This is a genomic window from Nostoc sp., assembly GCF_036917675.1.
Taxonomy (GTDB): domain Bacteria; phylum Cyanobacteriota; class Cyanobacteriia; order Cyanobacteriales; family Nostocaceae; genus Nostoc.
Genome location: NZ_JBALCT010000021.1, coordinates 1 through 55898, shown reverse-complemented (window position 1 = coordinate 55898; position 55898 = coordinate 1). Strand labels below are relative to the sequence as shown.

Genomic DNA, 55898 nt, shown 5'->3' with positions numbered 1-55898 from the left:
TCCACCTAGCGCCTCCAATTCGGGATTGCGATAAACGTCATAGGCGAGTAATTCACAGCCAAACCCCTTCATAATCTGTCCTAAAATCAAACCGATTTTGCCGGTGCCGATAATCCCGACTGTGCGCTGATGCAAATTAAATCCTAACAGTCCATCTAGGGAAAAATTACCTTCTCGGACACGGTTATAAGCCCGATGAATTTTGCGATTCAGGCTTAAAATCAATCCCACGGCATGTTCTGCTACCCCGTAGGGTGAATAGGCGGGAACACGCACAACAGTAATTCCTAAATCTGCTGCGGCTTGTAAGTCTACATTGTTAAACCCTGCACAGCGAAGGACAACCAGCCGAGTTCCCCGTGAGGCGAGAAGCTCTAAAGTTGGGGCATCAACTTGGTCATGCACAAATACGCAAACCGCCGGAAATCCGGCGGCGAGGATAGCAGTATCCCGATTTAAACGGGGTTCAAAAAACACTAACTCGTGTTGGGTGGGAGAATTTGCAGCTGACAAAAACTGCCGATCGTAGGCTTTTGTACTGAAGACTGCTACTTTCATGCAAAACCTCAAGCTGTATGCTGCACAATGTTCGACTACATAATACCTTGGCAGTTAGAGAAGCGATGTCTACGACGAACTGTGACGCTCGTGACGCTCAATGACTCGCTAACGCTATCAGTGACGCACCTTTGAAGATCGTCAATCTTAGAGGATGTTTCACAGGTCATCTTGGTTAACCTCATGAATTGATAACTGCCAGAGTTGGATTTGATAACAGAGATGGCGATCAAAAATGGTGCGTGCTGCTAACCCCTCGACAATCGGCTTTTCCAGCCAGCGTTTGAAGGCTAAACGACCGAGTGCATGTATTGGTGGGACTGCGATCGCTACAACATCAGCGATATATTTCATCGTAGTCAGTCCAAAAGTACGAAAGTTATCAAGACACAAGTCAATCGTTGGCGCAATCTGGGTGGAGATGTCCTCAGTCTTAATTAACTTAAATCCAGCCTGTATTAACGCTGTCTGAAGCTCGCTAGCGACATGACAATTAGAAAAAATCCCTTCTCGATATCCAGCATCAGAACGCATCATATCCGCAAGCAATAAGTAGCCACCACTATTTAATAAACGAGCTGTACCCTGAGCTAAATCGTCAGCAGCAATATATTGGCTGCTTTCACTGAACAGAACTAGGTCATAGGAGTGTGAGGTGTGAAAATCTTCAAATCTCGTTAGGTAGAAAGGTATTTGACCGTTGGTATTCTTGATAAACTTCTCTTGTTGGATTGCATCAGGTGCTAATCCTTCAACACCAAAACCGCGTGAGCACAAATATGCTGCGTTACCACCAATACCACAGCCGACATCAAGCACAGTTTTTGTAGTCTCTGGAATGAAACTGAAAAGCTTTGCTGCATAAGCTTCTTGAGCCGCACGAAAGCGAGTTATAGTCAATTCCTCACCCGCAGTAGGTAGTGTCTCCCAATATCCGTAATGGAGGTAGGGGGAATTTGTGAGTCCCATGTAATAATCTATCGCCGCATTTTGGTAGCGAGTTGGTTTGGGAATGTTGATTGATTTTGATTTAAGCATTGATGAATTTTGATGAATAAAGTAAGTTTTAGGGTATTATACTTGGTTGAAATTATTCCCAACGTTTGCTTTGCAAAGTAGTTCTTCCCGAAGCATTCCGTTACGCAGATAAAGCGATAATGTTATAGTAGTACCGAGAAATATGCTAAAATTTCCTTTACTTGATGCCATTTGAATGTAGAATAGATACTCAAATGTCTGAATGATATACCTGGAGAGGTGTCCGAGTGGTTGATGGTGACGCACTCGAAATGCGTTTTGGGGAAACTCAACGGGGGTTCGAATCCCCCCCTCTCCGTTCAAAAAGATTGGCGAGTGAATTTTGAATCTTTCAATCCCAAATCCCAAATTTCAAATCTAAAATTCACTAAGAGTCTTCTCAATACGACGGTCAGGGATAAGCCATATAATCGCAACTAAAATGTAAAATGCACAGGCAAACCATGAGTTCACAAAGGCAAGTGGAATTGCTACAGCATAGAACACCACCGATACTTTTCCTTTGAAGTCTTCACCAACTGCGATCGCTAATGTCGAATCCCTACCCTGGTGAGAAATCAGGGCGCGGGTAAGGATAAAGTAAGCGATCGCCGCAAACAACAACACCGTACCATAAAGGGCAACTGGCATTGCGGCAAAATGATTCTCTCCCATCCAGCCGGTGACAAAGGGGATTAGCGATAACCAAAACAGCAAATGCAGATTAGCCCAAAGTATACGCCCATTAACCTGTCTGACTGCTTGTAGTAGGTGATGGTGATTATTCCAGTAGATGCCAATATAAATAAAACTCAGCACATAACTCAGAAATACCGGAATCAGTGGACGCAGCGCCGCTAAATCGAATCCATGCGGCACTTTGATTTCCAGCACCATAATGGTGATGATGATGGCAATCACCCCATCGCTGAATGCTTCTAACCTCCCTTTGCCCATATACCCATTCCTTTTCTATTTACTTGAAAGTAAGTTGTGACACTCTGTACTTTATCCCAAATTCAAAATCTAAAATTGACTAATTATTGTCCTCGGATTGCTGATCATTTTGGGGTTGACTATTAGTAGATGAATTTTGTTTTTCCAGTGTTGGTACTACTACAGCAGAAGGATCTGACTGTTTGGATTCCCTTGGTGGCGCTGCTGGGATGACCACAGGATTTGACGGATTCACAGCTTTGGGGGAAGTAGAATCTTGACTAGAAGCGGGTAAGTTCTTTTGTGGCAATGGTGCGGGGGAGGCTTTACGAGATGACCGAATTGCCCGTAGTTTCTCCACTAGCGAGGGTGTGGGTGAAACGCTAGGTGAAGGTGTGGATTGTTGGGAATCGCCGCGTTGTGATTCTGGTGTAGGGTTGCTGCTGGAAGATTCTTCTTGGGAAGAACGACGATTGCGCCGACGCTGCTTAGAATTAAAGACAGGTGCTGATTCAGTTCTGGAAGTAGTGTTAGTCTCTTCACCCGGAGGTGAAGATGTCCGATCAAAGTTAGGTACTTTCGCGGGTGATTGTTGAGTTGGCTGTTCAAAAAGCGGCTTTGCGGTTGGCTGCGGCTGAGATTTGGGTAATATGCTCGTAATCCCAAAACCTGCTGTAGCAGCAAATAAGGCTATACCCATACCAATAAATACCTTAGATGACCCCAGTTTTTTAGCCAGTACAGTTTTCTTAACGATACCTGCGGGGGGCTGTACCAACGCAGATGGTCTATGAATCCGATTTTGGGCAGTTTTCCCAATTAAATTTGCTGCTTGCTGGGCAGATAAATTGACAGTTGGCACTGCGTAAGTGGCTTGCGGTGTCACATTCGCCCCATTTTCAGGTAGCAGTTGTAACCACTCAGCAACTGTGGCTGGCCGAAAACGAGATTCCACCGCCATACCGCGCATTACCGCTTGGTTGACAGCAGCACTCAAGTGTGGTTGCAGTTCGCGGGGGGAAGGCATTTGCTGGCGATCGCGCAATAATGCTGGCATCGGAACTTGGCCTGTCAACACTGCATACAAGGTTGCTGCTAAACCATAAACATCCGTGGCCGGTGTGCGCGGCGCTTGCGTCAGATACTGCTCAATTGGAGCATAACCCTCAGAAACCAAACCCGTATGAGTCTGCCTGACACCGCCATTAAATTCCCTGGCAATGCCAAAATCAATCAGTACTACTTCCTGCGTTCCCAGGCGTTGGATAATATTATCTGGTTTCACATCCCGGTGTAACAAACCGTTGTTGTGTACTACCTGCAAGGCTGCCCCAATTTGCCGGATGTAATGAATTGCTGTCGCTTCTGGCATTGGTATTCCTGGTAATACAAATGCATCTCCCAAGGTTTCGCCAGGAATATATTCCATCACCATGTAAGGCAGTCCAGCTTCAACAAAAAAGTCACTGACTCTGACTATATTTGGGTGGATGCACGTAGCTAATCGTCTGGCTTCATCTTGGAATTGACGCTCGAATTTGGCAAAATCAGGATGTTCTCGCAGCCGTTCATTGATGGTTTTCATCACCACCTCCTGATCCAAGTAGCGATGGGTAGCTTTAAACGTAATGCCAAAACCACCCCGCCCTATTTCTTGAATTAGGGTATATTTTCCATCCTGCAAAATTGTGCCTGCTAACATAAAGAGTCCTGAGTCGTGGTGAGCAGATTAAGTAGCTATAGACGATAGGCAATCATTCAGTTCGATTGAGTTTCTCTTTTAAAAGAGCTTCTACCTCGCTCTCAGGATTGTCAAGATCGAAAGGATAAGGGTGTTGTGTAGCGGAGTCACAACGATTCATCAAAACTTGCAATGCAGCCCGAAACGCTTCTTCCTCATTTCTATGTTCTGAAAGATATCGTTTAAGTTCAATATTGGTCATCTGGTTTAGGTTCTGCATCATACAACAAATTTCCAATTCCCATATTGATCAATTATGACTGCAATCTCATCGTTCAAACCAGCTTGAATATAAAGCGTTTTCAACTTTTGGTCGTAGCGGAAAACCTGGATGGACTGATACAGATTAGAAAGTAACTGACAAAGGAATATCGCTGTATCCGATTGCTTCTGTGTTGGCATGATGTGGCTGCTGCCATTTTAATGTATGTCTGTTACGATTTTAATGTAAATAGAACATAATATAATATATCCGATGCCAGTTATCAGAATACCCGATCCTATTTACAAGAGGCTCCAAGCGATCGCCGTACCTTTTGAGGATACACCTATCACTGTTATTGAGAAGTTACTGAATGAATATGAGGCACATCACCAGTCTCAGCAAATTTCTGAAACTGAAAACGATAGAGTTATTGAACCTGGGGTAAGCAATTTGCAGCATACCAGAGTGCTTCGAGCCATTATGGGTGGTGAGGAAATTCATCAACCGAACTGGAACAAAATCCTCGATGCAGCACACGAACTTGCTATTCGACAGGGAGTTTCTGTAGACAAACTCATGAAGCTAACCCTTGCTCATGTTGTTAAGGGTGAAAAAATTAACTCTGGTTTTCATTACTTGCCAGAGGTAAACATTTCAATACAAGGTGTAGATTCAAATCTTGCTTGGCGTAACACTTTGCACTTAATGAAGAATTTGAAAATGCCAATTGAAATACACTTCGAGTGGCGCGACAAAGAAGGAGCAGCACATCCCGGTGAGAAAGGTCTGTTAATTTGGGAGTCTAAGTAGCATGTGAGAGTCACAACTGTGAAAAAATTACTAGATATTTTTATATTATACGTGTTACATTCCTATTTATAAATATTTATGATAAAAAAAACTAGTAGATGACGAGCTATAACCAACAGTAGAACAGCTACAATGCTTATATAGATTTTGCTATCAATTTACAAATGTGATGTTTCAGCCAATTCACATCGTGCGATTAGATGAACGATCGCTCAATATATTTATATTAGCTGGGCAAAATGAAGGAATAGAGCTAGAAATTACACCAGATGGTAGTATAGAACCATGAATAAGGTAAACTATGCAGCAATGAGCGACCAAGGGCTAAAGAGTTACCTTCTCACCCACAAGGATGATAAGGAAGCCTTTTATGCTTACATGGATAGACGAAAATCTCGTCATCGTGATGCTGCAATAAAATTAAATGATCCGGCTTGGGAAGAAAAGATAATAGCTGTGATTCAGAAACAATTAAGTTCTAATTGATAACTGAATAATCGAACAGAATTCAGGAGTCAGGAGTCAGAATTCAGTTGGGTATTCTGAATGAAAAAGCGGATGAATAATCGGCGTTTTTGCACCCTCACCAAATTTTCTTGTTTTGTGGTGCAACAATTCAGTCGCGGGTTCCAATCCCCGATTGATGGTTACGTAGCTCTGCCGAAGTATTGATTCTGAATTCTGCATTCTGCATTCTTCTTCAATTCATATTCTTAATCGAGGTGGACAAAATTTTTGTAGTCCCCTCGATTTCTCAGATAAATTTACCTTTGGCTAATACTTCCGCTCTTTTGGCTCAAACATGGTAATCGCCACCGGCCGATATTGAATGTCAATTCCGGCTGGTGAATAGTAAGCCATTGTGTGTTTGAGAAAGTTGCGATCATCTCGCTGGGAATAATCTTCGCGGAAATGAGCGCCACGACTTTCCTGGCGATTCAGGGCTGATGCCAAAATAGTTTGTCCCACTACCATCAAACTTCTCAATTCTAAGGCTTCTACAAGTTCCGTATTCCAGCAACTACCTTTGTCATCTAAATAAATTTGAGGATATTGCTGTTGTATTTGTTCTAGTTTCTGCAAACCTTCAGTCATTAATGCCTGAGTGCGGAAAACGCCACAGTACTCCGTCATACAATCCTGGAAGGCTTGACGGACTTGGTTAATGCGATAGTGCCCTGGTTGTTCTAGCAAAGCTTGAATTTGTTGCTGGGCTTCTGTTAGATAGCGTTGCTCATCTACAGAGGGCAACTTCCGTTTTTGGACAAATTGCGCGATCGCAGCCCCAGTCCGTTTACCATAAACTACACACTCTAGCAGTGAATTACTCCCCAAACGATTCGCCCCGTGTACGGAAACACAAGCTGTTTCGCCCGCCGCAAAGAAAGCATCAACTAAACCATCACCACTACTGCGGACTTGCCCATCAGTGTTAACTGGGATACCACCCATACAATAGTGAATTGTCGGACGGACTGGCATAGGTTGAGTTACCGCGTCAACACCTACCAAGCGGTGTGCTTCTTCCCAACAGAAGGGAACGCGACTCATAATTTTTTCTTTGCCCATGTGGCGTAAATCCAGATAGACAAAGGGACCACCAGCACTTCCATCGAGATGAATACCACGACGGGCGCGAATTTCGTAAGCGATCGCTCGTGAGGTAATATCACGAGGAGCTAGTTCCATGCGACTGGGTGCATAGTTGACCATAAAGCGATCGCCTTCACTATTAATTAGATACGCCCCTTCTCCCCGTACCGCTTCCGAAATCAACACCCCTACCGGATATAAGCCAGTGGGATGAAATTGGACAAACTCCATATCTTCGAGGGGCAAACCGGCGATCGCAGTCATTGCCAAACCATCACCCGAAGAAGCGTAATCATTAGAGGTAGTATTATAAACGCGACCATAGCCCCCTGTGGCGAACATCACCGCCTTAGCCCGCACCACCTTTATATGTCCATCCAAAAGATGGAACATGACCACACCCTTAGCCTCATTCTCTTCTAAAATGAGACGCATCACGTACCATTCTTCATAAACTTGCACCCCATAACGCCGCAAGTTGTTCACCAATTCGTGCAAAATCGCGTGCCCCGTCTTATCAGCCGCGTAGCAAGTGCGATTGTGGGAATGTCCACCAAAAGCTCGTTGAGCAATGCGCCCATCGGGTAAGCGAGAGAACAAAACGCCCATGTGTTCCAAGTCAATTACCACATCTGGCGCTTCCTGGACGAGAATTGCCACAGCGTCTTGGTCTGCCAAGTAATCAGAACCCTTGACAGTATCAAAAGCATGTGCTTCCCAACTATCTTCGGAATCAACATTTTTCAGCGATGCAGCCATACCACCTTGAGCCGCTACCGAGTGGGAACGAATTGGGTGGGTTTTGGCAACCACAGCAATATTTAAACTGGGGTCAATCCTGGCAATTTCCACAGCAGCGCGACATCCTGCCAATCCACCCCCGACAATAATCACATCGTGTTCCAGCATATATTAGCCCCCGACTGCAAACCACTGCTGTTCTATTGTAGAGACGTGATTGTGATTAATCAGGCACTGGGTTGCGATCGTTGCCGTGGCATCTCTACAAAAAAATTCCCTGCCTATAGACAGGGATATTATTACAAATTTTGAAATTAGGAGTTAAAAGTTAAAAATCAAGAGTTATGGGACAGATTGAGTCACTCATAACACAGACGCGATTAATCGCGTCTCTACTCCTAACTCCTGTACAGACGCGATTAATCGCGTCTCTCATAACTCCTGGACAGACGCGATTAATCGCGTCTCTCCTAACTCTTTAGCTAGTTGCTTGTACAGGTTGTTGCTGAGACACATTACCTGGTATGGGTTCCATTTTGGTTCCAGGCCCTACAGGCATGACTTCAATATGATTTAATAAGGTAGTGACAAACGCAAACAACAAGAAAGGTAGCGAAAGCAGAACGACCAGACCTGCTGTTGCTAGAGCGTACACAGGTCGCTTGGCACCCATCAGCGCCAAGGCTGATGCCAAACTTAGGGTAATTGTAATCAACCAAACAATTATTTGACCGTAGATATCACCGAAAGTCAGGGTACAGACAAACCGATACTTTTGAATATTATTTCCGCTCATCACATTTGCCTCAAGTCTCTCCTAATAGGTTCTACGTTAGAACCATGTTTGCCTTGTAGACAATTTCTAAATATTTTTGCAAGCTTCGTAATATGACTTCACAATCAACTTTTATTGTTACAAAGCGCAATTATTAGTACAGCATGGCCTAAATAGACGAACGATACCCTACGAGAAACCCACTTTCTGTAGTCGTCGCTGCCTGTAGCAACCCTTCAAAGCACGGGTAGTTATTCTATAGCGTTTCCTAATCATAGCCCCCTCTTCGCTTGCTCTTAGGGGGTTCGGGGTGGGGAACTTGAGTACCTCACTCAAGTGAGAACCGCTATAGAATGCAAGGGTATGTTATTGCTGAGGGTACCAGACCATCCCAGATTTTCGGTACGTTAGGACTACCAGATTCAAGCCAATATAGTTGAGGTTTTCCGACTTGTGTGTATACGGTAGCTTCCCTTGTAGGAAAGGGGGCTGGGGGTTAGGTTTGAGTAAAAGTTGCACACGGCGTTAACTAGATAAATCCAGCAAAATCAGGATCTAAAAACCGATTTTTGGTGTTAAATTTTGAGTATTGCCCGAATTTGTTGAATTAACTCAACAAACCCTTTATTTTTCCTGGCAATATTGTTTTAGGAGTGAATGTGAATACTATATTTCTTCGTAAAGGTGTTTTTTGGTTGCCAAGCATGGCTACTCTTGCAGTTTTGAGTAGCAGCTTATCTGCAAGTGCCCAGACAGTAGACAAGGTGAGCAGTCACCCATCAACCGGACTTTCCGCAACCGTAGCGTCTCCCAAAGAGTTTAGTACAGAACTAGACACTGCAAGCCAAAATCTTTTTACAGAAACAACTGAAACATTTACGGTAACAAGTTTAACTAAAGAACAGCAGTTCCAGAATGCTGCAATACAGGAAAAGGCCAGTGTAACGCCTACACCTGTTCCAGGCACAGTGGCAACCTCATCTGCGATGCTCACTTCTGAGTTTATACAACCGACTTCTCAAACTACTTCTCAACCATCTCCTACCAAAGTAGCGCAATCGGATATTGATTTAGGTAGAACTACTCGTGGTGGCAGCAGTTATATTGGCATCGCTGCTAACATTGGTTTAAGTGGTGATGGTAGCTCGTCTTTGGGCGATGGTAACTTCGCGGTAGTCAGCAAAATCGGACTGACAAATTCTATATCGGTGCGACCCTCAGCCGTATTTGGGCACAACACCACAATTCTACTTCCGATCACCTACGATTTTACCTTTAAGTCAGCAGATGCTTTTAGCGAACCCTTAGCGATCGCACCTTATATTGGAGTGGGTGGAGCTTACAAAACTGGTGATGATTCGCAATTTGCCTTTTTGGTATCTGGTGGCATTGATGTGCCTCTAACTCCTCAATTCACGGCAACGGCTGCTATAAATGCCGGATTTTTCGATCAAACTGATGTGGGCTTGTTGTTAGGAGTTGGTTACAACTTTAGTGGGCTTTAAGAGTTAGGAGTTAACAGACGCGATTTAATCGCGTCTGTACAGGAGTTAGGAGTAGAGACGCGATTAATTGCGTCTGTTAGTAATATTTCACTCATAACTTTTAACTGATAACTCCTAACTTTTTACTTAGGGGTAACTTTGTCAATTACCTTAATTTTGCCATCGTCTCCTACTGTCCAAACATCGTAAACACCAACGACATCGCCGTTAGCATCAACATCTACGTTACCACTGGCTCCTTGGTAGTTAATCTTCTTACCATCTTTAAGTAACTTCAGTCCCTCGCAGACATCGGTCACTTCCGTGCCAGGCCCATCAGCAACTTCACGGATTTTGCTGGCTATACCAACGCCTGTATTTTCCTTAGCAGCTTGTGCTGCCAACGTCAATAAGGCAGCCGCATCCCAAGCTTGAGGAGCGTATTCCCCTGGCTCACTACCCTTTTTATCCTTCCACAGCTTGTTGAAAGCTAAGAGTGCTTTGCCATTGGAACCCGGTACTGTACCGATGGCTCCAGTTAAAATATATTTACCATCACTGCCTTTGCCAACTTGTTCGGGAAAAGTAGGTGATTTCACCCCATCTGTAAGCAATATTTGTACTCCCTTCGCCACACCTTGCTGATACGCAGCTTTCAAAAACAAACTGCCAGTTTCAGCGTAAAGTACAGCCAAGACTGCATCTGGCTTACCAGCAAAAGCAGCTGCCGCTTCTGTATCAAATGTCTGGGCTTTTGGGTCGTAGCGGACAGGCTTATCTTTATTAACTATGGTTCCACCCAATTTTTCAAAAGTTTGCACAAATGCTTTTTCAAAGCCCACGCCATAGTCGTTATTAATCACGACTGTAGAAACTCGCTTGAAGCCTTTTTTATTAGCAAGTTGGGCTAAAGCTAGTGCTTGGTAGGTGTCGGGGGGAGCAGTACGCGCCCAAAAGCCTTTAAAGTCGCCTTTTTGCGCCTTTTCTGTAAATACGGGGCTGGTACTACCAGGGGAAATCAGCATGACTTTATTCGGCGTGGCAATGGAGACTGCTGCACTAGAAACGCTACTGGCAAAGGAGCCAACTACACCCGCCACTTTATCTAAAGTTGCCAGTTTCGTCATACCGGCAGCACCAGATCTGGGGTCGGTTTGATCGTCTACTTGCACCAAAGTAACAGGTTCGCCATTCACCCCACCGCAAGCGTTGACGGTATCGACGAGTAAAGGCACAGAACCTAGCATCTGCTGTCCTACAGAAGCCAAGTCACCTGTTGAAGGTAGCAGTGAACCAATTTTTAGTCCTTGAGCAGTGCTTGTAGTAGTTGAATTTGCTGCTGGGGTAGCGGTACTTCCGTTGTTAGCTGTGCCATTGGGGGTACTATTATCACCACAAGCCCCAACTAAAAACCCAGTTGCTAGGGTAGCGATACTTAAGGTTAAGGCGGCGCTAATTTTTCTCATAAATCACTTTCACTCCTCAGATATTTAGCAGCCTAAAAGTAAGATCCAAACTAAATTTGTAAGTTAGCTGGATCTTATCAGGACTCCAAAGGATAAATCATATCATCCATCTTCGGGAGTAGAAGTATTTACCCCTACATTAATATTTACCTTTCTACACAGAATATACTCCGTGTATTAAAGGCTGAAAAACGGAGAGGGAGGGATTCGAACCCTCGGTACGGAGTTGCCTGCCGTACAACAGATTAGCAATCTGCCGCTTTCGACCACTCAGCCACCTCTCCATGACTCACGAATATCAATGTTATCAGACTTGCTCTTAAGAGTCAATAGTCATTTGTCATTGATCATTAGTCTTTGATTATTCATAAAAAACTAAGGACTAGGGACAAATGACTAATTTTTTAAAGGACTTGCGATCGCATCCAAGCTACGGGCAAAGTGCGTAACTTTTTCCACTGGGGAACATAAGCTCGCTGACTAAATACATCGTAACCATTGCGTTCAATCACCTCTAAAATCTGACCGTAGAGCATTGATGCTGCCCACACAGGCCAACGGGCGTCCGGTGCTAAATAAGTAATTCCCTGGTCGGACGTGGTATAAAATTGGCGGGCGCGTTCAATTTGAAAACGCATCAGCGCCCGCCAACGATCATCTACCACACCTTTGAAGAAGTCTTGCTCGGTGTAGTTGAATTTTGCCAAGTCCTCAAGAGGAATGTAAATTCGCCCTCGTTTGGCATCTTCTCCCACATCCCGCAGGATGTTGGTGAGTTGATTGGCAATTCCCAGAGCGATCGCTTCTTCTGTGGGAAGATATGGTTGTTTGTTCTGGTGCCACGGTGCTGTGTATATGGTGTTATCCACACCCATAACTGCTGTTGACATTAAGCCAACAGTGCCAGCAACGCGGTAACAGTAGAGGTATAACTCCTCAAAGGTTTCATAACGACTGCGATATAAGTCCATGCGCTGACCGGCAATCATATCCCGAAAGGGCTGAATGTCCATCGGAAAGCGCTGGAGGGTATCAGCTAAAGCTACATCGTAATTTTCTAATGGGCGTCCCGCAAAAATCGATTCCAGCTGCTGTTCCCATAGGTCTAGGGTTTCTGGCGTGGTAATAGCAGATGCGGGTCCATCCACCAATTCATCTGTACGGCGACACCAAGCGTAAATTGACCAAATAGATTGACGTTTTACCGGACTCATCAGCAAAGTACCCAGGTAAAAAGTCTTGGCATACTTTGCTGTGAGATGCCGACAAAGTTTGTATGACTCGTCTACAGAGACCAGCGTTTTCATGCGCGGGGGGGAATCAGGCAGTTGCAGCATTCGTTGCGGGCGGTCGGGTGAGCGTTTGCAGGTTTGAGGAATTTGCTACCGGGAGAGCCTCAGAAATGGCCTGCGCTGTCAGCTTACCAGAAAGTACGGCACCTTCCATACTGCCTAAGTAGCGTTGCATGGTATAACTTCCGGCGAGATAGAAGTTGGCAATGGGCGTAACTTGTGCGGGACGGTACTGTTGACGACCAGGGGTCGCTTTGTAAACTGAACGCGGCGTTTTCACCACATGAGATTTCAGCAATGTTGCTGGATTGTCTCCCCCAAAGTGGTCGGGGAAAAGTTTTTCCAACTCAGCAATCGTTGCAGCCACAATCTCCTCATCAGATTTGGCAATCCAATCTTTTGCCGGAGCTAGAACTAATTCCAGCATTGAGCGATTGGGGTTGGCGTATTCACGGCAGGTATTGCTCATATCAGCATAAACGCTTAGGAGGGGCGATCGCGAAAATAGCAAGTGATCAATTTCTGTGAGTTTCCGGTCAAACCACAGATGCAGGTTAATCACTGGTACCCCTTCCAAACCTTCTAGCTTCTTGAAAAACTCCATTTGCTTCCAAGGTTTAGGCAACATGACTTTCATTGGGTCAACCGACATGGCAGATACATACACATCAGCCGTGAAAACTTCATCTTCTGCCCCATTTAACCCTCGAATCAAGTATGCTTTCACCGTGCCATCGGCATTGAGCAAAATCTCTTTCAAGGGAGCATTCAACCGCACTTGTCCACCGCGCTCTGTGATGTAATCTACAATCGGGCTGCATAGCCGTTCTGTGGGAGAACCATCTAAAAATGCAATCTTGGAACCATATCGTTCTTGCAGAAAACGATTCAGTGCAGTTAATAGGATCGTTGCTGAAACTTCATCAGGATTGATAAAGGTGAGCGCTTTACAGGCGGCGATAAAAACGTCACTAGTTACCCGCTCGTCAACACCTTGCCTTTTCAACCACTCTAAGAAGCTGTACCTATCCATGTCTTCAACATACTTTTGACCCCGAACCACTGCGGGAAGTAGGCCAACTGCAAATCGAATCTTCTGCTCCCAAGTCAACATGTCTTTGTTGCGAAGAATCGACGCAATCACGTTGAAAGGAGAGGGAATATCTGGAACATCAAAACGTGAGAGTGTCCCAGGCTTGTCTGGTTGATTGAAAATCAGCGTATGCTCTTTCCACTGGAGTCTGTCTTCAATGCCCAACTCCTTCAGCAATTGCAGCATATTAGGATATGCCCCAAAGAAGGCGTGTAACCCGGTTTCGTACCAGTCGCCGTCAGAGTCTTTCCACGCCGCAACCAGACCACCCAGTACGTCCCGGCTTTCCAAGACAATGGGAGTGTGACCTGCGTCCGTGAGATATTTCGCGCAGGAAAGTCCTGCTAGACCAGCACCCGCGATCGCTACTCGCATTTAACCCTAATGCCCTTCAATATTTCTTAATGGTTTTGTCGTTCTCATTATACGTTGCAATCTGTTACATTTGGCAGCTATTGGGCGATCGCTTCCCCAAAAAACTTTTGCCAAAGAAAATTTTACCTGACACACATCTACCAAAATAACTTGCCAATATCATTGTCACCAATGGGTTTGCGGCGTGGATTTCATCTAGATTTACACCATTGGATGTCAAAAAACAAAAGTCATTCCTTTGACCGAGAATAGGTAGTTACAAACTTAGGACTTACGCAAAATTATCTCAAAAACCTGATTTGTCGTAGCGGTAATTCATGAATTACCGCTACTTCAGAACTTTTTTGCGTAAGTCCTGAAACTCTTGTCTTAAAGTAGTTGATTTCTTTGGGAATCCGTGTATTTGCTCTGAGGAAATGTCTGGAGCATTGATAAAGCCTGCTAGTTGATATCCACGTTAATTTCGTTCGGCAAACACATTATTTTTCCTAATTCGACAGTCGTCTTCTTTTAAAGCTACATCCAGTATCCAATGTAATGAATTCTCAATTGCCCAATGATTGCGAACACAATTAGCAAATTCTTCAGCATTATTGGCGCGACTACTGATAATATAACGACAACTATAGGTAAAGGATTATGTCAGTATCGCAGGAGCTAAAACGCTTTGGACATCACCTGATTCTAGGTATTTCCGGCACTACATTAAACGATGATGATAAACGCGCACTCAGTGAATTGAGACCGATTGGGGTGATCTTTTTTGCTAAGAACTTTTTGGATGGCACCCCGTATCAGGTTTGGCTGGAAAGCTTTAAGGATTTGAACAGCCAAATACGCGAATATACTGAACGTGATTCGATGTTTATCACCCTCGATCATGAGGGAGGTCGTGTAATTCGTACACCAATGCCGATTACGCGATTTCCTCATGCATTATTGCTGCGATCGCACGCCCGCGAAGTAGCAAAAGCTACGGCATTAGAACTAAAATCACTGGGAATAAATTTATCCTGGGCACCTGTAGCAGATATTTTTTCCCATCCCCATAACCCTGTCATTGGGCTTCGCGCCTTTGGTAATACTCCCGAAATCGCCGCACAATATGCCCGTGACTACTACCTTGGACTTCAAGAGTCAGGAATTTTGGGATGCGCCAAACACTTCCCTGGACATGGAGACACCAGCAAAGACTCTCACATTGAGTTACCAATACTCAATCTAACTTTAGAAGACCTGCGACTTCGAGAACTCATACCTTTCAAAGCCCTAATCGAAGTACAGATTCCTTTAATCATGACTGCCCATATTTTATTTCCCAGGATAGATGCTGATATGCCAGCAACCCTTTCCCAGGCTATTCTTAAAACTATACTTAGAGAGGAACTTGGCTTTGAGGGAGTAGTTGTATCTGACGACTTGGATATGAAAGCAATCTCAGATATGTTTATGAAAGCTGGTACTGTGGCGCAGTCATTTCATGCAGGCTGCGACTTGTTTATTGTCTCTCGCAATATCAATTCATCATCTATTGAAAGAACTTATCAGATTGCTGAAGATTTCGTCGATTCCCTCAGCAAGGGTAGCTTAGATGAATCAGTAGTGGAGGCAGCCAGAGACAGAATTGAGAAACTACTGGCAGTAACACCGCAATATCCCGTACAAACTCTGGATAAAGATATATTATTGCAACATGCTCAATTAGCGATCGCTAGTTCCTATTAATAATGGGTGGTATAGGGGTCGAACCTATTTCTGCGGGTTAAAAGCCCGCTGCACAGCCGGTATGCCAACCACCCTAGTACCGCAAGGCGGAATTAAAAATTAAAAATTAATAGAGCGTAAGCGTTTTGTTGATTTGGAATGGATGGTTTATTTACGCCGTGCTGTACTAGTTAATTTAAGAAATGAGCGCTGCGATCGTATATTTTTTACATCGCAAGCCTGGTAACACCAACACTAGTAGTCTGTCAAGAAATAATTGACGAATAAATTTTCTGTAGAGACGGCGATTTATCGCGTCTCTCCAACCGTCAAAAGGGGTTTGACAGACCAGATATAAATCCACCTGGGAGGTACTGCCCCTCCTATTTCTGTGTTATCAGCACAGCGCCTCACTTTTCGGCTTCAGGTGGAAAAGAGGAAGATGGAGGAATCGAACCCCTACAGTTGCCTGTACTCCAAGGTTCAAGCTTGGTTGCCGTCCATTCAGCAGCATCTTCCATTGAGGGGTGCCTGACGGGACTTGAACCCGCTATGACTGGTTCCACAAACCAGCGCCTCGACCACTTTGGCTTCAGACACCATCAGTGGAATCAATGGGAATTGAACCCATAACCTCCTGCTTGCAAGGCAGGCGCTCTAGCCATTGGGCTACAAGAGCAGAGTTTGGCAGCCCCACCAGGACTCGAACCTGGAATCTTCGCCTTCAAAGGGCGCTATGTTGCCAATTACACCACAGGGCTTTATTGCCAGGGCAGGGTTTGAACCTGCAACCTCATCGTTCAGAGCGATGCGACTTACCAATTCGTCTACCCGGCACTGAATGGCTGCCTCAGTAGGACTCGAACCTACAACCGCGCGGTTAACAGCCGCTTGCTCTACCATTGAGCTATGAGGCAACGAAGCCCCCCAGGTCGGAATCGAACCGACGACCTCCTGTTCTTCAGACAGGCGCTACTACCAACTGAGCTACCGGGGGATAAGAGAAGAGATGATGACGAGAGCGGAGGGAATCGAACCCTCAAGTCTTCAGTTTCGTAGACTGAGATGTTATCCAGTTACACCACGCTCTCAAGGCGGAGAAAGAGGGATTTGAACCCTCGGTACGGAACCCGTACAACAGATTAGCAATCTGCCGCTTTCAGCCACTCAGCCACCTCTCCATAGTGGGTCGAGCAGGATTTGAACCTGCGTGCAAAAAAGAACAGTTTTACAGACTGTCGCCTTCAGCCAGACTCGGCCACCGACCCGTAATCATTCCCTCGACGAGAATTGAACTCGCATCTGTGCTTTGAAAGAACACTGACTTAACCATTCGTCCACGAGGGCATAATTGACTGAATTTTAGATTTGAAATTTTAGATTTTGGATTAAAAAATTTAAAATCCAAAATTGTCTGACACAGGGACTAGGATTTGAACCTAGAACATCGGATTTGGAGTCACGAGGTGTTGCCATTACACCATCCCTGCATTTGGTGGCAGTGGCGGGATTTGCACCCGCATATACCAGGGTATGAACCTGGGGCTTTGCTAATTAAGCTACACTGCGATCGCACCAAAGGTCAGGGCGGGATTTGAACCCGCGCTAATCGGTTTTGCAGACCAACGCCTTACCAACTTGGCTACCTGACCATTTGGGAGTCCCGACGAGATTCGCACTCGCAATTTTCAGCTTGAGAAACTGACGGCTTAAACTATTCGCCTACGGGACTATAACCAGGGTGACGGGATTTGTAGACGTAAAGCGGCTTCCAGCAGGGTACCCGCAACATTTCCGCAGACAACGGAACGCTCTAGCCACTTGAGCTACACCCCGATTTTTTGGAATCTGTGCCTAAATTTTTAGCTTTTTAGGTACAGATTTTTGGTGAACTTGCCCATTTCTTATTCAGTTTTCAAGGTTCAGAAAATTTACTTTTTACTGTTAGAAACTATTAGAAAAACAACCGAAACTCTAGGTAGCAAGCCTATTGTGTATTACGGATGTATTCTGTGGTTTTGCTGAGTGCAAACTTAGATGGTTTGCAAGTAGAAGCAGCTTTGTTGACTGGGGACTCTGGTTTATTCCAATACCTGTCTTTTAGTTGTATGTAGAACATGATTTTGACTCTTGAGAAGCTTTGTCTTTCGCCTCACTACATTTATACTACAAAATACTACAAGATGTGTCAAGGGGTTTCAGAAAGTTTTTTTGAAATTGTCTAAAAAAGCTGCTGCACTTAGATTTGAACTTGCTAACCCCTCTGAAAAGTCAAACTACAGTTATGATTGGGTGAGTATTTAAAAGCCTGACGTGACAGACAACTACCTGAAGCGACAAAAGATAATTAGTGTTGTTGCGATCGCCTCTACGATTACAGCTTGTAGTATTGCTCCAGGCACTTCCCCACAATTGGGGTTGAACAAGCCTTTAAGCAAAATCCATACTGCACAAGTTCAAGATCCAGCAAAGGGCCAAATTAATGCCCAACTACTGCCATCAGCCAAAGTAGAAAACCTTACCTTTACAGTCCCAGCTAAATTTCAGGGAAAAACAGTTTATCAGGTGCATCCCAGGAACAACGAGAAGGTTATTGCTCTAGGCATTGATGATGGACCCTGGCCAAAGACAACCCTAGAAATGCTGGATATCCTGAAGCAAAATGATGTTAAGGTGACATTCTTTTGGGTAGGACAAGCCTTGCAAGCAAATCCTGACCTAGCCAAGCAAGAGGTAGCCGAGGGACACGCCATTGGCAACCATACTTGGCATCATTGGTATCGGCGAATGGATGAAGCCACAGCCAAGAGTGAAATTGATCGCACATCTGACCTGATATACAAAACTACAGGAGTCAAAACTGCTCTGTTTCGTCCTCCTGGAGGCTTTTTAAACAACGGACTAGCTGCTTACGCCAAAAGCCAGAAGGACGCTGTAATTATGTGGTCAGTAACCTCCGCTGATACTGATCCTCACGCCAAACCGCAGGCATTTGTAAATAATGTCCTGAAAGGCGCGAAACCTGGTTCTATTGTTTTAATGCATGATGGTGGTGGCGATCGCCAAAGAACTATACAAGCATTGCCACAAATCATCAGCGGACTCAAAGAGCAAGGCTACCGATTTGTGACAATTCCCGAATTGCTCAAAATGGGACAATAAAGGGTGAGAAATTCTACTCACCCTTTGTTTATTCGCTCATGACAGAAGCACTGCTCTCTTGAGCTTCCTGCCAAAGTTTGTGCAAAAAGAACTCAGCGCGATCGCTCATAGTGGTGACAAACACGCCTACAGCACCCTTATAACTATCTGATAGCCAAGAACCCCGCAGGGTGACTTCCATATATTCAGCATCACAGGCACAGAGGGCAATGATTTCTCTGTCATCTCTTTTTACCTCAGCCCTAAGTACTTCTACTCCTGGCAAATCAACAGGAAGCAAAAAGGACGCGGTACTAGGTTCAATGCATAAACCTTGCCCAACTCGCAGGGCTAAAATCACTCGCTGCGCTACCCATTCTTCAAGCGACACAGTGACACATTCTAAATCAAAGCTACTTTCAGTGTAAGTTAATTTCAGCATTCCTTATGCTCTCCTGTTATTCCAGGTTTGCTTGCATGTCTATCCAAAACTGTTCGGCAAAAGAAATCGCGGGGTGCATTGGTGCTTTTGGTTTGGTACGCAGTTGCATACCAGCCTCAAACAAAGTGCGATTGCCTTTACGGGAGTTACATCTTTCACAAGCTGCGACTACGTTATCCCAAGTGTGAGAGCCGCCTTTTGATCGCGGCATGACATGATCTAGTGTTAGATGTTTGCCGCTACCGCAATATTGGCAACTGTGATAGTCTCGTCGCAACACTTCCCGCCGATTCACTGGCGGAACTTTCCACATCCGCTCATTGGAAGTAATTGTCAAGCGAATGTGTTTTGGCACATCAATTACCAAACTGGGTGAGTGAACTCGCCATCCGGCTTCTGTGGTAAAATTTAGCGGTTGCGCTTTGTTGGTTACTAACAGCACAATCGCCCGCTTGATATTGATCCGACATAGTGGTAAGTAATTTTGCGAAAACACCACCACAGATTGCTCTAACACTTGCATTGCGATCGCGCCGCGCATGGAAGATATCGTCACAGCTTAACTCCTTATAAAAAAACCCCCACTTCGTTTGGGTGAAGCGGGGGTTAGGATTGACCGGAAAATTTTCTGGTCTCATATTGGTACAGTATTTCTTTGCCTGTACCCCCCGCTTTCTTCTTTTAGTTGTGGTTTTGCAATCAGCGCACTAATGCTGAGACATCTAAAATCATAATTACCCTCTGTGATTTGCCGATGATTTCGGCTACCATCGCCCATAAATAAATACTCCACTCCCGTAGCAGCTGATTCCCAACCGGCTCGGCAATTGGTAGCGTACAAAGAAGTAGAGATGGGGTAAATGGATTTCACAGAAAATTTCACCTATTGAACATTCCTTTAAACATACTACACTTGTATTACTGTCCTGTCTATACCTTTAAGGAGAAATAGTGATGCATACGATCGCTCGCACCCCAACCACCGATATGGAAGTTACCAGCATCCGCCTAGAGCGGGAACTCAAAGATAAGCTCAAAGAAATAGCTGGGAATCAGGGATATCAAGCTCTGATCCGAGATATCCTTTGGAATTATGTCCAGCAAAAATCAGGTGAGTGGAAGCCTCGATTTTCGCGATCCGACATTCGAGCTAGCATAGCTGCCACAGCTCAACAAGAAGAACGCTGTGTACTCACAGGTCAACTAATTCAACCCCAACAACCGATGTTGTTAGGACTAACGAGGAATGGCGATATGGTTCCTCTGAGTGTCGAGAGTTTGGCTGGATAGTCTTAATATTCAGGCAATGCAGCCCGGTTATTAATCAAGAGTGCTGAGTTAAAAGATCGCCACGCCACTTGCTCCTGGGTGTAAATCAAAAAGACCGCAGTGGCTCCACAAAGGGCGGGGCTAAAATCCAAGTACATCAGTCCTGGGTACTTTTGCATCACTCAGCACTCAGTAAAGTAAAAATAATTGGGCTGCATTCAAAATTTAGTTTTATTAATATCTTACTGAGAGTTACGGAGATCAAAGACTAGCTTGTTGAACCTACTCGGATTAACAAAAAATGTCATAAAAGTTTATTAAATAAATAAAAGTAACTTAAGTAATTTTACGTGAAATTAAAGGTAGTTTTGCTGGAATTTAAGAGCTATTACGGTTTATGTATACTTAAAGATCGGATAAAGTTAATACATTATTACAACAGAGAGCAGTCAAAAATAAGCTAACTGAAGCAGTTATAGGATATCTTGAGTATTCTGTTCCTTATATACCGATGTAGCAATTTAGTTGTTCAAGTCGGAACTTGACGATCTGAGACAGAAAAGGGCTATAACAGATGAGACAAAGTATCTATACGAGATATGTCAATGATCAGGGTGTAGCAACACAAGTAACGGTGAAGAATATGCCAAGAAGTTGGCTAGAAAAACAATGGTGTTATTATCCAAGGGCGTACCAAGAATGAAAAAGCCTTTATCGTCGCCGCAAAATTACGTCGATGAGATAGATCGACTAAAACCTTACCAAGGGGAGCTGATGCTGCATCAGGAAGAATCTGCCCACCAGTTGGTACAAAAGATTAACCAAATTATTGCCAATAGCTCGGCGACGGCATTGGTACTGCAAGATATTGCCCATTTGCTAGGAGTTGTCTTTCAAGCAGATTGTTGCTGCTTGGTTTCAGTAACGGGTGAGACATCCGACGAACCAATTAGTACTAATTGGTGTGCTGATGAGTATTTAGGGTTGCCACACCCAGAAAAGATGTTTTCAATGGAACAGTTGCTTATGCACTCGCCAGTGCTGCAATGTGCTGCCCAACCATTGACTATTGAAGATATTTCCCTGATTCACAACAGTCTGGTAATTGGTTGTCAATATTTGCCACTACCGATAAAAGCAGTTTTGGCAATTACTACCCGATTTGGTGGCAATAATAATGGGGTGATTGGTCTGATTAAATTTCAACCTTATGATTGGAGTGAATCAGAAAAACAATTGCTCAAAGAAGTGCAGTGTGCTTGCGCGATCGCTTTTTCGGGGGTGGCACAAGCTCAACTAATTGCTGATCAAGAGCAGTACTTGGAAAAGAGTAAGCAGCATCAAAGTTTGATCAAGCAATTAACTATATTAAATCGCAGCAACTTGGAGCTTAATCAAATGCTCCAGTTAGTTATTGACTTGACTGCCGAATCTCTACAGGCAGATCGGGGTTTACTTATACTACTAAAATATACAGATCCCCTATTTAGAACTCAAGCTAAAAAACAAATTCCGAAAGCGAAAGCTACCGTGATCGGTGAATGGGCTAGGGAAATGCAATGCTTCAGCACTAGTAAACCAAATACCTTAAATCAGTCCTTCTTGGTTTCAGACTGTGGTTTATGCCAGCGTGCCTTCATCGATTCTGGAAAACCAGTAATCTTTGATGACTATACAGACCAAAACGATACCTCGCCAGCTGCTCAATTATTTGCAGTAGAGGAATTGCCTGCGGTACTATTAGTGCCATTAGAGACTCAGGGTAAAATCTTAGGATTCTTGGTGCTACAGCAATCTATGATTCGCAGTTGGCAACCAGCAGAATTAAATCTTGTAGAAATGGTTTCTGCTCAAGTGAGTAACGCCATAATTCAGTCACAGACATTGCGCCAAGTGCAAACTTTGGTAGATGATCGGACAGCGAAACTCAAGAGTAGTCTGGAACTCCAGGGAAAATTGCATGAAAGAACACGGCAGTATGTTGAGCAGCTGCGGAAACTTAACGAACTCAAAGATGAATTTTTGAGCAACATGAGCGATCGCTTGCGTTATCCCCTGACAAATATGCTGATGTCAATTCGGAACTTACGTTTGCCAGGAATAGCACCAGAACGTCAAGTTAGATATATGGATATTCTAGAGGAGGAATGTACAAAGGAAATCAACTTGATTAATGACTTGTTGACACTCCAGAAACTAGAGTCGCCTCACGAAGCTCCACAATTAGAACCGATAGATTTAAATACTAGAATCCAGGATATAGCAGCATCTTTTGAAAAAAAACTCGCAGACAAGGGACTAAGTATTTCTATAGATTTGCCCCAAGAGTCGCTAAAACTGCAAACTGAACTAGAGAGTTTTGACCGCATTCTCCAAGAGTTGTTAACAAATGCCTGTAAATACTCAGAGCGTGATAGCATTGTCCATTTACAAGCTGCTCACCGAGTTGATCAACAAATTGATCAAGTTATCATAAAGGTGACGAATACAGGACGTGCCATATCCGAAGAAGAAGCCACCTATATCTTTGACAAGTTTCGTCGCGGAAAAGGACGCTGGACTGCCGGAACTGGCTTGGGACTTGCTCTAGTCAAGTCTTTAGTGCAGCATCTGAATGGAGCGATCGCTGTTGAAAGTCTTCAAATCTCGGATTCTGAACAGAGCGAAATTTGCTTCACCCTGACTCTGCCTCAGTTTTCTGACGAAAGCAAACCATAATTCTGAAAGTGACTAAAAAACAAAACATAACAGAGAACCCTGATTTCCAGTCTCTCACTGATCACACCAAGCAAGAGGAGGATTTACCTACTCATGCATTTGCTTTGTCGGCTAAGGTAGAAATTCAAATTGAGAAAATTGCAGAGCGACAGCGACAAATTAGTGCTAAAGTCCAAATTCCCCACCCAGTGGAACAAGTCTGGAAGGTTCTGACAGATTATGAAGCCTTGACTGACTTTCTCCCCAACCTTGCCAAGAGTCGCCTAATCGAGCATCCTAATGGTGGTATTCGACTTGAGCAAGTAGGCTCCCAGCGCTTACTAAATTTCAACTTTTCGGCGCGGGTGGTTCTGGATTTGGAAGAATACTTCCCTAAAGAAATTAATTTCCGCATGGTAGAGGGAGATTTTAAGGGCTTTTCTGGTAGCTGGTGCTTAGAGCCTTATTCCCTCGGTGAGTATATAGGAACAAATCTGTGCTATACAATTCAAGTTTGGCCTAAACGCACTATGCCAGTGGGAATCATTGAAAATAGCCTGAGTAAAGATTTGCGATTAAATCTCTTGGCTATTCACCAACGTGTAGAAGAGTTAACCAGCAAAGAACCTCATATCTAGTTAGACGATCATTCAGGAAGAATCTTGAATGATCATTTTGCTTCCTAGATTCCGAGTAAAAAAGCAAAAGCTTTTTATTGTTTTTAAGTACCCCCAGGGGAATTCGAATCCCCGTTACCTCCGTGAAAGGGAGGTGTCCTAGGCCTCTAGACGATGGGGGCATCGGACTCAGACCTTTTATAAGGTAACGAATTTTCTTGCTCTTGTCAACAGCTTTTGCCAAAAAAAGTTTGTGGCAGCTAAACTGGGTGGAGGCAAAAGCTTGAAGAAGATACAAAAATATGGAAACACAAAAAGAATTCTGTAGACGCTTCTGGGGAAAGCCGCAGGGTGCGTCAACGTCCGGCGCTGGGAACTTCGAGAGACGCTCAGATAGAAAAAGCCCTGAATTCAGCAAGGGAGAAAGGGTATGATGTTGTACCCTGTAGAGTTAATATCTACGGTTTTGTACAAAAGATTTTGAAATAAATCGCTCAAAATCTCCAACATGGAAGCATCTTTTGAAATCACCCTACAGATGGCGATCGCTGTCTTTGCAGGCATTAGCGCTCAGGTGCTGGCTGCATACCTTCGGATACCCAGCATCGTCTTGTTATTGTTGTTGGGCATCGTCTTTGGCTCTGATGGCTTAGGACTGTTGCATCCGCATTTGCTAGGCAGTGGACTGGAAGTTATTGTCGCCCTAGCAACGGCAATAATTTTGTTTGAAGGCGGACTTAACTTGGATCTGCGAGAGTTAGGCAGAGTTTCAGTCAGCCTACAATTGCTTGTCACTCTCGGAACGCTGATCACATTGCTTGGTGGGAGTATGGCAGCCCACTGGCTGGGTGAATTTCCCTGGAAAATAGCTTTTCTCTATGCTTCCATAGTTGTGGTGACAGGCCCAACTGTCGTTGGCCCTTTGCTCAAACAAATCAATGTAGATCGACAAGTGGCAACACTTTTGGAAGGAGAAGGGGTTTTAATTGACCCTGTAGGGGCGATCCTCGCCTTCGTTGTCCTGGATACCATTTTGAACGGCGATGCTGACCCGATCAATGCGATCGTCGGTTTACTGATGCGCCTGGGTGTTGGTGGAGCAATTGGTGGTGCTGGCGGTTATCTGATGAGTTTGATTTTCAAACGCGCCAGTTTTCTGTCATTTGAGCTAAAAAACTTAGTGGTGTTGGCAATACTTTGGAGCCTATTTACTTTATCGCAAATCATCCGCAGTGAATCGGGAGTAATGACAACAGTAGTTGCAGGGGCAGTTTTTGCTAACTCCTCAGTCCCAGAAGAACGTTTATTACGCAGCTTTAAGGGTCAGCTAACAATTCTCAGCGTCTCGGTGCTATTCATCTTATTAGCTGCTGACCTATCCATTGCTAGTGTGTTTGCTTTGGGTTGGGGTAGTTTATTCACCGTTTTGGTACTAATGTTTGTCGTTCGCCCGATTAATATCCTGTTGTGTACCTGGAACAGTGACCTAAACTGGCGACAGAAACTATTTTTAAGCTGGGTTGCACCTAGAGGAATTGTTGCCGCCTCCGTAGCTTCTTTTTTTGCGATTTCGCTGACACAGCGCGGCATTAACGGCGGTGATTCTATCAAAGCTCTAGTATTCCTGACAATTATCATGACTGTTGTCTGTCAAGGGCTAACAGCTGGCTGGGTTGCTAAATGGCTACAAATCACCTCCAAAGATGTAACTGGGGCAGTGATTGTGGGTTGTAGTCCCTTGAGTCTTTTGATTGCCCGGTTCTTTCAAGAACGTGAAGAAAACGTGGTCATGATTGATACTGACCCCCAATGTCTTGTGCAAGCTGAGGCGCAAAATCTCCGGGTTATTGCCAGCAGTGCGCTGGATGCTGCTGTTTTGGAAGAGGCAGGACTTGCCTCTATGGGTACTTTTTTGGCGATGACAAATAATGGCGAAGTGAATTTTGTTTTGGCTCAAAGGGCAGCTGAGGAATTTAATCCGCCGCGTGTCTTAGCTGTTTTCCCCCGTGATCCGCAAGCGAGTACTTCGGTTAGTAATAAAGTTAATCAAGCTTTTATCCCAGACTTAGCGATTAAAACTTGGAATGAATATCTGAATGATGGGCGAGTCAAGCTAGGGACAACCACGCTGAATGAGTCGGAATTTTCCACTCAATGCGATCGCATCCAAGAAATGATTCGGGCTGGGGTGTTGATACCGCTATTGGTAGAACGAGAAGAACGCTTACAGGTAATGCCAGCTAATCAAGATTGGGAAGTTGGCGATCGCATTATTTACCTGTTGCATGACCCCAGACCTAGCCTTTTAAAACGCTTATCTGGTGCTACCCAATCCACTCCCCTCTCTTTAGAAAAGTTACCAGAAGTTGAAGACTTATCCCTGGCTCAATTTTAGATTTTGAATTTTGGATTTTGGATTGAAGGAAAAATCTAAAATCCAAAATTGAATGACTCCTAACTCCTAACTTCGCACTCACCTTGATACATTTGCCATTCCTGCCACACTAAAGCTGATAAATTTACTATGGCAAGAATTAGCGTCGCCATCGAAATCAGATAACTGTGTATTGTGTAAAGGTGTTCGACAGTAACTGTGTTAATCGCTCCACCTCCAGTTAAGATTTCGCGCAGTTGTCCACCAACGAAAGGAATGGCTTCGATTGTTCCCAACTCAATGTTAAAACGCCAGTATCCCTCCTGAGTCCAATCTAAAATCATCGCACTCCAATCCAGCCCGATCGCACTTAGGGTCAACAAAATCCCGCTAATCCAAGCAGCTAGCCAACTCTTGCGAAATTGCCTACCTAAAAACATCACCACAATTTGAATTAGGGCGATCGCAATTACCGCATTACCAGCAATATCATGCGCTCTCCGAAACAACCACCCGTATGGCAGTTGTGTATTAATCATCTTTAAGGAGTTATAAGCTCCGCCTGCTGTCGGTTCATAGTAAAAAGAAAGCATTACTCCGGTAGATATATAAATTAAGCACAGAGTCAAAATCACGACTGATAATATCGTCGCTATTCGTCGCAAAATCCGATCGAACTGGGTGCTTTGCATGGCTCACCCCTCCTGTTCTTAACTAAGTATTATTTCTTATTACAATTTTAGCTAATAAATATTAATAATTGTTGCGTTTCTAAATTAAAAATAAAGTTTTTTAAATCTGATATGAATAGCACTAAGATCAGCCCAAAATCTTGTGTTGCCTACTTCCCAGCCTCCAGGGTGGGAAGTGGTGCTTTTCCGGTCAATTAAGTTTGACGGTTCTTTGATAGTTCTATTACCTGATTGTGGCGGACAGATTTTTCCTGGTAGCGATGTCGGTACATGACAAAGCCAGTGATAAATAAAATCAAGGGTGACAATCCGACGAATACGTAGAGAATGCGGGTGGGTAAGCCACCAAAAGTACCGTAGTGCAGGGGACTAAAGTAATTGAGGATGCGATCGCCTAATGACATCTTTAAAGAACTACTCACTTGTAGAACCTTACCGCTATATTGGTCAAGAGAAACATCGCTATCGTTTTCCTTTAACTTAAAGCTAAACGCTAAGATTTCTTCTGGTTTATCTGGAAAGTAAATTCTCGACAGCGATGCATCTGGTAAAGCAGCTTGAGCGGTTTTTAATTGTTCTGTAAGTCCTAGTGGAGACTTTTCCGCAATGGGAACAGATACCAGATTAGGTTGCGGCTTGCTGAAGGTAATAGCATAGATTATGGGGTTAACAAACTCAGAGAAATTCCAGCAAAACCCCGTAAAAAATGTAAATATCAGAAATACTACTGTAATAAAGCCAGCAACTTTGTGAATATCAAAGTTAACTCGCTTGGGATGGGCATTCCACTTAATTTTGAAGCCGGAAATTAACCTGCGCCAACCCGGCCAGAGGAGAATACCTGTAATGTTCAAGATGGTGAGCAATAACCCAATAACGCCAACAAACTTAAGTCCAATGTCACCCCCTAAAAGGGCATAGTGCAGTGGATAGATAACGTCCAGAAACATCTTTTGGATTAAGCTTGGCTTCGAGTTGAGAATTGCTCCTGTATATGGGTTAACGTAGATTTTGAGCCAGTCAATTTCCTTTGTTTTCAGGATGACAGTCATCGACTCATTAGGCTTTGTGGGTAGGTAAAACCTCTGGAATTTTACACCTAGTTGATCAGCATATATCTTTTTTACATTGTTCAACACAACCTCAACTGGTAGTTGTTTCCCTTGAGGTGTAATGATGCCAGATTGGAAGTGCTGATCAAAGTTGTCAATTTCTGAGTGGAAGACCAATAAACTACCAGTCAAGCCGACAATAATTGCAATCAGTCCCACCGCTAAACCAATGTAGCGGTGCAGAGTAAATACGAAGTTACGTAGTTTTTTATAACTCAAGGTAAATGCTCCTTTGCATAATGTCAAACTTGATTTTTACCCCCCTCAATCCCCTCTTGGAAAGAGGGGAAGAATCATTCATATCCCCTCCCCTTTACAAGGGGAGGGTTAGGGAGGGGTCAAAAATTAACTGAAATTGTGCCCTGTACAGTAAATGGTGCTTGGGGGAAGGTGAGGTAGTCGTTGGATTCGTAATATTTGACATTGAAGATGTTCTTAAAGTTGAGCGCAGCCCGCCAATTATCGCGTTTATAAGAAATAGAAGCGTCGGTTCTGACATAAGAGGGAAGGGTTAATGGATCTTCGATGTTGGCAGTGCGATCACCCACAAAAAACATCCCTGCCCCAATTCCCAACCCTCTCAAGTCACCCTTTTGAACTTCGTAGCTTGTCCATAAACTTGCTCCATGAGTTGGTGCATTTGTCAAGCGGCGACCTTCAGGCAGATTGTTATCTTTGCTCACAAAGGCATCATTTAAGTAACCCGAAGCAATAACTCGCCAGCCCGGTGAAATTTCCCCCGCAATATCTAGTTCAATCCCTCGGCTTTTCACTTCTCCAACTGCGATCGAGTATTGTGGAGCATTAAGGTCTCTAGTCGGAATGTTGGTTTTGCTGATGTCATAGGCTGCGAGGGTGGCTGAGAGTCGTTTATCAAAAAGTTCAGTTTTAATGCCTACTTCAAACTGAGTCCCACGCGAAGGCTCTAGCGGTTGTCCACTGGCAGTTCTAGAATTATTGGGAACAAAGGAACTACTGTAGCTGGCATAGAGCGAAATCGGTTCAATGGGCTGATAGACAATGCCAACGCGGGGTGAAAAAGCACTATCATAAAATTCAGTTCGTTCTGGTTGACTGTCGATACTGGTGTCACTAATGTACTTGCTGTCATAGGAAACAAAATCATATCTGCCGCCAACCAGTAATTTTAAATTCGTCAGCAATGTCACCTGATCTTGCAGGTAGATGCCGATGTTATTGGTGGTTTGCTCAAAGAAACTATTTGAATCTGGTATGCGGGGAGAGCCATAGACCGGATTGAAAATATTGAGCGAACCAGCATAAGTACCACCGAAGCCCTGGTCAGGTGCATACCTTTTGCGCCATTCCAACCCCAACAGCAGTTGATGAGCGATCGCACCTGTGTTGAATTCACTAATCAAATCTGTTTGCAGAGCATAGTTATCGTATTCACTCAAACCGCCAAAGTACGATCTATCTGTCAGAGTCCGACCGTCTGCGGCAAGGTCTCCGAGTTGAGTCACAAGACTGTTGTACTTCTCATGCAAGTAGAGAAATCCGCTTCTCAGGCGTAGATGCTGATTAAATCGGTGGTTCAGGGTTAAATTAAAGCGGTGTTCCTCATTATTTTGAAAATCATCAGGTTCGCCTAAATTCCGGTTTATGGGCAGATTCAGGAAAGCAGATTGAGGTTGCAAGCCGCGATCAAACCCTAGTTTTGCATTTAGATATTCATAGGCGAAGGTGATGTCAGTTGAGTCGCTAACCTGATAACTGACAACGGGAGCGACAAAAACAATATCATTGTCAATAAAATCTCGGTAGCTACCGGAGTTTTCATAGGAAACATTCAAGCGGTACAGCAATCGTTTGTCATTGGTAAGAGGTCCAGTCAAATCGATCGCACTTTTGTAGAAGTCGTAGCTTCCGGCAGTGAAATCGACTGCATAGTAAGGAGTAGCCAAGGGTTTCTTGGTGACATAATTCACGATTCCACCTGGTTCCGACGCTCCGTATAGCACAGAAGCAGGCCCTTTTAGCACCTCTACTTGTTCAATATTGCCGCCATCAATGAAGAAAGGCTGACTGGCAAATCCATCTCTCAAGAAACCACTAGAGAAGCCACGAACCCGAACATCTCCGATGAGGTTGCCGTAGCCTGATGCGATCGTTGTGCCTGAAACGTTGCGAGTCGCATCAGTAATTCGCGTAATCCCCTGATCTTTGATTACCTGCTGAGGAATCACCTGAATCGACTGGGGAATATCACGCAGAGGAGTATCAGTTTTAGTAGCTGTTGACGCATCAGGTATGCGATACCCATCTTGTTCACCCGTCACCACCAGTTCAATCGGCTCATTACTAAATGTTGATGGTTGTTGGGGCTGAGTTGGCGTTGCAGGTTGTTGTTGTGGCGTTTGATGTTGTTGTGTTGTAGATGCAGTACTAGCTACGCTAAAAATCAAACCCTCGTTAGGACTGTCAAACAACTCGACAGTCGGTACACTCATCTCACCCGTTACTGTCACCCGAATAGTATTGGCATTAAAATTCGTGACTGTTATCTGTGTAACACCCTTTACAGGCTTATCTGAGCGGAATATGAATGCTTCGCCCGATGGTAGCCGCAATTGAGCATTGGGAATATCAGTGATGAAATTGCTACCAGCACTCCGATTGACTAGTTGCAACTGTTCGCCTTTAGTTGTCTGTAAAATAATCTCCACGCCTTTAGTGGTGGGATTTGCCTTCACTGCTGTAACTTGCACAACTTCAGTTTGTGGAGTGTTTGGTGGTGTTGGCGACTGCACTAACATTCTGGCGCTCTGGGCTGGATGCTCTATCTGACTTACTAGCCGAATCTGTCGGATTGGTTCAACAGTCTCTCCTTTGGTAATCAGAGGTGTTTCTTGAGTAGAACTTGTGTCAGCGTCACCTGATGTCGTATTTTTATAAACTCTAATTGATGGTATTTCTTCGCTTCTAGTAGGACTTGTGACCAACATGGGAATAAGACCTGTCAGCAATAGACAGGGAAGTAATTTTTTCAGTTTCATTCCAACTCAGATCCTCACGGTCTACTAGTACTCTTAGGGCTTAATAGAAAAGTTTCTCATTCCCAATCTGAAATTAAACTATTTTAGCCATAAAGTAAAGTGAGAATATATTGCAAGATATGTGAGAGTCGAATGGCACTAATAAAAGCCGAAACACTTGTGGTTTAAGCAGTTTGCAATTCTTTGCGTAATTAATGCCGGGGTTTTGTCATCAAGGGGTAAGCTTTTGGGCGACGTTTGCGAACCCATGCTTCACTTCTAGCGGGGCGATTGGGGACTGACTTATCAATAATAACTTTCAGCCCGGACATCTAAATTGCACTATCTCTGGAAGATACAGCGATCGCAAAAGGGGCTGAACTTTGGGATAACTAGCGCCAGGTATCAGTTAAATCAAATATTGCACCCAAGCTTTTAAGGGTTCTGCTGAACCATACCAAATGCCAGGACTTCTGGGAGAATGCCTCACTCCTTCAATCACCAGATTTTCTGCCCCTTCTAGGTGAGCAGCTTCGATGGGTGTGATTCCATCTCCCCAAGTGTTACCGTTGCCACAGGTTAATTGATAACTACTGTAAGCTAACCAGCTACCGCGCCGCCTTTGGCCATAGATAGTTTTGCCAGCGACACAAACATAACGAACGTTTTTATAAAAAGCTCCTGGGTAGTTATTGGTGACAAAATCTAGATTGGAGCGTGTCCAGCGTTCTTGACTAATATGGGGTGTACCCAAGGTGATCAGAGTCGCAACTAGGGGATGCGCTTCCCAGATCAATGGTTTGACATCACCGCGTACCAAATAGGGCTTTTCTCCCATGTAGATGCGGGATATCCAACCTCCGGCTGAGTGACCAATCAAATTAACTTGAGTAGCATTATGTTGCTGCAATGTATGCTTGATCGTCAAATCGAGTTGTTGCAGAATCGGTGTTACGGGTCTTCCTCCAATAGTGGGTAGCCAGTCACGTCGTCGCAGTGGTACTGTAATCGTGGGAAAATCTAACTGTTCTAGTGATTGTTCTAGTTGACGGTAAGCGATCGCCGTTTCTAGATATCCAGGCAAAATAACTGTCGGTAACGGCATTTGAGATTTTGGATGTAATGATTGGGGGTTTGAACTTTTTGACGAAGAAGTAGTCAGATTCAGACGCTAGAATTGCGATCGCCCGACTGACTCCTTTTATAAAAACCCAAATAGCTTTGGTGGCGTTTAGGGCGGTAATGTCAATAAGATTGTACAATTTGCAACAGTTTTAAGAGCTGGTAATGTGGTAGTATTTTGACATAGGGCTTAGTCTGGGACAAGCAAGTGTGCCATCTGCCACGGCAGCCTAGTTGACTGCAAAACAGTAGAAAAAACAAGGCAGCTTCAGTAAGTTTTGTGATCTACTCAAACTTGTGTGTTTACTTAAACTTTATAAATATCCCAGATATTAAATTTAATTGTGTGCTTGATTACAATAAAAAATCAAAAGTAGTAATTTTTCAAATATCTTTTTAGTAAGCTCAAAGTTGAATATATGATACAGCGTCATTAATCTGGGTTTTATACCCTGAACGAAAGTTTTCAATCATACTTCTTTCCTCCAGCCAGAACTGCCCTCTGCCTTCTGTTAATAAATGGCAATTTTGGCATTTTGATTGCTAGTATAGGAAGTTATTATTTCCTTAGATGGATGCATCTCTTGCAAAATATTGCAATGTAGTCGGAAAAACAAAATCGCTAGTAAACTGCAACTGAGCCGAGTGAACGATAACAGCTATGTCTTACGTCTCCCTGCTGAAAAATATACCAGAAATCTTAAGCCAGCCAATTGGGATAGCAGCTATAGCTTCTCTTGGCATCCACGGTGCGATCGCGATGATTGTGCCATTGATGCCTATGGATTCTAGCAAGCCCAACCAAACAGCATCATCCAAAACAGTCGGACTTTTGGAATTGAGCCAAGCCGACCAAAACCGTTTGCCGCAAAGCACACCCCAAGTTGGTTTAGAACAATTTCCTCCAGTAGCCTCACTTTCTCCTCCGAATTTTAGCGCCCAAACTGTATTGCCCCCATTGGCACCACCTCCATCCAGTCAGCTAGTATTGCCTCCGCTACCCCCATCATCGAATAGCTATCGGGTTTCTTCCTTGCCTCCAAGGCAGTCTTTGCGGATGATTCCTAGTGATAATTTGCGATTTGACACCTCTAAATTTGACAGTTCTAAATACAATACCAGCGCCAAATTCTCTCCATCAGTTCCTCGTGTGAATGATAGTACCACCAAATACGAGCCACCTAAGCCACTGGCTCTAAATAGGTTGCCAGAATTGCAGTCGCAGAAAATACCTGATGATATTCTGCAAAATGCCCAATCTTCAAACTTATCTGAAACTAACCCCATTCCAACAGCACAGGGAAATAGGAATCTACAGATGACGCAACCGGCTAATGATGCGTCTAGAATTGCTCAAAACCCGCTAATAAATTCTCTAAAAGAAGCTCCAAGGGCTGGGGATAGCTTAACCCTAACTAGGGGAACCACGCTCAATACACCCAGTTTATCTGGGAAAGGAACTGAACTGGCGATTGCACAGCTAGACTCCTACGCAAACCTGAGAAAAGAAGTCCAGCAACAATACCCCAACGCTGAACAAAAACCAGTCATCCGCCAAACATTACCCACAAATAAGCCGAATCTTGAAGGTGCTGTTTTGGGTGTATTAGTGGTAGATCGTGATGGCAAGGTCTTAGATATCAAGTTTCAAAACAAGTTAGTTTCCCCGGAATTGGAATTAAAAGCAAGGCAATACTTCAACAAGCAATCCCCCAAAGGAGATAGACAGATCAGTTCCTATCCATTTAACCTACGTTTCCAAAACAGCATTAGTAACACCACTGGAACTACTCAAGAGCAAAAGCCCTCATTATTATCTACACCGGGAATCAATAACAATCAGCTTACGCCCTCACCAGCTGCTACTTTTAAACCATTACCTGATCTGCGAATCAGAAATAATCAGCCTTTGTCGTCACCGACAGGCACTCTCAAACCATTATCTGAACTGGGAATCAATAACAATCAGCTTACGCCCTCACCAGCTGCTACTACTTCCCAACCGTTATTGCTGCCAAGAGTCAATAATAGTCAGTCTACGCCCTCTGCTGAATCCCAGCAAAAATTAGTAGAACAGTTACGCCAAGTGAAGGAAAACAGACAACAGTCTAATCCATAAAAATAATCACTCTCTGGTGATTTGGGATTAAGAAAGAAGCTAAAAGCCATGAATGATAAGGATTGGGGATTTATCATTCATCTTTAAAATATCGTTTTTAGCAGTTGACGAACTGGCGATCGCTAGTTCGTCATATATACAGCAGATTGCAACAAGCGCCTCTGTACAGATTATTGTAAGGGCATACCAATGAGCATTGCTGTGCCCCTACCGCGTCGTCTATTTACCTTTAAAACCTCGTTTCCAGCCAGAGGCAACTGGGAACGAGATAATCTATAAAAGCTTTTTCTAGACTGGCTTTCACGTTAAGTTGACACCAATGCAAAGATGCCCACCTCACAATAATTAGACGGTATAGCTACCTTACCAGCCTTGTTCTGCATTCTGAAAAACGTAAGCAGCTACCTCTAGAATCTCCTCAGAATTTAACTTGCTTTTAAAGGCAGGCATGGCATTTTTCCCATTTTGCACTTGGTGAATAATCGCCTGGATTGAGTCGCGATCATAATTTTCTAGGTACTTTGACAATGCTTCCTTTTTCAAGGTTTTCTGGCTAATCAGGATGTTACCACCACCGATATGGCAAGAAGCGCAGTTAGCCTCAAAAATTTTAGCCCCGTTGGATGTTTCGGCAGCTAGTGCTGGACTAATGAATGTGAATTTGAATAGAGCGATCGCTAACAGTAGGATTAATAAAAGTATTTTCAAGAAATTTCCTCGCAACAAGCCTCCAGCAAGAGTATAAACGCGATTAATCCCCGATTAAGTCAAATTTGATCAAAATTGGCGGTAATGAGTTCACCCCTCCATCGCCAAAAGTTACTTAGGCTCTTAGGGAAGGATAAGATTCGTTACCGCCATTTATCGATTGTGTGCGTCACTCTAGGAGTGTGGCGTGTTGATCTGAGCTAATTTCACTGAGAAATCATCTTGTATCAAAAGTTGGTGTTTCTAGCCTTGGACAGTGATTGTACCAACCATGCCAGCACCTCGGTGAGGTTCGCAGTAGAAGGTGTAGTCACCAGCAGGTGCGTCTGCGGCGAAGGTAGTTGTTTCCTTTTGACCAGGACTCATCAACAGCTTTTTATGAGACAGAGATTTCGCTAAATCGGCGCTATTAGTGGGGTTTTTAGCAGGATCAAACACAACGTTATGGGGAGGAACTTTGTTGTTCACCCATTCAATTGTATCACCGGCTTTAATTGTCAACTTTTTCGGTTCAAATGCTAGCATTCCTTTATCGCTGCCTAATTTCACCTGGTAAGTTTCAGCCGCAGCGCTGGGAGTAAAAACAGCGAAGCTGCTAACAACTAAAAGGATTGTCAACACAGCTAAACTAAGGCGTCGCCAGCTTGCCGAAATCAATTTCATGGCTCTCTCCTAACAAATGATTTTTTTTCCTTTTCTTATTTTAAATAAAATCAACGCCAAATATGACAATCTGTCATAGATAGATTTTTTTTTTAATAATGGGGAGCAATTTATTGCAAAAAGCTGTGCAATCAATAATAAATACTAGACTGCCATAGCACAAAAAGGCTGTGAATAAAGGTAAACAGTAAAATAAGATATTTTTATTTTTTCTTTAGGAATATCTTGAACTTTTCAAAAATTTTCTGTGCTGCTATGAAAACTGGGGAATGGGGAATGGGGAATGGGGAATGGGGAATGGGGAATGGGGAATGGGGAATGGGGAATGGGGAATGGGGAATGGGGAATGGGGAATGGGGAATGAATTCTTCCCAATGCCCAATGCCCAATGCCCAATGCCCAATGCCCAATGCCCAATGCCCAATGCCCAATGCCCTATTCCCTATTCCCAATGACTCAGTACTAATTCAAGGATTTAGTAATAGATTTTTCCGCCTCCCCACTTAGGTCCAACGATTTTGGGTTGTAAAAGAATATGACCAGCGATCGCCTCCAAGTCATCATCCGTCAGATTTCGCATTGCTGTGAAAATATCTGCGCTTTTGATACTGGGGTGAATTTCGGAAATCTCTTCTTCCCCGTCGTAAGTAGTGGGATTTTTCAGGTAATCCACCAAGCCTTCAACGTTGTTACGGTTGGGTGTTGCCAGTGCCAGGTCGTCTGGAGCCAGTCCGACGTTTTGGTTTGTCTTGGTAACTCCCCCAGCATGACATTGGGCACAAGCGTAATTAAATAAGCGTTTGCCTTCTTTGACTTGTTTAAGGCTGAGTACGGTGGTCTCGCCTTGAGTATTTAATGGCACTGTTCGGGTAGCTTTGTCCAGTTCCACTGCTGTCGCGCTACCGACAATCAACTGAAACGAGAGTAAAACAGTAACCACAACAACGCCAATTAGTCTTCTAAACATGTTTCCCCTTAAAGATTTTAACGCTCAACACAGCTAAAAAAGCGATTCTCAATCTCCAAGCTGCTAATAGCTAATGACTCATTTTCTGTGTCATTAGCTATCAGTGATTAGCCAAAGCTCCGAGATCACCCTTCAGGTGATCTCGTTATCACCCTCCAAGTCGCTAGTACCTTTTGGGCGTGTTTCAGACGATATTTGGGAAATAATTGCCTTTGCATCTTCTAACGCCAAACGGGTCTTTTGGTGTTTGTAGGCGATTCCCAGTTGGTTGCACAGAGAAAACACTTTTTCTACAGGAATGCTGTAGTCGGCTGCTATCTCTGCGATCGATAGGTCTGCAAAACCCATAATGCTTCTTAACTGATAGATAGAGATTGAGTCGCTGTAATACCAATATCACGTTAAGAGTGCAATTTGTTGCCCAAAATACTGTTTAGGGAATGGGGCATGGGACATGGGGACAAGGGGAATAATCCATGCCCAATGCCCAATATCCAATGCCCAATGCCCAATGTCCAATGCCCAATGCCCAATGCCCAATGCCCAATGCCCAATGATTATTAACCTTTTCCTCCGGTAAAAGTGACGCTTTGAATAAAGTAACGATTAAAAAAGGCGTAAATGCCTAAAGCTGGCAAGGTGAAGACCATAGAAGCCGCCATAATGTAGTTCCAATAGCTGATGTATTGCCCTTTGAAGGTGTTTAGCCCCAAAGGGAGGGTAAACATTTCTGGGTCAAATAGGATAACTATAGGCAGTAAAAAATTATTCCAACTCCCCATGAATACAAAAACCGCCTGTGCTGCTAGTGCTGGTTTTGCCAAAGGTAAGACAATATATCGGAAAATCCCAAAGGTATTTAAACCATCGAGTTGAGCTGCTTCTTCTAGTTCTTTAGGAAAATTAACGAAAAACTGCCGCATCATAAAGATAAAAGTGGCATTGACCATGCTAGGCACAATCATGCCTTGATAAGAATTCAGCCAGCCGATCGCTTTTAAAATCAAAAATGTGGGAATTAGGGTGATTTGCGCTGGGACTGCCAGTACTGCCAGGATTAGGAAGAACCAAAAGCGCTTGCCCACAAAGCGCAGTCTCGCCAAAGCATAACCAGCCATTGAATTTAACAACAAGTTTAAAAGCGTGACGCTGACGGCAATCACCAGACTGTTCAACAACCAGCGCCAAAACAGTGGTTCTTGGACAAAGATTTGCTTGTAGTTATCGAGAGTAAAATTCTTGGGGAGAAAGTTGGCTTCACCACTGACAATCTCTGATAGCGGCTTAAATGATGCTGAAAGTGCCCAGAGAAAGGGAATTAGGGTGACGATCGCATAAAGTGTCAGCAAGAGGTATAACAAGACTTTGAGCCAGGATAAGCCAGAGATGTTAGTCAAATCCGTTCGCCTCCAAAAAGTCGCCGTTGAATCAAAGTGATGGCAATGATCACTGCTGCTAACAAAAATGCGATCGCAGCTGCATATCCCATTTGTAAATTCCGAAACACAGCTTGGTAAATTAGCAGCACCACAGTTAAGGTAGCGTTATTTGGCCCGCCAGTACCGCCAGAGAAGATGTAAGACTGGTCAAAAAGTTGAAAAGTTCCAATCACCCCCACTGCTACCACAAAGAAGGTTACAGGCTTCAGCAAGGGCAGAGTAATGTAAATAAATTGCTGCCATCCATTCGCCCCATCGAGTTCCGCCGCCTCATAAAGTGTTTGGGGTATATCCTGCAACGCCGCCAGATAAATCACCATGAAAAACGGCGCGGTTGACCAAATGTTCATGATCATAATGCCTTTGAGCGCAACTGCTGGATCACCCAACCAGTTATAAGTAGGTAGCCCCACAAAAGCGAGAAAATCGTTTAGTAGTCCATCGGTGTTATAAATCCACATGAAGATCAGCGTCAGCACTGTTGAAGAAGTGACTGTGGGTAAAAAGTAGAGGATGCGCCACCAGTTTTTACCGCGAATCCCAGAATTTAGAGTTACCGCCAGAATTAAAGCCAGGATAGTTTGAGTTGGCACAACAATAGCTACATATTCTGCTGTGTTTCTCAAAGCAATCCAAACTCTTTGATCTTCACCTAATCGCGTGAAGTTCCGAAAACCGATGAACTCGTACTCAATACCGCCGAGGAGTTGAACTTTTTGCAGGGAAAGAAAAACGGCGTAGAGAATGGGTAAAACTACAAAAGTCCCCAAGATCAGAATGGTGGGCATCATGAACATATACCCAGCCAAGTCTTCTGTGATATTCCACCTGGGGTTACTCCGCCGCCTGCTGATTTCAAACATTACTGAACCTCCGTTTAATCTCGCACTAACCCGGCTGTAGCGATCGGTAGTGCATGATTATTTATCGTACTTCGTGTTCAGAACTCAAAACTTCGTTTTCAGAACTGGGAATGCCAAGCTTTTTTAACCCCTCCAACCGAGTGGCTCCCAATGAGCAACTGGCGCTCTACTTCTTGTCGCCTAGCGAGTAAGAAATTAGACTTTACAAACATCCTCTAAAAATCTAATATTAAACTACAAAATATTTTATTAACAACAGTGAAGAAAGTTATTATTGTTGGTGCTGGGCCTGCTGGAGTTTTACTGGCACATTATTTATCGCGTCGCGGCACTCAATATAAGATAGAAATCTACGAACGCCGTAGTGACTTACAAAAAGTTTCTTTGGCTAACTCTAGAACTATTCCTTATGGCATCAATGAAAGAGGACTAAGAGCTTTGAGGAAAATAGAGGGGTTAGAAGCAGCAGTTAAAGCGACTTGTGTAGAAAATCATGGCAGCATAATATATCAAAAAAATAAAATATTAGAGAATCGGCCTAAAAGCAAATATTCATTTAACACTGACCGAACTAGTCTATTAATAGCTCTCTTGTCACAATTAACTGAAAAATCCGACAACAAAGTTGAAATCTACTATGATTGCAAATGCACTAGTATTGATTTTGAAAACAAAACTCTGACCTTTGATAAAGTTAAAGAAACAGTACCAGAAAATCAGACAGAAAAGTTTCAGGTTGATTATGACCTATTGATTGGTGCAGACGGAGCGCGTTCAATAGTGAGAACGCATTTTCTCAATACCGAGTTTTTTGAATTTCAGCAAGAGTATGCTTATGCTTGCTACAAAACAGTTTTCCTATTAAGTAACAAAGAAAAAACAAGCAAAAACTTAAAATCAAACTATATTAATATCTGGAGAATAGAAGAAGGTATTACTTTTGCAATAGTGCCTCAACTAAACGATAAGTTTATTGGGCTTTTATTCTTCCCACAAAAGACAAATAAAGTAGTTAATTTATCTACTAAAGAAGAGGTAATGACATTCTTTCAGCAGAATTTGCCAGAGGTTGCGCCACTAATTTCTGAAGAAGAAGCAGAAGCTTTCCTGAAAAGACCGATAGGAACACAATTAAGAACACGCTGCGATCGCTATCATTATGGTGACAGTGTGCTAATTCTTGGAGATGCTGCTCATGCTATTTCTTCGAGTCTTGGTCAAGGTTGTAATAATGCTTTTGAAGACGTGCTAATCTTTGATAGCCTTTTAGATGAGTATTCTGATGAATGGGCTACTGCTATAAAGCAGTTTACTATCCGCCGGCGACCAGACGCATACGCCTTGTGGGAACTCGACACAAATGTTATACCTGCATCTAAAACTTTATTTACTGAATTTATCTTAAGGGAAAGTCTTGCGAAAATGATGAATAAACTATTTCCTCAGTTTTTCATGCCTCCTTTGCGAGAATTATTATCTACTACTACAATTCCCTACTCAAATATTCTTAAGTCCTATCAAGGTTGGATATTAAAAGTCAAAAACTCTAATAAAAAGTTTTTGAATTAAACTAGAATTCGGAAGTCAGAATCAATACTTCGCCAAGCTTAGTAACCATGAATGGGGGATTTAGACCCACCACTCATTGAAGAACACCAAATTTAAAATTTGGTCGGGGATTAAAAAGTTTAAGGAATATGAGACTCAACTTACAATCTTATCTTTACAGGGCTGTTTCGACACGATTCAAAAATTCGCCCAAGACTTGCAGGAATCGTTCTGTCTCTTCCAGATGAGGCATATGTGAACTGTTTTCAAATAGTACCCACTCAGAGCCTGAAATACCTTGGTGGACTGTTTTAACACAAGTGGGCGTAACTTCATCATACCGACCTGAAAGCAGCAGTGTAGGCACGATAATTTCACCTAGACGATCTTCAATATTCCAGTCGATAATTTTGCCAGCACCTCGAAACTCTGTACCAACTTTGCTGTAGGCTCTAGTTAAGCAGCTAGGCCAAGGGTCTATGCGGCAAAGAAAAGAATGATTGAATACTTCCATTGCCTGTTTGTATTCGGGGTCTTGAGTGCTACCATCAGCTTCATGCTTACGAATGATCTGTTGTACTTCGATTGGTAGCTCATTCATGAGGCTATAAGCTTCAGTTACAAATTGTTGAATGCTAGAAGGCGTGCTAGCTAGAACGAGACTAACTAATCCAGTGGGTTGAGAAAGGGCATGTTCGAGTGCTAAACAACCGCCCCATGATTGCCCAAATAGATGAATTTGGTCTAAATCTAAGGCGCTGCGGACGGCGACGAGTTCTTCTTTGAATAAATCAATGGAATACAATTTTGGATCTGTAGGGCGATCGCTATTACCACATCCTAATTGATCATAAAAAATAACTCGCCTTCCGGTTGCGGCGATAGCTTCCAATGGTTCTAAGTAGTCGTGGGGTACTCCTGGTCCTCCGTGAAGACACAGCAGGGGTAGCTTTTTAGAATCTTCTTGGTCTGGTTTAACAATCCGATACCATACCTGATGACCACGAAATGAAATAAAGTCTTCAATGGTAGAAGTATTAGACATGGCGCAAAAATTATTTGACATTATAATAGTCAATTATACGTAGACAAAAATAGCAAATGGGGATCATCCACCCAAGAATAATTGATTACCATGGCATTTCAGCAACCCAAGCACAGCTAGATTTTGCCATAGCATTTCTAGATGAAGATATTCCCCTTTACGTTGACCCTTTTCTTTTATGGAAGTCTCCCTCACAACAAGACCAATCACTTCATACCTCTATAATTAATTCCTTTAATAACCTAAACTTTCTTGTTCAGAAAGGCAAAATAGATCAGGCTCGTGACATCCTCATTCTTGCATCTGAATGCCAAGAGATTGGACTTGGATTGTCAAAAAACCGAAAAGGTATAAAGATTAGCCGCAATAAAGCAGATGAAATTCTCTCTCTATTTCAGAAAATTCCTGAGTATGGAAAATACGGATTTGTTCATTTTGAAGAAATCCAGTTTTATGTAGATGGAATTGCGAAAGATCGGATAAGTGATATTTGTTGTAACTTTATTAAATCATTTTTAATAGACTTTACAATAGAACAATGCGAACAGCTAGGGATACCAATTGATAAAGCTGTTGTTTCTGGACTTTATGACTACCGTAAAAACTCATTTATCCTAGATCAGGAAATTACATTGCCTGTCAATCCTGAAACCAAAGAGCCTTTAATTTTTGTTCCTAAGAGATGGCTAAAATTTTCTCCGTGGATCAACTTTGAAGACTACTTTAAGAGGATGTCTGAGAAGTTTTAGATATGTGATTTTGATCACGCAAGTTGCTTGAGCATTAATCGAATCATGGCAACATAAATAAATGCTTCAGTTGTCTCAGGTAAGATTTCATAATCCTTGCTCAATCGTCGGCACCAGTTGAACCAACCAAAAGTTCGCTCAACTAACCAACGTTTGGGGAGTACAACAAAACCAATAGTTCCTCATGACGGGTAACAACACTTCATTTTCCATCGGTATACATCGATCACCCAATGCTGAAAATCCTTGCCGCGATAGCCGCCATCAACCCAAATTGTGATTAACCGACGAAAGCGATCGCGTACTGCGTCCAGTTTGAAAAGTACTTGTTTTGCGCCTGCTTGTTCGCTGGTACTAGCAGCAGTGATCGCCACAACTACCAGTAAACCCAAAGTGTCTACGAGTATGTGCCGTTTGCGACCCTTAATTTTTTTGCCAGAGTCGTAACCAACTTCTTGGGAAATCATTGTTGCCGTTTCAACGGTTTGGCTATCCATAATTGCTTCTGAGGGTGATGGTTCTCGGTCTTGACTGACACGTACCCACAAACGTAAGCGCTCGTGAATTTCCTGCCATGTTCCATCTTTTCGCCATTGTCGGAAGTAATGGTACACAGTTTTCCACTTAGGAAAATCGTTTGGGAGCATTCGCCACGCACAACCTGCACACAAAATGTACAAGATTGCGTTAACGATCGCTTGCATATCCACACTCCGTTTTCGACCACCAGTTTTCGGCTTAGGAATCAGTCCTGATAGTAGTTCCCATTGTTCTAAAGTCAGATTACTTGGGTACGATGGATTCATAGCTCTCGTAACGCTGTCATACTTAAGTATTTTTTCTACTGACAGGATACCGTTACGTGGGCTTTCTTACTTCTCAGACATCCTCTAAGGATTACTGTCCTCGTGATGAAATTTTTAATCCTGGTGAACCAGAAGAACGCGTTAAGGTTATAAACTTCAATAGAGAGAATTATGGCATTGTTCAAGAATATATCAAGATAAAAGAGCGAACTCAGGACGACTGTAAAAACGATCCGCTCTTTAAACAGATTCCCGTCTTGTCCGCTAAACGAAAATTAGGTGAAATACAAAAGCTACCTACAGGAAAGACGAATGAAGCTGACATTAAATACGAAAATTATATCTGTCAGCTTCTTGCGTCGCTTTTCTATCCAGACCTTGACTTTGCAGCAAAGCAGAGTCGTACAGAATCTGGAAGATTGATTCGAGACCTAATTTTTTACAATAATAGGTCAATTGATTTTCTTCAAGAGATTCATCAAGACTATGGCAATAGGCAGTTTGTTTTTGAGTTAAAGAACGTCAAGACAATCGAGCGTGAACACATTAGCCAACTCAATAGATATCTTGATTCTGGCCTTGGGAAGTTTGGTGTTTTCGTGACCAGAAACCCTCTCACAAAAGCAATGTTCGGCAATACTATTGATTTATGGTCTGGACAAAGGCGATGTATTATTACGCTTACAGATGAGGATATCTCGTTAATGGTTAATATTTTTGAGAGTAAGCAGCGCTCACCAATTGATGTTCTCAAAAAGAAGTATGTGGAATTTCGTCGAGCTTGTCCCTCATGAAAGCAAGAATATATGAACCGTAAAGATGTTGACGAATTTGAAAAACTATCGGTACAACTTCAGAGTATTTATGACGAACTTTCTGTATTGTCTAAGAAATCTCCCAATGATGCCGTAAATAAATTTAAACTCAACTTTATTAATAAATTGCTTAATAACTCAAATGAATTACTTAGTCAAAAGTATCGACCTTTTGAAGACTTTTCAGAGTTTGATACAGATGATATACCACAATACAGTGATGTAGTTTTAATTCTCTCACAATATTTACAATGTTTTGAAAAGCTGCGTGCAGATAATGTAAAGATGCACAGTGTATACTGGCATTGGTTAGTAAATGTTGAAAGAGATGAAACTGGAGATGAATTAGGCAAAGTTTATTATATTAGAACAACTTGCCCAAAACGATTAAGAGAGTAAATGCAATATTTATGAAGACAAAACCTCAAAAGCAGACAAGTAGTGAAAATTTTGAACTGTACGAAATCATAATTCCTCTATTACGTGCTATGCGATCAGAGTTCCAAGAACTGAGCAAGAAGAAGCCAGAAGCTGTGCTCAATAAGAGTAAAATGAAAATTGTTAACCGGCTTCTACAAAGCTGTCGTAAAATACTTGCATCAGAGGCATCGTTTGACTATCTTGATCTAATCGATGAGGATGATGTTCCTCAGAATAGTGATGTAGTACTGATGCTATCTCAATACGTTGCTGCCATGAGTCAGTTTCAATCGACTTATTATGGTTCTGATGGTGAAAAGCATCGTTGGTTTATTGATAAATAAATTGCGCTCTCAAAGTTGATCGCTAGTATTTAAGTATAGTTGGCAGTGGATACCCTTCAGTTACTGCATCGCCCTAATCTGCTGATTAGCTTCATTCTCTGCCTTCAGCATCGCCTGCTTTAATGATTGTTGTCCCAGCAATGCACTAACAAACTGGTTATCAAAGTTATTGACGATCGCAGCTGAATACTGACCTACCTGCCAAGGTGTAGCATAATCCACTCCCGCCACTAATGGCGATCGCAGTGGGTCTTGGTCATAGCCCAAATTCTTTGCTACTGATTTGCGTGTTGGCAAAGCAAACCCTGTTCCTGTCCACTTCTGCATTCCTTCTTTACCCGTGAGATAGGAAATCAACTCCCAGGCTTCGGCTTTGTGTTGTGCTTGCTTGTTCATCACGTAAGCAACGGTAAAGACCATCGTGCCTTTTTTGTCATTAATAGTAGGCAATTGAGCGGTAGCAAACTCTACTTGGGGAAAGGTTTCTGTTAAGTAGGGAATTGCCCAGTTACCCTCAATCACCATTGCCACTTTACTCTGACCAAACATTTCACTACCTGAGTTTGTCCCCACATCAGATTTTTGGGCAGAGGAGCGGTCTTTTTGATACTGGTCTACCACTAACTCTAAACCCTGCAAACTTGCTGCATTGGCAAAGGTAGCAGAACCATTTTGATCAACAAGTTGTCCACCAAAGGCTTTAATTTTGTAAGCCTGACGCGCCAATTCAGGAATCTCTCCAAAGCCGTATCTGTTAATTTTGCCTGTCAATTGCTTCGAGTAGTGACGTAATTCATCCCAAGTAGCTGGCGGATTACTCAAGCCGGCGCTAGCGAAGGCTTTTTTGTTATAAAACAGCGCCAGGGTGGAATAGTCTTTGGGAAGACCATAAATCTGGTTTTGATATTTAAAGCTCTCAAGTAGGGTATCCTCGAAGTCTACTAGATCAAATTTGGGGGTGATATAAGCATCTAACGGTTCCAAGACATTTTGACTCATTAAGAAAGGAGCTTCCAGCGCATCCAGATAAAAGACATCAGGCGCGGCTTCCCCAACTAAACGAGTTTTGATTACATCCATGTATTGGTCAGAGATTACTTCATATTTGACCTTAATAGTTGGATGCTGTGCCTCAAAGTCTTGCAATACCTGTCTCAAGAGTTTTTGCTCAACAGGAGATCCTCCCCAACCACTGAGTTTAATGGTGACTGCGGTAGACGCTAAGGGTTTGCTTGGTAATTGTAGACTTTGACAAGCAATAATAGCGATCGCGATCGCTATTACCAGTCCCAAAAAATTAAATAATCTTTTTCTGCTCACAGATAGATAACCATTGGTAACAAATTAAGAAAAAATCTTGTTAATTAGCTAAACAACTTAATTTATAAAGCATTCTTTAGCCAATACCGCACAACTTCCTTGCCTAGTTGAGGCTTAAGTCAACTCTTTCCTAAATGGCACGGTGATCCAAGTTAGGTGAAGTTTGAATAGTATCCAGCACTAGAAATAGATATTTTCCTTATTTTGCTTATGTCTTTAAAAATACTTCTCAACCACCGTATTCTTACTGGGCTCATTCTCCACTCCTGTCAGACAACCTAGATATAAATTGTACCGATGTTTATCTTTGGTTGTCAGGAGTTAAAACCAGTGTTATTAAAGACAAACAAAAGTATATCTAAATTATTTGTAATGTCGAATAACAATTGATGGTGCGAATGTAACGAGTGATCCTTAAATAGTTAACCAATCAAAGCCATCCTTAATGTAAGAAAAGGAACAGCTACGTATGGCAGTATTTTCAGCAGAAACTAGAGCAGTACTCCAGCAAGCAGGGTGGAGTGAAAACCGCAAAGTAGACACAAGTGAATACGAAAAGTGCTTAAAGTTTGAAGGTTATCCAGTTCATGCGATTGTAGTGGATTTTTTAGCACGTTTTGGGGGTTTACAGGTAATATATCCTCACGCCCGTGTTCCTCAAACCACTGACGAGTTCTGTATTAATCCGATGGTTGCTGCTGCCCATATCTATCTAGAATGGGTGAAGGAAGACTATGATGAGCGCTTAGGTGCGCCGCTTTGCGTCATCGGTGAGGCTTTCGATTATCACATGACTCTAATGATGGATTCAAACGGTAAAGTATACGCAGGCTACGACGACATATTAATTCATGTAGGGGACTCTGGAATTGATGCCATTGAAGCCCTTTGTAGTGGAAGAAATATACCAGAAATACCTTGACACGAAGCCTAGTTTTGGTTAGTGGGAAGCGAGTAATTAATATGCCGGACGCTTTTCTTCTTAAAGAGTGATATTTTACTTATTTGAAATTTTTGTTGAGAATTGCAAGCTAAAATAACGAAAAATTATCAGCAATGTTAATTAAAGTATACTGAGTTCCTCTGCAACCGGATTTATTCCAGGGTATTTCACCCATAAACATAGATTATGGATTCTGTTCAGGTTGAAACAATTGCGCCACTAAGTCTGGAAATTCCCCAGATTAGCTCACCACCAACAGCACTTTCTCTAACCCCTCGAATTCCCAAGGATGCGATTCGCACAAGTTTAAAAGCTTCCACTGCGGATTCTGTTTTAGCATCGGTTTACTCCCTTGGCACTGGCGGGATTTTACTCAGCAATTTCTTGGTGGAATTGGGTGCTAGTCCAGTGGTATTCGGGATGCTGTCCTCTATCCCCATGTTGGTCAATCTTATTCAACCGTTAGGTGCTTACCTGTCTGAACGTAGCACCAGCCGCTTTCAATATTCTCTTCGGACACACGGAATTGGTCGGCTGCTATGGCTGTTTCTAGTAATCGGTATTCTAGGCGTAAGCTTGGGAGTGATTAATACTCATCAGTTAGTGATATTGACACTCTTGATTGTTCTATTCAGCCATCTTTTGGGAGGACTAGGAACTGCATCATGGCTAAGTTGGCTAGCAATGATAGTTCCCCGGCGATTGCGAGGCAGATATTTTGGGATACGCAATAGTGCCGGTAGTCTCACCAATTTGGTTTGCGTACCAATGGCCGGTCTAGCTGTATCACATTGGTATGGGGGAACTCTACAAGGCTATGGGGTAGTTCTGCTGGTAAGCATTGTGTTTGGGATTGTGGGATTGGGATGTCAATATTTCCAGGTGGATATGAATCCCCAATCGGAAAATACTTATTATGGCAAGTTACCTCAAACAAATGAGATTCAATCAGAGGTTGCAAAAGATGAATCTTCTGAAGTCGCTCAATCAATTCATCTACCACAAAACCAATTAGCTAACAGTATCTGGAAAAACTCTAACTTTTTGAGATTTCTGCTGTATTTCAGCTTCTGGAATCTTGCTGTTAACCTCAGCAGTCCTTTTTTTAACCTCTATATGCTGGACACGCTGGATTTAGATGTGAGTTATGTGACTATCTACAACAGCCTTCAGGCGGGGGCGACTTTATTAATGCTTATTCTGTGGGGAAAATTAGCAGACAAAATAGGCAATCGTCCCATTCTCATTTGTATTGGGATTTTGGTTGCAGCTACACCAATGCTATGGCTGGGGATTGATGCTAATCGCCTTGACATCTGGTTGTGGCTACCTCTGTTACACATCTTGGCTGGAGGTACTTGGGCGGCGATTGACTTGTGCAGCAACAATATACAATTGGCGATCGCACCAATTAAAAATCAGTCTATCTATTTTGCGACAGCAGCTGCCGTTGCTGGAGCGAGTGGTGCTTTAGGCGCAACTATAGGCAGCTTTATTATCCAATTTGCTCAGTTTGGAGGCTTGCTGGGGTTGTTCGCCCTCTCTAGTCTATTCCGACTAGTAGCCCTTGTTCCCCTCGTTTTTGTCAAAGAGCCGGGGAGAGGTTAGAGATTGGAAAGTGAGGAGTAGAGATGCGATTAATCGCGTCTCTACAGGAGTGAGGAGTTATAAATTTTACACTCATAACTCCTCACTCATCACTTTTGACTAAGGTTGATACCCCAGCCTTTGTGGGTGGTCTTTTAACTCAGCACTCAGCACTCTTCATTATTCTGCGGCGGTAGAAGTCAAAGACATTGTTTCCCACAACACCATATGAGGTGTTGTTAATACAGGCTGGTGTAGGGCAATCAGCCGGGTTAGGGTGTTTTTTAATAGGGTGCGGGGTACGATATCATCAACAAAACCGTGCTGGAGCAAATCTTCAGCAGTCTGAAAATTATCGGGTAGTTTTTCCCGCAGGGTTTGCTCAATCACTCGCCGGCCGGCAAAACCAATAGTTGCCTTGGGTTCTGCCAAAATGATATCACCCAACATTGCAAAACTTGCGGTAACGCCGCCCGTTGTGGGATTGGTTAAAACGGGAATATATAATAGTCGGGCATCTCTATGGCGCTGGAGGGCTGCGGAGATTTTCGCCATCTGCATTAGAGAGAGCATTCCTTCTTGCATTCTCGCACCACCGGAGGCGCAGACGATAACTACAGGATATCGCCGTTGAGTGGCTTGCTCAATCATCCGGGTGAGTTTTTCACCCACGACCGAACCCATGCTACCACCCATGAAACGGAAATCCATAACCCCAAGGGCAATGGGCAAAGCATTGATTTGACCTAAACCAGTTTTAACCGCGTCTATTAAGCCAATTTTTTCCTGCATTTCCCGCAAGCGATCGCTGTAGAGTTTGCGATCGCGAAATTCTAGGGGATCGGTTGGACGCAAATGCTCGTCGAGAGGTTTCCAGGTATTGTGATCTATCAATTGACGGATGCGCTCATCGCTGTCTACCCGATTGTGATGACCACATTCGACGCAAACCATCTGATTGGCTTTCAGGTCTTTTGTATATGCCAACACGCTACACTTAGAACATTTATGCCATAGACCATCAGCAATTTCACGCTCTTGGCGTTCGAGGCTGGTAGATCCTGATTTTCGTCGATTTGCAAACCAATCAAATAGAGACTTTAAACCGCGTGATTCTTCGTTGTTAGCCATTTTTTATTTTATTTTAAGTGGGTATGAGGTCGAAAACACGTTAAACTACGCTTTTAAGCAATTGGGACCTTAATTTTCATCTTTGGTTGCCAGCTTAACGAAAATACTTATACCAATACAAGTCTCTTGCTCTTTTTTCCAGCAGACTTAATTATGATGTATGATAGCGTTGCGTTAGCTAGGTATGAGTGTCGGCACGAGCGTCGGAATCACGAATTTTTCGGGTATTATAGTTAGTGTCTTGACCATCAATGCCGTAAGCGAAAACCAAGCTCATAGGTATATGTTGCAAGAAAAAGATTTGGGTCTTGGGAACCAGGACTTCTGACAAGAGGAGGGAATGTCAGACCAATAGAACTGCGGAGTCCTAGAGGCTATTGCCGATGAATTGGGAGAGCAACGTCCGTCTATACGACGAGGTAGTTCACGAGGGTAATACAAGTTACAAGTAGAATATTATCAAAATATGAAGGGACGATGGGGTAATGTTGGTTACAGTCACGAATTATAAATATTTCTTATGAAAGGGCTTGGGGCATGGGGGAATTCAATTTTGGATTTTGGATTTTAAGTTTTGGATTAAATTTCAATCTAAAATCTAAAATTCTTGCTCCCCCATTACCCCTTATCCCCAGAGGGAACCCCACCTTCCCCACTCCAGTTCAAGACGCTGGAAAAAATAACCGCAGGTAGCTAGACAAAATGGCTTCGCCGCTAAACAGAGTAATCACAGATCCTAAAGCCAGAAAAGGACCAAAAGGGATCTTTTGTCCTAACCTTTGTCGCGATCGCCGTATAATAAAACCGCTACCAATTAACGCTCCTAGCGCACAAGCAATAAAACTAGCCAGGAGCAAATATTTCCAGCCTAACCAGGCTCCCATCATGGCTGCTAACTTGGCATCACCCGCACCCATTGCAGCTTTACCAAAGGCAATTGAACCCAATAAAGCGATCGCATCAAACAGCCATAAACCCAATACTGCACCAACTATCCCCATCATAAGCTGATTTACCAAGGCTACAGAACTAGCTTCTGGTAAAAAACCAACTACCATTTGAAACAAAATCCCTACCACTAAACCCGACTGAGTAAGTCGATTGGGTAGGGTCATTGTATCTAGGTCGATAAGCGATAGCGCCAATAACCAACTACAAAAAGCCCAATAGCCTATTGTTAAAGTCGAAACTTGAAATACCAAAAAAACCAGCAAAAAAATTATGCCCGTTACCCCTTCTACCACAGGATAACGGACAGAAATTTTGCTTTTACAATATCGACACCGCCCTCTTAACGAAATCCAGCCGAATACTGGTACATTGTCGTAAGCTTTTAGCTGGTTTAAGCATTTAGGACAACGAGAAGGCGGCCAAAGAATTGACAACCCAGCAGGTAGCCGATAAACAATAACGTTGATAAAACTGCCAATAGATGCACCCAAAGCAAAGACCATTACACTCGCCGGAACGGCGAACAAAATGTCCATACAGTCATTTGTCCTTTGTCATTTGTCCATACAGTCATTTGTCGTTTATCTTTATGTCCTTTGTCGAGAGTTAATCAATATTTACTCTTGACTAATGACTAATGACCAATGACTAATGACAATGACTAATGACTAATACATATGAGATTCAATTTGACTCAAGGGCACAAAACATTCTTGAGGTAAGAGAACTGGTTGGTTAGTAAAAATAACCTTACCTCGATGATTGATGCGATTAATTGCTACACCGGAAGGTTGCCCAGCTATTTCAGGATGTACTTCACAGTGGGTGTAGTATATCTGTCCAGCAGCTCTGATTACGGCGGGATCAATCAAAGGCGGCTGGTTTTTTGGGGCGGTAAAATTTGCTTGTCCTTGTCGTAATGCGTACACTATCGACTGTTATTTGATTGCTAGATTTCCCTCTAGTCTACCCGAAACTTATCGCAAAGGTTGCCAAATTGCCTAAGTTGCATTATTTAATTATTTTCTTTCAATAGCTCTAATCAGTGCATCGCCCATAGCGCGGCAACCTAAAAGATTTTTTCCTGGAGAAATTATATCCCCTGTGCGATCGCCTTGTTCTAAAACTTGCAATACGGCTTGTTCAATATGGTCTGCTGCCTTTGGCTGGTTTAAACCGTAGCGTAACATCATCGCCGCACTCAAAACCTGTGCTAGAGGATTTGCTTTATCAAGTCCGGCAATATCTGGGGCTGAACCATGAACTGGTTCAAACACACCAGGACCAGAAGCGCCCAAACTAGCTGAGGGTAACATTCCAATACTACCTGTGAGCATGGCAGCAGCATCAGAGAGAATATCACCAAACAAATTGCCTGTAACTATGGTGTCGAACTGCTTGGGAGCGCGTACCAACTGCATAGCAGCATTATCTACATATAAATGAGAGAGTTCGATATCTGGATATTCTTGTGAAAGTTGGGTGATGCGATCGCGCCACAACTGAGATACTTCTAATACGTTCGCCTTATCCACCGAACAAAGTTTTCCGCCACGTTTTCTAGCCGCCTCAAAAGCCACCCGCCCAATACGTTCAATTTCTGACTCTGTGTAAACCATTGTATTTACACCGCGTTTTTCACCAGTTTCGGTAGCAAAAATCCCTTTAGGTTTACCGAAGTAAATCCCGCCAGTAAGTTCACGCACTACCATAATATCCACGCCTTCCACAACTTCACGTTTCAAAGTCGAGGCGTCGATTAGCTGGGGCAAAATTTTCGCTGGACGTAAATTGGCAAATAATCCCAATCCTGCACGTAGCCCCAACAAACCTGCTTCTGGGCGTAAATTAGATGGCAGGGAATCCCACTTATAACCACCAATCGCAGCGAGTAATACAGCATCACTGTTACGGCAGGTATCTAGAGTAACAGATGGTAGGGGTTCACCTGTAGCGTCAATTGCTGCACCACCGATGAGGGCTTCTTGGAATTCAAATTGAATATCAAATTGCTTTCCTACGACTTTTAGCACATCTACCGCCACTGCCATAATTTCAGGGCCAATGCCATCGCCGGGGAGTAGAGTAATCCGGTAGTTCTGTGTCATAGCTGGTTATTACTAGGTAAATGCTTGCAGATTAAATATCATACCCAGCAAAATGTACCGATGGAGTTTTTAATTTATTTAGGGTAATGGAGGTGACAGATGATAGACGTGAGTAAACTTTCTCAGGCTGAGATTAGGCGACTGGGAATAGAAGCCCTGACTAAGGCTCTTGGTCCTGCTGGAATGGCGCGATTTATGCAGCAATTTGAGATGGGTAGTGGAGATTACACGCGAGATAGGGATCAAATATTAAGAGATATCACTCTTGAGGAAATCTTCGTCAGTATTGAGGAGGGACGACAACAGCAGGATACATATGAATAAGTTGACTCAGACGCGAGAACAGCACAAGCAAGGCGAGAAGTAGAAAAAAAACTGTTATGTAGTAACGTGATTCTATTTTGATTTGGTAGTCACGCACCACCAAAAGTTTTGAGAAATTTAAGATGAAGCGAAGTTTAAGCCTTGGCACACTCTATTCTTTTAGGATTTTGGTTGTACAGCTTGCCTAACAACTTGTTCGTCCAAACCTAAAGCTTGAGTTATCTGCTCAATACTTAAACCCAACGCTAATAACGGAGGTATCGCTTCTAACTTACCTTCTTATTTACCTTTTGCAAAAACATCTTGGTAAAATCTAGTTTACTTTAATTCATTTGCTCCAAACATTTTTCCTATCTCCTCCTGGGTCAATCGCTGGTAAAATCTAGTTTACTTTAATTCATTTGCTCCAAACATTTTTCCTATCTCCTCCTGGGTCAATCGCAGCAACTTGTAGATTAATATCGTTTCTATCAATTGTATAATTTCTCTAATAGTAGCGACATCTGGAATTTGCTGTCGAAGACTATTGACTATTTCTAGAGCTTTTGTTGTCGCAGTTGATTCCGGTTCGATGATCAGTTTAACTGTCTCTATGCCGATTGATGATGTCTCAATTGAGCTTAATTCGTCAAGATAGACGCGAGTCACGCGTTGTGAGTTGAGTAATTCTGTATATCTTTCGGTATCTCCAGTATCAACGCTGCGGTTGGGGAAAATGATAACACCACGCCAATTGTTGGTTAATTCGGTTTTGTCTAGTTTGAGCCTTGGCACACTGTATTGTTTTAGGATTTTAGTTGTACAGCTTGCCTAACAACTTGTTCGTCCAAACCTAACGCTTGAGCTATCTGCTCAATACTTAAACCCAACGCTAATAACTGGGGTATCGTTTCTAACTTACCTTCTTGTTTACCTTCTTGTTTACCTTCTGCAAAAACGTCTTGGTAAAATCTAGTTTGCTTTAACTCATTTGCTCCAAACATTTTTCCTATCTCCTCCTGGCTCAATCGCGGCAACTTGTAGATTAATATCGTCTCTATCAATTGTATAATTTCCGTAATAGTAGCGACATCTACAATTTGCTGTCGGGCACTGTTGACTATTTCTAGAGCTTTTATTGTTGCAGTTGATTCCGGTTCGATGATCAGTTTAACTGTCTCTATGCCGATTGATGATGTCTCAATTGAGCTTAATTCGTCAAGATAGACGCGAGTCACGCGTTGTGAGTTGAGTAATTCTGTATATCTTTCGGTATCTCCAGTATCAACACTGCGGTTGGGGAAGATGACAACACCACGCCAATTGTTGGTTAATTCGGTTTTGTCTAGATAGTTAAAGATTTCGGTGAATAAACGTGAGTAAAATTTTTTGTCGGGTTGAAATTGGACTTCGGCAAAATAGATGGGTAACTGTGGTGCATTGGGAAGGAATACACCATCGATTCTAAAGGCCAGTTGTTTGACTTCGACTGAAGAAAATTGATAAGCATTAGCTAGTTGCGGCGGTTGGTTAATCAGTTCAAAGAAAGTGCTGGGGATACTTTGGAAGATGCGATAAAAGATACTGTCTGTTTTCACTTTAGCTAGTTAACCTAGACTATAAAGCTTGCTAACCTAGACTATAAAGCTTGCTAACCTAGACTATAAAGCTTGCTAAAGTGTGAATCAGTGGTCATTGGCTACACGATTTCTTCAATTCCTTGAACAGCAATCTACAACCGTAGGCGGCTGTTTGGGAGATAACCAAATTACCAAATCCCTTTTTGACTTGGTTTTGTTTCACCCCAGGGGCGATATCCTCCGCGGCCATCGAGGACGCTAAACTTAACTGCATGGTTTGGAGTGTGAGGTTAAGGGTTGCCTCCAACTGTGGTTGTAGATCCTTTGACACCATCGGAATTAGATTTTGGATTAGCGATCGCTGAAATTCTTTGAGGGCTTGTTGCTGAAGTCGAGCGACGGCTTTTTTCTTCCATAGCTCTGGATTGTCCTGGAATTGGGCTTTTCTGGAGTCATAGAAGTTACCTAATTTCTCGCCAATTTCGTTTTTTGGTCGGGCGTGGGCTGGGGCAATCATGTCAAAAATCCACAAGTACAATTGACTTCGACATAACCCCGAACCGGCTCCGGTGTTCATCGTTTCTTTGTCACCACTGGAATTTTCATCTTTGGCCATACCCAGCCGCCGCTTAAACCGACCCAAAGACTCAAACTTGGTAATGGGGTAAATTTGGCTAATGAACAATGCTTGGGGTCTAGCACCAATACCAAACTTTTGAAAAACTTGGGTGTAAGCTGCAAACTGCGGTTTCTCCAACATCAAGAGAATTTCCGTGTTAATTTCATTCTCCCAGTCTTGCAAATCACACAATAGGTTAGATAGGTGACGGGTAAAAGCAGAAATTTCAACCCCGTAAGCTTTGGCGATTGAGCGGTTGTAAAGTCGCTCATAGTAATTGTTATTTCTGGTTAGGTTACGTTCGCGGGCTGCCAGCCATGCCCAGAGAGGTAACATCCCATCTGAGGAGCTAGGTTGACTTCGCGATAGCGCAGCTTCGGGAAATTCTCTGGCTAATTGCTGCCGGGCGCGGTTGATGATCGGGGACTTGATGCGGTTGACCGACTGCAATTGCAGCCAAGATTGACGCATTTGGGCAATCACCCCAGGCTCGAACTGAAGAAAAAAATCATCATCTCCCCAGTGGGCAATCGCGTAAGCTGCAAGTGCCAGGGCATCGGCTTGGTCATTTTTATCGGGCAATTTATTTTGCTTGCGATAATGAACTGCCTCTTGATG

At 43.2% G+C, this 55898-nt stretch carries 55 protein-coding genes, 19 tRNA genes and 3 pseudogenes (1 of these 77 running past the window's edge); 22 read left to right on the top strand and 55 right to left on the bottom strand.

The window, feature by feature from the left end; all coding sequences use genetic code 11:
* Together V7K31_RS08260 and V7K31_RS08255 are read right to left on the bottom strand one after the other, a co-directional pair.
* Positions 1-558, bottom strand: partial view of a 2-hydroxyacid dehydrogenase gene (locus tag V7K31_RS08260; protein WP_335093711.1) — the 5' portion only. Its footprint begins 447 nt before the window's first position; 558 of the gene's 1005 nt are visible here — the first part of the coding sequence; its start codon is at positions 556-558; its stop codon lies off the left edge, out of view.
* Positions 559-717: 159 nt separating this feature from the next.
* Entirely contained in the window at positions 718-1596 is an 879-nt protein-coding gene (locus V7K31_RS08255; protein ID WP_335093710.1) for a class I SAM-dependent methyltransferase, read from the bottom strand.
* Between the two features lie 213 nt (positions 1597-1809).
* On the opposite strand from V7K31_RS08255, the gene V7K31_RS08250 reads away from it, so the two are divergent.
* Positions 1810-1894, top strand: a tRNA-Ser gene (locus V7K31_RS08250).
* A gap of 59 nt (positions 1895-1953) precedes the next feature.
* Here the strand turns inward: V7K31_RS08250 and V7K31_RS08245 are convergent.
* The 4 genes from V7K31_RS08245 to V7K31_RS08230 all read right to left on the bottom strand — a co-directional run bounded on the left by V7K31_RS08245 (position 1954) and on the right by V7K31_RS08230 (position 4654).
* Positions 1954-2532, bottom strand: coding sequence for a TMEM175 family protein (locus V7K31_RS08245; RefSeq protein WP_335093709.1), 579 nt, complete (start codon positions 2530-2532; stop codon positions 1954-1956).
* A 79-nt stretch (positions 2533-2611) separates the two neighbouring features.
* Positions 2612-4213 carry a serine/threonine-protein kinase gene (locus V7K31_RS08240; protein ID WP_335093707.1) on the bottom strand — a complete coding sequence of 534 codons (1602 nt, stop codon included), beginning with the start codon at positions 4211-4213 and terminating at the stop codon, positions 2612-2614.
* A 52-nt stretch (positions 4214-4265) separates the two neighbouring features.
* Positions 4266-4475 carry a DUF6887 family protein gene (locus V7K31_RS08235; RefSeq protein ID WP_292801083.1) on the bottom strand — a complete coding sequence of 70 codons (210 nt, stop codon included), beginning with the start codon at positions 4473-4475 and terminating at the stop codon, positions 4266-4268.
* A complete protein-coding gene (locus V7K31_RS08230; protein WP_323200024.1) occupies positions 4472-4654 on the bottom strand; it encodes a DUF6888 family protein in 183 nt (60 codons plus the stop codon). The genes V7K31_RS08235 and V7K31_RS08230 overlap by 4 nt, the downstream gene beginning before the upstream one ends.
* Positions 4655-4727: 73 nt before the next feature.
* Here V7K31_RS08230 and V7K31_RS08225 point away from each other — a divergent pair, with 73 nt between their 5' ends.
* The 3 genes and pseudogenes from V7K31_RS08225 (at position 4728) to V7K31_RS08220 (ending at position 5753) form a co-directional block, all read left to right on the top strand.
* Positions 4728-5267, top strand: a complete 540-nt coding sequence (locus V7K31_RS08225) for a T4SS efffector SepA family protein (protein ID WP_335093705.1) — start codon at positions 4728-4730, stop codon at positions 5265-5267.
* Between the two features lie 124 nt (positions 5268-5391).
* Positions 5392-5556: pseudogene (locus V7K31_RS31830) on the top strand (DUF6888 family protein); the annotation flags it as partial.
* Positions 5553-5753: a DUF6887 family protein gene (locus V7K31_RS08220; protein WP_335093704.1), complete on the top strand. Its 201-nt coding sequence runs from the start codon at positions 5553-5555 to the stop codon at positions 5751-5753. The pseudogene V7K31_RS31830 and the gene V7K31_RS08220, both read left to right, overlap by 4 nt.
* 288 nt (positions 5754-6041) lie before the next feature.
* Here V7K31_RS08220 and V7K31_RS08215 read toward each other — a convergent pair whose 3' ends face one another.
* Together V7K31_RS08215 and V7K31_RS08210 are read right to left on the bottom strand one after the other, a co-directional pair.
* Positions 6042-7769: a succinate dehydrogenase/fumarate reductase flavoprotein subunit gene (locus V7K31_RS08215; protein ID WP_335093703.1), complete on the bottom strand. Its 1728-nt coding sequence runs from the start codon at positions 7767-7769 to the stop codon at positions 6042-6044.
* A 310-nt stretch (positions 7770-8079) separates the two neighbouring features.
* On the bottom strand, positions 8080-8397 hold the full coding sequence (locus V7K31_RS08210) for a hypothetical protein (RefSeq protein WP_334827145.1): 318 nt from the start codon (positions 8395-8397) through the stop codon (positions 8080-8082).
* A gap of 683 nt (positions 8398-9080) precedes the next feature.
* On the opposite strand from V7K31_RS08210, the gene V7K31_RS08205 reads away from it, so the two are divergent.
* Entirely contained in the window at positions 9081-9881 is an 801-nt protein-coding gene (locus tag V7K31_RS08205) for a hypothetical protein (protein ID WP_335093702.1), read from the top strand.
* A 122-nt stretch (positions 9882-10003) separates the two neighbouring features.
* Here the strand turns inward: V7K31_RS08205 and V7K31_RS08200 are convergent, their stop codons facing one another.
* From V7K31_RS08200 to V7K31_RS08175, 6 genes and pseudogenes are all read right to left on the bottom strand, one after another.
* Positions 10004-11326 (bottom strand): ABC transporter substrate-binding protein, encoded by a 1323-nt coding sequence (locus V7K31_RS08200; RefSeq protein ID WP_335093700.1) that lies wholly within the window; start codon positions 11324-11326, stop codon positions 10004-10006.
* A gap of 192 nt (positions 11327-11518) precedes the next feature.
* Positions 11519-11610 (bottom strand) — tRNA-Ser (locus tag V7K31_RS08195).
* 120 nt (positions 11611-11730) lie between these two features.
* Positions 11731-12663, bottom strand: coding sequence for a 15-cis-phytoene synthase CrtB (crtB, locus tag V7K31_RS08190; RefSeq protein WP_335093698.1), 933 nt, complete (start codon positions 12661-12663; stop codon positions 11731-11733).
* Positions 12647-14086 (bottom strand): 15-cis-phytoene desaturase, encoded by a 1440-nt coding sequence (pds, locus tag V7K31_RS08185; protein WP_335093696.1) that lies wholly within the window; start codon positions 14084-14086, stop codon positions 12647-12649. The genes crtB and pds overlap by 17 nt, the downstream gene beginning before the upstream one ends.
* 64 nt (positions 14087-14150) lie before the next feature.
* Positions 14151-14306, bottom strand: a complete 156-nt coding sequence (locus tag V7K31_RS08180) for a hypothetical protein (protein WP_335093694.1) — start codon at positions 14304-14306, stop codon at positions 14151-14153.
* A 258-nt stretch (positions 14307-14564) separates the two neighbouring features.
* Positions 14565-14702: pseudogene (locus tag V7K31_RS08175) on the bottom strand (transposase); the annotation flags it as partial.
* A gap of 23 nt (positions 14703-14725) precedes the next feature.
* Here V7K31_RS08175 and nagZ point away from each other — a divergent pair.
* The gene (gene nagZ / locus V7K31_RS08170) at positions 14726-15811 is read left to right on the top strand and encodes a beta-N-acetylhexosaminidase (protein WP_335093692.1); all 1086 of its coding nucleotides are present in this window, start codon (positions 14726-14728) and stop codon (positions 15809-15811) included.
* Positions 15812-15814: 3 nt separating this feature from the next.
* Here nagZ and V7K31_RS08165 read toward each other — a convergent pair.
* The 16 genes from V7K31_RS08165 to V7K31_RS08090 all read right to left on the bottom strand — a co-directional run bounded on the left by V7K31_RS08165 (position 15815) and on the right by V7K31_RS08090 (position 17626).
* Positions 15815-15885: transfer RNA gene (locus V7K31_RS08165), tRNA-Lys, on the bottom strand.
* A 341-nt stretch (positions 15886-16226) separates the two neighbouring features.
* A tRNA-Ser gene (locus tag V7K31_RS08160) sits at positions 16227-16309 on the bottom strand.
* A 7-nt stretch (positions 16310-16316) separates the two neighbouring features.
* Positions 16317-16390: transfer RNA gene (locus V7K31_RS08155), tRNA-His, on the bottom strand.
* A gap of 85 nt (positions 16391-16475) precedes the next feature.
* Positions 16476-16551: transfer RNA gene (locus V7K31_RS08150), tRNA-Gln, on the bottom strand.
* A gap of 3 nt (positions 16552-16554) precedes the next feature.
* Positions 16555-16627: transfer RNA gene (locus tag V7K31_RS08145), tRNA-Gln, on the bottom strand.
* Positions 16628-16632: 5 nt separating this feature from the next.
* Positions 16633-16707 (bottom strand) — tRNA-Asn (locus V7K31_RS08140).
* 6 nt (positions 16708-16713) lie between these two features.
* Positions 16714-16787, bottom strand: a tRNA-Phe gene (locus V7K31_RS08135).
* Positions 16788-16806: 19 nt separating this feature from the next.
* Positions 16807-16881: transfer RNA gene (locus tag V7K31_RS08130), tRNA-Arg, on the bottom strand.
* Between the two features lie 4 nt (positions 16882-16885).
* Positions 16886-16971: transfer RNA gene (locus tag V7K31_RS08125), tRNA-Ser, on the bottom strand.
* A 4-nt stretch (positions 16972-16975) separates the two neighbouring features.
* Positions 16976-17058, bottom strand: a tRNA-Tyr gene (locus V7K31_RS08120).
* Between the two features lie 7 nt (positions 17059-17065).
* Positions 17066-17136 (bottom strand) — tRNA-Glu (locus tag V7K31_RS08115).
* Between the two features lie 72 nt (positions 17137-17208).
* Positions 17209-17280, bottom strand: a tRNA-Trp gene (locus V7K31_RS08110).
* A 3-nt stretch (positions 17281-17283) separates the two neighbouring features.
* Positions 17284-17359 (bottom strand) — tRNA-Met (locus V7K31_RS08105).
* Positions 17360-17369: 10 nt separating this feature from the next.
* Positions 17370-17442 (bottom strand) — tRNA-Cys (locus tag V7K31_RS08100).
* A gap of 3 nt (positions 17443-17445) precedes the next feature.
* A tRNA-Glu gene (locus V7K31_RS08095) sits at positions 17446-17522 on the bottom strand.
* Between the two features lie 4 nt (positions 17523-17526).
* Positions 17527-17626 (bottom strand) — tRNA-Asp (locus V7K31_RS08090).
* A 477-nt stretch (positions 17627-18103) separates the two neighbouring features.
* Between V7K31_RS08090 and V7K31_RS08085 the strand changes: the two genes are divergently transcribed.
* Positions 18104-18952, top strand: a complete 849-nt coding sequence (locus tag V7K31_RS08085) for a polysaccharide deacetylase family protein (RefSeq protein WP_335093691.1) — start codon at positions 18104-18106, stop codon at positions 18950-18952.
* A 28-nt stretch (positions 18953-18980) separates the two neighbouring features.
* Here V7K31_RS08085 and V7K31_RS08080 read toward each other — a convergent pair whose 3' ends face one another.
* From V7K31_RS08080 to V7K31_RS08070, 3 genes are all read right to left on the bottom strand, one after another.
* On the bottom strand, positions 18981-19373 hold the full coding sequence (locus tag V7K31_RS08080; RefSeq protein WP_335093689.1) for an alr0857 family protein: 393 nt from the start codon (positions 19371-19373) through the stop codon (positions 18981-18983).
* Between the two features lie 16 nt (positions 19374-19389).
* Complete coding sequence (locus tag V7K31_RS08075) at positions 19390-19896, bottom strand: HNH endonuclease (protein WP_442941241.1); 507 nt, start codon at positions 19894-19896, stop codon at positions 19390-19392.
* A gap of 111 nt (positions 19897-20007) precedes the next feature.
* Positions 20008-20256: a hypothetical protein gene (locus tag V7K31_RS08070; RefSeq protein ID WP_335093687.1), complete on the bottom strand. Its 249-nt coding sequence runs from the start codon at positions 20254-20256 to the stop codon at positions 20008-20010.
* A gap of 71 nt (positions 20257-20327) precedes the next feature.
* On the opposite strand from V7K31_RS08070, the gene V7K31_RS08065 reads away from it, so the two are divergent.
* Positions 20328-20663, top strand: coding sequence for a hypothetical protein (locus V7K31_RS08065; protein WP_096535028.1), 336 nt, complete (start codon positions 20328-20330; stop codon positions 20661-20663).
* A 2-nt stretch (positions 20664-20665) separates the two neighbouring features.
* Here V7K31_RS08065 and V7K31_RS08060 read toward each other — a convergent pair whose 3' ends face one another.
* Entirely contained in the window at positions 20666-20821 is a 156-nt protein-coding gene (locus V7K31_RS08060) for a hypothetical protein (RefSeq protein WP_335093685.1), read from the bottom strand.
* A 520-nt stretch (positions 20822-21341) separates the two neighbouring features.
* Here V7K31_RS08060 and V7K31_RS08055 point away from each other — a divergent pair.
* Positions 21342-23360 carry a GAF domain-containing sensor histidine kinase gene (locus V7K31_RS08055; RefSeq protein WP_442941238.1) on the top strand — a complete coding sequence of 673 codons (2019 nt, stop codon included), beginning with the start codon at positions 21342-21344 and terminating at the stop codon, positions 23358-23360.
* Between the two features lie 8 nt (positions 23361-23368).
* A complete protein-coding gene (locus V7K31_RS08050) occupies positions 23369-23977 on the top strand; it encodes an SRPBCC family protein (protein WP_335093684.1) in 609 nt (202 codons plus the stop codon).
* 88 nt (positions 23978-24065) lie between these two features.
* On the opposite strand, the gene V7K31_RS08045 is transcribed toward V7K31_RS08050, so the two are convergent.
* A tRNA-Glu gene (locus tag V7K31_RS08045) sits at positions 24066-24138 on the bottom strand.
* 326 nt (positions 24139-24464) lie between these two features.
* Between V7K31_RS08045 and V7K31_RS08040 the strand changes: the two genes are divergently transcribed.
* Entirely contained in the window at positions 24465-26351 is a 1887-nt protein-coding gene (locus tag V7K31_RS08040; RefSeq protein ID WP_335093682.1) for a cation:proton antiporter, read from the top strand.
* A 59-nt stretch (positions 26352-26410) separates the two neighbouring features.
* Here V7K31_RS08040 and V7K31_RS08035 read toward each other — a convergent pair whose 3' ends face one another.
* From V7K31_RS08035 to V7K31_RS08020, 4 genes are all read right to left on the bottom strand, one after another.
* Complete coding sequence (locus V7K31_RS08035) at positions 26411-27022, bottom strand: cytochrome b N-terminal domain-containing protein (protein WP_335093680.1); 612 nt, start codon at positions 27020-27022, stop codon at positions 26411-26413.
* A 194-nt stretch (positions 27023-27216) separates the two neighbouring features.
* On the bottom strand, positions 27217-28353 hold the full coding sequence (locus tag V7K31_RS08030) for a PepSY-associated TM helix domain-containing protein (protein ID WP_335093678.1): 1137 nt from the start codon (positions 28351-28353) through the stop codon (positions 27217-27219).
* A gap of 119 nt (positions 28354-28472) precedes the next feature.
* The gene (locus V7K31_RS08025) at positions 28473-31151 is read right to left on the bottom strand and encodes a TonB-dependent siderophore receptor (protein WP_335093676.1); all 2679 of its coding nucleotides are present in this window, start codon (positions 31149-31151) and stop codon (positions 28473-28475) included.
* A 388-nt stretch (positions 31152-31539) separates the two neighbouring features.
* Positions 31540-32235, bottom strand: coding sequence for an esterase/lipase family protein (locus V7K31_RS08020; RefSeq protein ID WP_335093674.1), 696 nt, complete (start codon positions 32233-32235; stop codon positions 31540-31542).
* Between the two features lie 678 nt (positions 32236-32913).
* Here V7K31_RS08020 and V7K31_RS08015 point away from each other — a divergent pair.
* Positions 32914-34371 carry a hypothetical protein gene (locus V7K31_RS08015; RefSeq protein WP_335093673.1) on the top strand — a complete coding sequence of 486 codons (1458 nt, stop codon included), beginning with the start codon at positions 32914-32916 and terminating at the stop codon, positions 34369-34371.
* 363 nt (positions 34372-34734) lie between these two features.
* Here the strand turns inward: V7K31_RS08015 and petJ are convergent, their stop codons facing one another.
* Together petJ and petE are read right to left on the bottom strand one after the other, a co-directional pair.
* The gene (gene petJ, locus V7K31_RS08010) at positions 34735-35079 is read right to left on the bottom strand and encodes a cytochrome c6 PetJ (RefSeq protein WP_335093671.1); all 345 of its coding nucleotides are present in this window, start codon (positions 35077-35079) and stop codon (positions 34735-34737) included.
* Positions 35080-35322: 243 nt separating this feature from the next.
* Positions 35323-35742, bottom strand: a complete 420-nt coding sequence (petE, locus tag V7K31_RS08005) for a plastocyanin (RefSeq protein WP_335093669.1) — start codon at positions 35740-35742, stop codon at positions 35323-35325.
* 255 nt (positions 35743-35997) lie between these two features.
* Between petE and V7K31_RS08000 the strand changes: the two genes are divergently transcribed.
* The gene (locus V7K31_RS08000) at positions 35998-36249 is read left to right on the top strand and encodes a hypothetical protein (protein WP_335093667.1); all 252 of its coding nucleotides are present in this window, start codon (positions 35998-36000) and stop codon (positions 36247-36249) included.
* Here V7K31_RS08000 and psbV read toward each other — a convergent pair.
* Positions 36218-36709 carry a photosystem II cytochrome c-550 gene (psbV, locus tag V7K31_RS07995; protein WP_335093665.1) on the bottom strand — a complete coding sequence of 164 codons (492 nt, stop codon included), beginning with the start codon at positions 36707-36709 and terminating at the stop codon, positions 36218-36220. The genes V7K31_RS08000 and psbV overlap by 32 nt on opposite strands.
* Before the next feature lie 132 nt (positions 36710-36841).
* Positions 36842-37057, bottom strand: coding sequence for a hypothetical protein (locus tag V7K31_RS07990; protein ID WP_334827186.1), 216 nt, complete (start codon positions 37055-37057; stop codon positions 36842-36844).
* Between the two features lie 99 nt (positions 37058-37156).
* On the opposite strand from V7K31_RS07990, the gene V7K31_RS07985 reads away from it, so the two are divergent.
* Positions 37157-37273 (top strand): histidine kinase, encoded by a 117-nt coding sequence (locus V7K31_RS07985; RefSeq protein WP_335093663.1) that lies wholly within the window; start codon positions 37157-37159, stop codon positions 37271-37273.
* On the opposite strand, the gene V7K31_RS07980 is transcribed toward V7K31_RS07985, so the two are convergent.
* Positions 37270-38106 (bottom strand): carbohydrate ABC transporter permease, encoded by an 837-nt coding sequence (locus tag V7K31_RS07980; RefSeq protein ID WP_335093661.1) that lies wholly within the window; start codon positions 38104-38106, stop codon positions 37270-37272. The two genes, V7K31_RS07985 and V7K31_RS07980, sit on opposite strands and share 4 nt — an antisense overlap.
* Entirely contained in the window at positions 38103-39011 is a 909-nt protein-coding gene (locus tag V7K31_RS07975) for a carbohydrate ABC transporter permease (RefSeq protein WP_335093659.1), read from the bottom strand. Before V7K31_RS07975 ends, V7K31_RS07980 begins: the two co-directional genes overlap by 4 nt.
* Positions 39012-39269: 258 nt before the next feature.
* Between V7K31_RS07975 and V7K31_RS07970 the strand changes: the two genes are divergently transcribed.
* Positions 39270-40580: an FAD-dependent oxidoreductase gene (locus V7K31_RS07970; protein ID WP_335093657.1), complete on the top strand. Its 1311-nt coding sequence runs from the start codon at positions 39270-39272 to the stop codon at positions 40578-40580.
* A gap of 154 nt (positions 40581-40734) precedes the next feature.
* On the opposite strand, the gene V7K31_RS07965 is transcribed toward V7K31_RS07970, so the two are convergent.
* Positions 40735-41604, bottom strand: coding sequence for a proline iminopeptidase-family hydrolase (locus tag V7K31_RS07965; protein WP_335093655.1), 870 nt, complete (start codon positions 41602-41604; stop codon positions 40735-40737).
* A gap of 56 nt (positions 41605-41660) precedes the next feature.
* Between V7K31_RS07965 and V7K31_RS07960 the strand changes: the two genes are divergently transcribed.
* On the top strand, positions 41661-42353 hold the full coding sequence (locus V7K31_RS07960; RefSeq protein ID WP_335093653.1) for a hypothetical protein: 693 nt from the start codon (positions 41661-41663) through the stop codon (positions 42351-42353).
* Between the two features lie 14 nt (positions 42354-42367).
* Here the strand turns inward: V7K31_RS07960 and V7K31_RS07955 are convergent.
* Positions 42368-43159 (bottom strand): annotated as a pseudogene (locus tag V7K31_RS07955) (IS5 family transposase).
* A gap of 56 nt (positions 43160-43215) precedes the next feature.
* On the opposite strand from V7K31_RS07955, the gene V7K31_RS07950 reads away from it, so the two are divergent.
* From V7K31_RS07950 to V7K31_RS07940, 3 genes are read left to right on the top strand one after another with little or no spacing between them, the layout of a single operon-like run.
* On the top strand, positions 43216-43953 hold the full coding sequence (locus V7K31_RS07950) for a hypothetical protein (protein WP_335093651.1): 738 nt from the start codon (positions 43216-43218) through the stop codon (positions 43951-43953).
* A 12-nt stretch (positions 43954-43965) separates the two neighbouring features.
* Positions 43966-44373 (top strand): hypothetical protein, encoded by a 408-nt coding sequence (locus tag V7K31_RS07945; RefSeq protein ID WP_335093649.1) that lies wholly within the window; start codon positions 43966-43968, stop codon positions 44371-44373.
* 11 nt (positions 44374-44384) lie between these two features.
* Entirely contained in the window at positions 44385-44738 is a 354-nt protein-coding gene (locus V7K31_RS07940; protein WP_335093648.1) for a hypothetical protein, read from the top strand.
* Between the two features lie 60 nt (positions 44739-44798).
* On the opposite strand, the gene V7K31_RS07935 is transcribed toward V7K31_RS07940, so the two are convergent.
* On the bottom strand, positions 44799-46058 hold the full coding sequence (locus tag V7K31_RS07935) for an ABC transporter substrate-binding protein (protein ID WP_335093646.1): 1260 nt from the start codon (positions 46056-46058) through the stop codon (positions 44799-44801).
* Between the two features lie 469 nt (positions 46059-46527).
* Here V7K31_RS07935 and V7K31_RS07930 point away from each other — a divergent pair, with 469 nt between their 5' ends.
* The gene (locus V7K31_RS07930) at positions 46528-46980 is read left to right on the top strand and encodes an SUKH-3 domain-containing protein (protein WP_335093644.1); all 453 of its coding nucleotides are present in this window, start codon (positions 46528-46530) and stop codon (positions 46978-46980) included.
* Between the two features lie 207 nt (positions 46981-47187).
* A complete protein-coding gene (locus V7K31_RS07925) occupies positions 47188-48609 on the top strand; it encodes an MFS transporter (protein ID WP_335093642.1) in 1422 nt (473 codons plus the stop codon).
* Between the two features lie 159 nt (positions 48610-48768).
* On the opposite strand, the gene accD is transcribed toward V7K31_RS07925, so the two are convergent.
* From accD to leuB, 4 genes are all read right to left on the bottom strand, one after another.
* Positions 48769-49719, bottom strand: a complete 951-nt coding sequence (gene accD / locus V7K31_RS07920) for an acetyl-CoA carboxylase, carboxyltransferase subunit beta (protein WP_335093640.1) — start codon at positions 49717-49719, stop codon at positions 48769-48771.
* 662 nt (positions 49720-50381) lie between these two features.
* Positions 50382-51206, bottom strand: a complete 825-nt coding sequence (locus tag V7K31_RS07915) for a prepilin peptidase (RefSeq protein WP_335093639.1) — start codon at positions 51204-51206, stop codon at positions 50382-50384.
* Positions 51207-51338: 132 nt separating this feature from the next.
* On the bottom strand, positions 51339-51599 hold the full coding sequence (locus V7K31_RS07910) for a hypothetical protein (protein WP_300415205.1): 261 nt from the start codon (positions 51597-51599) through the stop codon (positions 51339-51341).
* Positions 51600-51689: 90 nt separating this feature from the next.
* Positions 51690-52778, bottom strand: a complete 1089-nt coding sequence (leuB, locus tag V7K31_RS07905) for a 3-isopropylmalate dehydrogenase (RefSeq protein ID WP_335093637.1) — start codon at positions 52776-52778, stop codon at positions 51690-51692.
* A gap of 99 nt (positions 52779-52877) precedes the next feature.
* Here leuB and V7K31_RS07900 point away from each other — a divergent pair, with 99 nt between their 5' ends.
* Positions 52878-53102 carry a hypothetical protein gene (locus V7K31_RS07900; protein ID WP_335093635.1) on the top strand — a complete coding sequence of 75 codons (225 nt, stop codon included), beginning with the start codon at positions 52878-52880 and terminating at the stop codon, positions 53100-53102.
* A gap of 387 nt (positions 53103-53489) precedes the next feature.
* Here V7K31_RS07900 and V7K31_RS07895 read toward each other — a convergent pair whose 3' ends face one another.
* From V7K31_RS07895 to V7K31_RS07885, 3 genes are all read right to left on the bottom strand, one after another.
* The gene (locus V7K31_RS07895) at positions 53490-53876 is read right to left on the bottom strand and encodes a DUF2887 domain-containing protein (RefSeq protein WP_335093634.1); all 387 of its coding nucleotides are present in this window, start codon (positions 53874-53876) and stop codon (positions 53490-53492) included.
* Positions 53877-53887: 11 nt separating this feature from the next.
* On the bottom strand, positions 53888-54679 hold the full coding sequence (locus V7K31_RS07890) for an Rpn family recombination-promoting nuclease/putative transposase (RefSeq protein WP_335093632.1): 792 nt from the start codon (positions 54677-54679) through the stop codon (positions 53888-53890).
* Positions 54680-54773: 94 nt separating this feature from the next.
* Positions 54774-55898, bottom strand: a 1125-nt coding sequence (locus tag V7K31_RS07885; protein ID WP_335093630.1) for an IS110 family transposase, incomplete at its 5' end; no start/stop codon positions are given.

What these genes read in the sequence shown, in the direction of transcription:
- V7K31_RS07965 (WP_335093655.1), bottom strand. Translation starts at nt 41,604, where the DNA reads ATGTCTAATACTTCTACCATTGAAGACTTTATTTCATTTCGTGGTCAT.
- V7K31_RS08080 (WP_335093689.1), bottom strand. Translation starts at nt 19,373, where the DNA reads ATGCTGAAATTAACTTACACTGAAAGTAGCTTTGATTTAGAATGTGTC.
- crtB (WP_335093698.1), bottom strand. Translation starts at nt 12,663, where the DNA reads ATGCTGCAACTGCCTGATTCCCCCCCGCGCATGAAAACGCTGGTCTCT.
- V7K31_RS07940 (WP_335093648.1), top strand. Translation starts at nt 44,385, where the DNA reads ATGAAGACAAAACCTCAAAAGCAGACAAGTAGTGAAAATTTTGAACTG.
- V7K31_RS07900 (WP_335093635.1), top strand. Translation starts at nt 52,878, where the DNA reads ATGATAGACGTGAGTAAACTTTCTCAGGCTGAGATTAGGCGACTGGGA.
- pds (WP_335093696.1), bottom strand. Translation starts at nt 14,086, where the DNA reads ATGCGAGTAGCGATCGCGGGTGCTGGTCTAGCAGGACTTTCCTGCGCG.
- nagZ (WP_335093692.1), top strand. Translation starts at nt 14,726, where the DNA reads ATGTCAGTATCGCAGGAGCTAAAACGCTTTGGACATCACCTGATTCTA.
- V7K31_RS08060 (WP_335093685.1), bottom strand. Translation starts at nt 20,821, where the DNA reads ATGCAAAAGTACCCAGGACTGATGTACTTGGATTTTAGCCCCGCCCTT.
- V7K31_RS07975 (WP_335093659.1), bottom strand. Translation starts at nt 39,011, where the DNA reads ATGTTTGAAATCAGCAGGCGGCGGAGTAACCCCAGGTGGAATATCACA.
- V7K31_RS08000 (WP_335093667.1), top strand. Translation starts at nt 35,998, where the DNA reads ATGAAAACTGGGGAATGGGGAATGGGGAATGGGGAATGGGGAATGGGG.
- V7K31_RS08025 (WP_335093676.1), bottom strand. Translation starts at nt 31,151, where the DNA reads ATGAAACTGAAAAAATTACTTCCCTGTCTATTGCTGACAGGTCTTATT.
- V7K31_RS08230 (WP_323200024.1), bottom strand. Translation starts at nt 4,654, where the DNA reads ATGCCAACACAGAAGCAATCGGATACAGCGATATTCCTTTGTCAGTTA.
- V7K31_RS07960 (WP_335093653.1), top strand. Translation starts at nt 41,661, where the DNA reads ATGGGGATCATCCACCCAAGAATAATTGATTACCATGGCATTTCAGCA.
- V7K31_RS08225 (WP_335093705.1), top strand. Translation starts at nt 4,728, where the DNA reads ATGCCAGTTATCAGAATACCCGATCCTATTTACAAGAGGCTCCAAGCG.
- petE (WP_335093669.1), bottom strand. Translation starts at nt 35,742, where the DNA reads ATGAAATTGATTTCGGCAAGCTGGCGACGCCTTAGTTTAGCTGTGTTG.
- V7K31_RS08235 (WP_292801083.1), bottom strand. Translation starts at nt 4,475, where the DNA reads ATGATGCAGAACCTAAACCAGATGACCAATATTGAACTTAAACGATAT.
- V7K31_RS07985 (WP_335093663.1), top strand. Translation starts at nt 37,157, where the DNA reads ATGGGACATGGGGACAAGGGGAATAATCCATGCCCAATGCCCAATATC.
- V7K31_RS08075 (WP_442941241.1), bottom strand. Translation starts at nt 19,896, where the DNA reads ATGCAAGTGTTAGAGCAATCTGTGGTGGTGTTTTCGCAAAATTACTTA.
- V7K31_RS08240 (WP_335093707.1), bottom strand. Translation starts at nt 4,213, where the DNA reads ATGTTAGCAGGCACAATTTTGCAGGATGGAAAATATACCCTAATTCAA.
- V7K31_RS08255 (WP_335093710.1), bottom strand. Translation starts at nt 1,596, where the DNA reads ATGCTTAAATCAAAATCAATCAACATTCCCAAACCAACTCGCTACCAA.
- V7K31_RS07990 (WP_334827186.1), bottom strand. Translation starts at nt 37,057, where the DNA reads ATGGGTTTTGCAGACCTATCGATCGCAGAGATAGCAGCCGACTACAGC.
- psbV (WP_335093665.1), bottom strand. Translation starts at nt 36,709, where the DNA reads ATGTTTAGAAGACTAATTGGCGTTGTTGTGGTTACTGTTTTACTCTCG.
- V7K31_RS08055 (WP_442941238.1), top strand. Translation starts at nt 21,342, where the DNA reads ATGAAAAAGCCTTTATCGTCGCCGCAAAATTACGTCGATGAGATAGAT.
- V7K31_RS08015 (WP_335093673.1), top strand. Translation starts at nt 32,914, where the DNA reads ATGTCTTACGTCTCCCTGCTGAAAAATATACCAGAAATCTTAAGCCAG.
- V7K31_RS08035 (WP_335093680.1), bottom strand. Translation starts at nt 27,022, where the DNA reads ATGCAAAGCACCCAGTTCGATCGGATTTTGCGACGAATAGCGACGATA.
- V7K31_RS08220 (WP_335093704.1), top strand. Translation starts at nt 5,553, where the DNA reads ATGAATAAGGTAAACTATGCAGCAATGAGCGACCAAGGGCTAAAGAGT.
- V7K31_RS07925 (WP_335093642.1), top strand. Translation starts at nt 47,188, where the DNA reads ATGGATTCTGTTCAGGTTGAAACAATTGCGCCACTAAGTCTGGAAATT.
- V7K31_RS08245 (WP_335093709.1), bottom strand. Translation starts at nt 2,532, where the DNA reads ATGGGCAAAGGGAGGTTAGAAGCATTCAGCGATGGGGTGATTGCCATC.
- V7K31_RS07915 (WP_335093639.1), bottom strand. Translation starts at nt 51,206, where the DNA reads ATGGACATTTTGTTCGCCGTTCCGGCGAGTGTAATGGTCTTTGCTTTG.
- leuB (WP_335093637.1), bottom strand. Translation starts at nt 52,778, where the DNA reads ATGACACAGAACTACCGGATTACTCTACTCCCCGGCGATGGCATTGGC.
- V7K31_RS07930 (WP_335093644.1), top strand. Translation starts at nt 46,528, where the DNA reads ATGGCAGTATTTTCAGCAGAAACTAGAGCAGTACTCCAGCAAGCAGGG.
- V7K31_RS08205 (WP_335093702.1), top strand. Translation starts at nt 9,081, where the DNA reads ATGGCTACTCTTGCAGTTTTGAGTAGCAGCTTATCTGCAAGTGCCCAG.
- V7K31_RS08065 (WP_096535028.1), top strand. Translation starts at nt 20,328, where the DNA reads ATGCATACGATCGCTCGCACCCCAACCACCGATATGGAAGTTACCAGC.
- V7K31_RS08200 (WP_335093700.1), bottom strand. Translation starts at nt 11,326, where the DNA reads ATGAGAAAAATTAGCGCCGCCTTAACCTTAAGTATCGCTACCCTAGCA.
- V7K31_RS08040 (WP_335093682.1), top strand. Translation starts at nt 24,465, where the DNA reads ATGGAAGCATCTTTTGAAATCACCCTACAGATGGCGATCGCTGTCTTT.
- V7K31_RS08020 (WP_335093674.1), bottom strand. Translation starts at nt 32,235, where the DNA reads ATGCCGTTACCGACAGTTATTTTGCCTGGATATCTAGAAACGGCGATC.
- V7K31_RS07945 (WP_335093649.1), top strand. Translation starts at nt 43,966, where the DNA reads ATGAACCGTAAAGATGTTGACGAATTTGAAAAACTATCGGTACAACTT.
- V7K31_RS08210 (WP_334827145.1), bottom strand. Translation starts at nt 8,397, where the DNA reads ATGAGCGGAAATAATATTCAAAAGTATCGGTTTGTCTGTACCCTGACT.
- V7K31_RS08215 (WP_335093703.1), bottom strand. Translation starts at nt 7,769, where the DNA reads ATGCTGGAACACGATGTGATTATTGTCGGGGGTGGATTGGCAGGATGT.
- accD (WP_335093640.1), bottom strand. Translation starts at nt 49,719, where the DNA reads ATGGCTAACAACGAAGAATCACGCGGTTTAAAGTCTCTATTTGATTGG.